The 56,319-nt window shown below is 64.5% G+C and carries 55 protein-coding genes (1 of these 55 running past the window's edge); 23 read left to right on the top strand and 32 right to left on the bottom strand.

Annotated elements, in window-relative coordinates; genetic code table 11:
- Positions 1-72 precede the first annotated feature (72 nt).
- The 4 genes from DCM79_RS28095 to mddA all read left to right on the top strand — a co-directional run bounded on the left by DCM79_RS28095 (position 73) and on the right by mddA (position 1,785).
- Positions 73-378 (top strand): DUF4242 domain-containing protein, encoded by a 306-nt coding sequence (locus tag DCM79_RS28095; RefSeq protein WP_257177324.1) that lies wholly within the window; start codon positions 73-75, stop codon positions 376-378.
- A 52-nt stretch (positions 379-430) separates the two neighbouring features.
- Positions 431-616, top strand: coding sequence for a hypothetical protein (locus tag DCM79_RS28090; RefSeq protein WP_257177323.1), 186 nt, complete (start codon positions 431-433; stop codon positions 614-616).
- A 73-nt stretch (positions 617-689) separates the two neighbouring features.
- The gene (locus tag DCM79_RS28085) at positions 690-944 is read left to right on the top strand and encodes a hypothetical protein (RefSeq protein ID WP_257177322.1); all 255 of its coding nucleotides are present in this window, start codon (positions 690-692) and stop codon (positions 942-944) included.
- A 79-nt stretch (positions 945-1,023) separates the two neighbouring features.
- Positions 1,024-1,785 carry a methanethiol S-methyltransferase gene (gene mddA / locus DCM79_RS28080; protein WP_257180869.1) on the top strand — a complete coding sequence of 254 codons (762 nt, stop codon included), beginning with the start codon at positions 1,024-1,026 and terminating at the stop codon, positions 1,783-1,785.
- Positions 1,786-1,857: 72 nt separating this feature from the next.
- Here mddA and DCM79_RS28075 read toward each other — a convergent pair whose 3' ends face one another.
- Positions 1,858-2,682, bottom strand: a complete 825-nt coding sequence (locus tag DCM79_RS28075; protein ID WP_257177321.1) for an NAD(P)-dependent oxidoreductase — start codon at positions 2,680-2,682, stop codon at positions 1,858-1,860.
- A gap of 88 nt (positions 2,683-2,770) precedes the next feature.
- Here DCM79_RS28075 and DCM79_RS28070 point away from each other — a divergent pair, with 88 nt between their 5' ends.
- Positions 2,771-3,748 carry an SMP-30/gluconolactonase/LRE family protein gene (locus DCM79_RS28070; protein ID WP_257177320.1) on the top strand — a complete coding sequence of 326 codons (978 nt, stop codon included), beginning with the start codon at positions 2,771-2,773 and terminating at the stop codon, positions 3,746-3,748.
- Between the two features lie 30 nt (positions 3,749-3,778).
- Here DCM79_RS28070 and bla read toward each other — a convergent pair whose 3' ends face one another.
- From bla to DCM79_RS28055, 3 genes are all read right to left on the bottom strand, one after another.
- Positions 3,779-4,669 (bottom strand): subclass B3 metallo-beta-lactamase, encoded by an 891-nt coding sequence (gene bla / locus DCM79_RS28065; RefSeq protein WP_257177319.1) that lies wholly within the window; start codon positions 4,667-4,669, stop codon positions 3,779-3,781.
- Between the two features lie 125 nt (positions 4,670-4,794).
- Positions 4,795-6,225 (bottom strand): aldehyde dehydrogenase family protein, encoded by a 1,431-nt coding sequence (locus DCM79_RS28060; protein WP_028135169.1) that lies wholly within the window; start codon positions 6,223-6,225, stop codon positions 4,795-4,797.
- A 300-nt stretch (positions 6,226-6,525) separates the two neighbouring features.
- On the bottom strand, positions 6,526-8,889 hold the full coding sequence (locus DCM79_RS28055; protein WP_257177318.1) for a transketolase: 2,364 nt from the start codon (positions 8,887-8,889) through the stop codon (positions 6,526-6,528).
- Between the two features lie 132 nt (positions 8,890-9,021).
- Here DCM79_RS28055 and DCM79_RS28050 point away from each other — a divergent pair, with 132 nt between their 5' ends.
- Both DCM79_RS28050 and ppk2 read left to right on the top strand, forming a co-directional pair.
- Complete coding sequence (locus DCM79_RS28050; protein ID WP_257177317.1) at positions 9,022-9,483, top strand: Lrp/AsnC family transcriptional regulator; 462 nt, start codon at positions 9,022-9,024, stop codon at positions 9,481-9,483.
- A 91-nt stretch (positions 9,484-9,574) separates the two neighbouring features.
- On the top strand, positions 9,575-10,495 hold the full coding sequence (gene ppk2 / locus DCM79_RS28045) for a polyphosphate kinase 2 (protein WP_257177316.1): 921 nt from the start codon (positions 9,575-9,577) through the stop codon (positions 10,493-10,495).
- 5 nt (positions 10,496-10,500) lie between these two features.
- Here ppk2 and DCM79_RS28040 read toward each other — a convergent pair whose 3' ends face one another.
- From DCM79_RS28040 to DCM79_RS27990, 11 genes are all read right to left on the bottom strand, one after another.
- Entirely contained in the window at positions 10,501-11,580 is a 1,080-nt protein-coding gene (locus DCM79_RS28040; RefSeq protein WP_257177315.1) for a zinc-binding dehydrogenase, read from the bottom strand.
- A 61-nt stretch (positions 11,581-11,641) separates the two neighbouring features.
- A complete protein-coding gene (locus DCM79_RS28035) occupies positions 11,642-12,583 on the bottom strand; it encodes a DMT family transporter (protein ID WP_257180868.1) in 942 nt (313 codons plus the stop codon).
- 188 nt (positions 12,584-12,771) lie between these two features.
- On the bottom strand, positions 12,772-13,611 hold the full coding sequence (locus tag DCM79_RS28030) for an aldo/keto reductase (protein WP_257177314.1): 840 nt from the start codon (positions 13,609-13,611) through the stop codon (positions 12,772-12,774).
- A gap of 45 nt (positions 13,612-13,656) precedes the next feature.
- Positions 13,657-14,559 (bottom strand): SMP-30/gluconolactonase/LRE family protein, encoded by a 903-nt coding sequence (locus tag DCM79_RS28025; RefSeq protein WP_257180867.1) that lies wholly within the window; start codon positions 14,557-14,559, stop codon positions 13,657-13,659.
- Positions 14,560-14,822: 263 nt separating this feature from the next.
- Positions 14,823-17,525 carry a nitrate reductase gene (locus DCM79_RS28020; protein ID WP_257177313.1) on the bottom strand — a complete coding sequence of 901 codons (2,703 nt, stop codon included), beginning with the start codon at positions 17,523-17,525 and terminating at the stop codon, positions 14,823-14,825.
- 27 nt (positions 17,526-17,552) lie between these two features.
- Positions 17,553-18,770, bottom strand: coding sequence for an NAD(P)/FAD-dependent oxidoreductase (locus DCM79_RS28015; RefSeq protein WP_257177312.1), 1,218 nt, complete (start codon positions 18,768-18,770; stop codon positions 17,553-17,555).
- Between the two features lie 10 nt (positions 18,771-18,780).
- Entirely contained in the window at positions 18,781-19,209 is a 429-nt protein-coding gene (locus DCM79_RS28010; RefSeq protein WP_257177311.1) for a globin family protein, read from the bottom strand.
- Between the two features lie 122 nt (positions 19,210-19,331).
- Positions 19,332-20,711 (bottom strand): MFS transporter, encoded by a 1,380-nt coding sequence (locus tag DCM79_RS28005; protein WP_257177310.1) that lies wholly within the window; start codon positions 20,709-20,711, stop codon positions 19,332-19,334.
- A 332-nt stretch (positions 20,712-21,043) separates the two neighbouring features.
- The gene (locus DCM79_RS28000) at positions 21,044-21,838 is read right to left on the bottom strand and encodes an ABC transporter ATP-binding protein (protein WP_257177309.1); all 795 of its coding nucleotides are present in this window, start codon (positions 21,836-21,838) and stop codon (positions 21,044-21,046) included.
- 12 nt (positions 21,839-21,850) lie between these two features.
- A complete protein-coding gene (ntrB, locus tag DCM79_RS27995; protein ID WP_257177308.1) occupies positions 21,851-22,747 on the bottom strand; it encodes a nitrate ABC transporter permease in 897 nt (298 codons plus the stop codon).
- A 63-nt stretch (positions 22,748-22,810) separates the two neighbouring features.
- Positions 22,811-24,130 (bottom strand): CmpA/NrtA family ABC transporter substrate-binding protein, encoded by a 1,320-nt coding sequence (locus DCM79_RS27990; protein WP_257177307.1) that lies wholly within the window; start codon positions 24,128-24,130, stop codon positions 22,811-22,813.
- 676 nt (positions 24,131-24,806) lie between these two features.
- Between DCM79_RS27990 and DCM79_RS27985 the strand changes: the two genes are divergently transcribed.
- Both DCM79_RS27985 and DCM79_RS27980 read left to right on the top strand, forming a co-directional pair.
- Positions 24,807-25,646, top strand: a complete 840-nt coding sequence (locus DCM79_RS27985) for a formate/nitrite transporter family protein (RefSeq protein WP_257177306.1) — start codon at positions 24,807-24,809, stop codon at positions 25,644-25,646.
- A 60-nt stretch (positions 25,647-25,706) separates the two neighbouring features.
- Entirely contained in the window at positions 25,707-27,443 is a 1,737-nt protein-coding gene (locus tag DCM79_RS27980) for a bifunctional protein-serine/threonine kinase/phosphatase (RefSeq protein ID WP_257177305.1), read from the top strand.
- Between the two features lie 66 nt (positions 27,444-27,509).
- Here the strand turns inward: DCM79_RS27980 and DCM79_RS27975 are convergent, their stop codons facing one another.
- Positions 27,510-28,379, bottom strand: coding sequence for an SDR family oxidoreductase (locus DCM79_RS27975; protein WP_257177304.1), 870 nt, complete (start codon positions 28,377-28,379; stop codon positions 27,510-27,512).
- A 100-nt stretch (positions 28,380-28,479) separates the two neighbouring features.
- On the opposite strand from DCM79_RS27975, the gene DCM79_RS27970 reads away from it, so the two are divergent.
- A complete protein-coding gene (locus DCM79_RS27970) occupies positions 28,480-29,370 on the top strand; it encodes a LysR family transcriptional regulator (protein WP_257177303.1) in 891 nt (296 codons plus the stop codon).
- A 21-nt stretch (positions 29,371-29,391) separates the two neighbouring features.
- On the opposite strand, the gene DCM79_RS27965 is transcribed toward DCM79_RS27970, so the two are convergent.
- Complete coding sequence (locus DCM79_RS27965; RefSeq protein WP_257177302.1) at positions 29,392-30,309, bottom strand: intradiol ring-cleavage dioxygenase; 918 nt, start codon at positions 30,307-30,309, stop codon at positions 29,392-29,394.
- 162 nt (positions 30,310-30,471) lie between these two features.
- Between DCM79_RS27965 and DCM79_RS27960 the strand changes: the two genes are divergently transcribed.
- On the top strand, positions 30,472-31,746 hold the full coding sequence (locus DCM79_RS27960; RefSeq protein WP_257177301.1) for a serine hydrolase: 1,275 nt from the start codon (positions 30,472-30,474) through the stop codon (positions 31,744-31,746).
- 35 nt (positions 31,747-31,781) lie between these two features.
- Here the strand turns inward: DCM79_RS27960 and DCM79_RS27955 are convergent, their stop codons facing one another.
- The 3 genes from DCM79_RS27955 to DCM79_RS27945 form a co-directional block, all read right to left on the bottom strand.
- Positions 31,782-33,101 carry a TRAP transporter large permease gene (locus DCM79_RS27955; RefSeq protein WP_257177300.1) on the bottom strand — a complete coding sequence of 440 codons (1,320 nt, stop codon included), beginning with the start codon at positions 33,099-33,101 and terminating at the stop codon, positions 31,782-31,784.
- Complete coding sequence (locus DCM79_RS27950) at positions 33,098-33,613, bottom strand: TRAP transporter small permease (RefSeq protein WP_257177299.1); 516 nt, start codon at positions 33,611-33,613, stop codon at positions 33,098-33,100. Before DCM79_RS27950 ends, DCM79_RS27955 begins: the two co-directional genes overlap by 4 nt.
- A gap of 84 nt (positions 33,614-33,697) precedes the next feature.
- A complete protein-coding gene (locus DCM79_RS27945) occupies positions 33,698-34,696 on the bottom strand; it encodes a TRAP transporter substrate-binding protein (RefSeq protein WP_028135149.1) in 999 nt (332 codons plus the stop codon).
- A 115-nt stretch (positions 34,697-34,811) separates the two neighbouring features.
- Between DCM79_RS27945 and DCM79_RS27940 the strand changes: the two genes are divergently transcribed.
- The 7 genes from DCM79_RS27940 to DCM79_RS27910 all read left to right on the top strand — a co-directional run bounded on the left by DCM79_RS27940 (position 34,812) and on the right by DCM79_RS27910 (position 39,921).
- On the top strand, positions 34,812-35,171 hold the full coding sequence (locus DCM79_RS27940) for a hypothetical protein (protein WP_257177298.1): 360 nt from the start codon (positions 34,812-34,814) through the stop codon (positions 35,169-35,171).
- A 38-nt stretch (positions 35,172-35,209) separates the two neighbouring features.
- Positions 35,210-36,031, top strand: coding sequence for a FadR/GntR family transcriptional regulator (locus DCM79_RS27935; protein ID WP_257177297.1), 822 nt, complete (start codon positions 35,210-35,212; stop codon positions 36,029-36,031).
- Between the two features lie 121 nt (positions 36,032-36,152).
- On the top strand, positions 36,153-36,974 hold the full coding sequence (locus DCM79_RS27930) for an ABC transporter permease (protein ID WP_257177296.1): 822 nt from the start codon (positions 36,153-36,155) through the stop codon (positions 36,972-36,974).
- A complete protein-coding gene (locus tag DCM79_RS27925; protein ID WP_257177295.1) occupies positions 36,971-37,777 on the top strand; it encodes an ABC transporter permease in 807 nt (268 codons plus the stop codon). Before DCM79_RS27930 ends, DCM79_RS27925 begins: the two co-directional genes overlap by 4 nt.
- Positions 37,774-38,532 (top strand): ABC transporter ATP-binding protein, encoded by a 759-nt coding sequence (locus tag DCM79_RS27920; protein ID WP_257177294.1) that lies wholly within the window; start codon positions 37,774-37,776, stop codon positions 38,530-38,532. Before DCM79_RS27925 ends, DCM79_RS27920 begins: the two co-directional genes overlap by 4 nt.
- Positions 38,529-38,861, top strand: coding sequence for a hypothetical protein (locus tag DCM79_RS27915; protein ID WP_257177293.1), 333 nt, complete (start codon positions 38,529-38,531; stop codon positions 38,859-38,861). The genes DCM79_RS27920 and DCM79_RS27915 overlap by 4 nt, the downstream gene beginning before the upstream one ends.
- A 4-nt stretch (positions 38,862-38,865) precedes the next feature.
- Positions 38,866-39,921 carry an ABC transporter substrate-binding protein gene (locus DCM79_RS27910; RefSeq protein WP_257177292.1) on the top strand — a complete coding sequence of 352 codons (1,056 nt, stop codon included), beginning with the start codon at positions 38,866-38,868 and terminating at the stop codon, positions 39,919-39,921.
- A 54-nt stretch (positions 39,922-39,975) separates the two neighbouring features.
- Here DCM79_RS27910 and DCM79_RS27905 read toward each other — a convergent pair whose 3' ends face one another.
- The 4 genes from DCM79_RS27905 to DCM79_RS27890 all read right to left on the bottom strand — a co-directional run bounded on the left by DCM79_RS27905 (position 39,976) and on the right by DCM79_RS27890 (position 43,397).
- Positions 39,976-41,523: a heme peroxidase family protein gene (locus DCM79_RS27905; protein ID WP_257177291.1), complete on the bottom strand. Its 1,548-nt coding sequence runs from the start codon at positions 41,521-41,523 to the stop codon at positions 39,976-39,978.
- A 256-nt stretch (positions 41,524-41,779) separates the two neighbouring features.
- Positions 41,780-42,052: a hypothetical protein gene (locus DCM79_RS27900; RefSeq protein WP_257177290.1), complete on the bottom strand. Its 273-nt coding sequence runs from the start codon at positions 42,050-42,052 to the stop codon at positions 41,780-41,782.
- Between the two features lie 142 nt (positions 42,053-42,194).
- Positions 42,195-42,926 carry a cytochrome c biogenesis CcdA family protein gene (locus DCM79_RS27895; protein ID WP_257177289.1) on the bottom strand — a complete coding sequence of 244 codons (732 nt, stop codon included), beginning with the start codon at positions 42,924-42,926 and terminating at the stop codon, positions 42,195-42,197.
- A 204-nt stretch (positions 42,927-43,130) separates the two neighbouring features.
- Entirely contained in the window at positions 43,131-43,397 is a 267-nt protein-coding gene (locus DCM79_RS27890; RefSeq protein ID WP_028135139.1) for a hypothetical protein, read from the bottom strand.
- Positions 43,398-43,883: 486 nt separating this feature from the next.
- Between DCM79_RS27890 and DCM79_RS27885 the strand changes: the two genes are divergently transcribed.
- The 4 genes from DCM79_RS27885 to DCM79_RS27870 all read left to right on the top strand — a co-directional run bounded on the left by DCM79_RS27885 (position 43,884) and on the right by DCM79_RS27870 (position 46,859).
- Positions 43,884-44,933 (top strand): LysR family transcriptional regulator, encoded by a 1,050-nt coding sequence (locus tag DCM79_RS27885; protein ID WP_063196333.1) that lies wholly within the window; start codon positions 43,884-43,886, stop codon positions 44,931-44,933.
- A gap of 29 nt (positions 44,934-44,962) precedes the next feature.
- Complete coding sequence (locus tag DCM79_RS27880; RefSeq protein ID WP_020608151.1) at positions 44,963-45,334, top strand: helix-turn-helix domain-containing protein; 372 nt, start codon at positions 44,963-44,965, stop codon at positions 45,332-45,334.
- A 322-nt stretch (positions 45,335-45,656) separates the two neighbouring features.
- Positions 45,657-46,472, top strand: a complete 816-nt coding sequence (locus DCM79_RS27875) for an enoyl-CoA hydratase (RefSeq protein ID WP_257177288.1) — start codon at positions 45,657-45,659, stop codon at positions 46,470-46,472.
- A gap of 102 nt (positions 46,473-46,574) precedes the next feature.
- Complete coding sequence (locus DCM79_RS27870; RefSeq protein ID WP_257177287.1) at positions 46,575-46,859, top strand: hypothetical protein; 285 nt, start codon at positions 46,575-46,577, stop codon at positions 46,857-46,859.
- A 31-nt stretch (positions 46,860-46,890) separates the two neighbouring features.
- Here DCM79_RS27870 and DCM79_RS27865 read toward each other — a convergent pair whose 3' ends face one another.
- The 8 genes from DCM79_RS27865 to DCM79_RS27830 form a co-directional block, all read right to left on the bottom strand.
- Complete coding sequence (locus tag DCM79_RS27865; protein ID WP_257177286.1) at positions 46,891-47,970, bottom strand: isocitrate/isopropylmalate dehydrogenase family protein; 1,080 nt, start codon at positions 47,968-47,970, stop codon at positions 46,891-46,893.
- A 126-nt stretch (positions 47,971-48,096) separates the two neighbouring features.
- The gene (locus tag DCM79_RS27860) at positions 48,097-49,164 is read right to left on the bottom strand and encodes an alcohol dehydrogenase (RefSeq protein WP_257177285.1); all 1,068 of its coding nucleotides are present in this window, start codon (positions 49,162-49,164) and stop codon (positions 48,097-48,099) included.
- A 75-nt stretch (positions 49,165-49,239) separates the two neighbouring features.
- Positions 49,240-50,211 (bottom strand): ABC transporter ATP-binding protein, encoded by a 972-nt coding sequence (locus DCM79_RS27855; RefSeq protein ID WP_257177284.1) that lies wholly within the window; start codon positions 50,209-50,211, stop codon positions 49,240-49,242.
- Positions 50,208-51,200 (bottom strand): ABC transporter ATP-binding protein, encoded by a 993-nt coding sequence (locus DCM79_RS27850; RefSeq protein ID WP_306556720.1) that lies wholly within the window; start codon positions 51,198-51,200, stop codon positions 50,208-50,210. Before DCM79_RS27850 ends, DCM79_RS27855 begins: the two co-directional genes overlap by 4 nt.
- Complete coding sequence (locus DCM79_RS27845; protein ID WP_257177282.1) at positions 51,197-52,069, bottom strand: ABC transporter permease; 873 nt, start codon at positions 52,067-52,069, stop codon at positions 51,197-51,199. The genes DCM79_RS27850 and DCM79_RS27845 overlap by 4 nt, the downstream gene beginning before the upstream one ends.
- Positions 52,056-53,006, bottom strand: coding sequence for an ABC transporter permease (locus tag DCM79_RS27840; protein ID WP_257177281.1), 951 nt, complete (start codon positions 53,004-53,006; stop codon positions 52,056-52,058). The genes DCM79_RS27845 and DCM79_RS27840 overlap by 14 nt, the downstream gene beginning before the upstream one ends.
- 7 nt (positions 53,007-53,013) lie before the next feature.
- Entirely contained in the window at positions 53,014-54,558 is a 1,545-nt protein-coding gene (locus tag DCM79_RS27835; RefSeq protein WP_257177280.1) for an ABC transporter substrate-binding protein, read from the bottom strand.
- Positions 54,559-54,688: 130 nt separating this feature from the next.
- Positions 54,689-55,885 (bottom strand): CaiB/BaiF CoA-transferase family protein, encoded by a 1,197-nt coding sequence (locus DCM79_RS27830; RefSeq protein WP_257177279.1) that lies wholly within the window; start codon positions 55,883-55,885, stop codon positions 54,689-54,691.
- A 182-nt stretch (positions 55,886-56,067) separates the two neighbouring features.
- Here DCM79_RS27830 and glgA point away from each other — a divergent pair, with 182 nt between their 5' ends.
- A protein-coding gene (gene glgA / locus DCM79_RS27825; protein WP_257177278.1) for a glycogen synthase GlgA crosses the window boundary here: on the top strand, positions 56,068-56,319 show its 5' end (the start). Its footprint extends 1,164 nt past the window's final position; 252 of the gene's 1,416 nt are visible here — the first part of the coding sequence; its start codon is at positions 56,068-56,070; its stop codon lies off the right edge, out of view.

Below are 56,319 nucleotides of genomic sequence, written 5' to 3'. Positions count from 1 at the left end.
GGCGCCTATAGCTCCTCACGGCCATCGGTCACGACCAACCGACCGGCAGCATCAACCCCGAGGAGACGTCTTATGGAACTCTATGTCATTCGCCGCCCAAGCGCCTGGGCAAATCTGAGCGAACTGGAAGCCGCGGGCGCGAAGTCCGCGCGGATCGGCAACGAGCAGATGTCCGACCGCGTTCGCTGGATTCGCAGCTATGTGGTCCATGAGGCCGACGGCCGCATCGGTACCTTCTGCATCTATGAAGCCACCGATGGGGAGTCGATCCGCGAGCATGCACGGCGCGTCGGCATGCCGGGCGAGGAATTCTACAAGGTCGCCACGACGGTGGTCGTCCGCAACGACCCCACACCGCAGACAGCAGCTGCCGAATAGCGGATCAGCGGCGGGCGCCGTCATCGTACTCGATTCCGTGAAAGGAAAGGAAATGTCCATTCAGTCTCAGGCGCCGCCCGCACTGAGCCCTTCGCAGCGATATCTCGCCGGCATCCTGCTGCGGCTGCGTCGACTGATCAATCAGTCTGTCGCCAGCATGCTGGCGAACCGCGAGAAGGCCGCAATGCAGTTCGCGAAGGGTTGCCGATTCGGGCCACGCCCCGAACTCAAGCGATAGAACGGGTCGAGACGCGCTTCACCATCAAGGGATCTGCGAGTCCCAGCAACAGTTTCAATTCAAGGAAGTAGTCATGAAATCTTTCCTCCAATCCGACGCTCCTGAAGCCAAGTCCTGCAAATTCAGGCATCTCAAACAGGGAAACTTCAAAACCAGAACCGCCGCGTTGGCGATCGTGACGTTCGGGGCCGTCACGCTGTCGATTGTTCTGGCTTCGGCCGCAACGACGTTCGACGATCCTCATGCAGAAGGCGCGAGCGGCGCAACGGTCCAGAAACGCCTCGGCAGATGCAAGGCTCCGACGCTCCCGCCCCCCTTTGCAATGTGATGAAGGCAACAGTGGCACGCCCCTAAATCAGCCATTCCATCCCCTCCGCGAAACTGGAAACTCCATCATGTCCATCACCATGCATAACGGACCCGCTCAATCGGCAAGTTCGCTCGCGGCACGAAGCTTCGTGCTCGGCTACGGCGTCCTCGCGTATCTCATCTTCTTCGGGACTTTTCTCTACGCGGTCGGCTTCATTTCGCAGCTCATCGTGCCAAAGACGATCGACAGCGGTGTGGCCGGCTCGACCGCACAGGCCCTCTTGATCAACCTCGCGCTGATGTCCCTGTTTGCCGTCCAACACAGCGGCATGGCTCGCCATGGCTTCAAGAAGTTGTTCGCCGCGTTTGCTTCACCCGCGCTCGAACGCAGCACCTACGTGCTGCTGGCAAGCCTGAGCCTGATCCTGCTGTTCTGGCAGTGGCGGCCGATCACGTCCATCGTTTGGGCATTCGAGACGCCGATTGCCGTATACGCCGCTGTCGCTGGCAGCTTCGCCGGCTGGCTCATCGTACTGTACAGCACGTTCCTGATCAGCCATTTCGAACTGTTCGGACTGACCCAAGTCGTCAGCCACTTTGCAGGTCGGCTCGCCGAGCCAATGAAGTTCAAGACGCCGGGCCTCTATCGCCTGATCCGGCATCCCATCTATCTCGGCTTCATCATCGCGTTCTGGTCGACACCCACCATGACACTCGGCCACCTGCTGTTCGCGACGGTGACGACGGTCTACATCTTCGTCGGCATCTGGTTGGAGGAGCGCGACCTGGTCACCCTGTTCGGAGATCAGTACCGGCACTACAGGGAGAAGGTCGCGATGTTGATTCCGGGCCTGTTCTGATCCGGCGCGAGCATGGGGTTTGAGCGGCCGAGCAAGGCTTCGGCCGCTCAAAACCATGTCGAGCGCGCTTCTCTACCGTTTCATCCAATCAATGATCCTGCCCGGGTCGGCGTCGAACTCCATGCTGCAGAACGTGCCGCCCTGGAAGTAATCGCCGACCGGATCCGGCTTGAGCTTGGCCTGCTCGGCCATGGCGTGCTCGCGGAAATCCTCGGCGCGTCCGGTGGGGCGATAGCCGAATTCGTAGGCGCGGTGGTTGTCCCACCAGGCGCGCTCGTTGAAAGAAGCGCCGTAGAAGATTTCGAAATGGATGTCGGGATGCTCGAGCCCGATGCGGCAGAGCTGCACGAGGTCGTCGGGCTTGAGCCAGATCGAGAGCCGGCGCTGGTCGAGCGGCATGTCGCCAAAATTGCCGATGCGCAGGCACGTCACCTTCATCCCGTGCTTGTCGGCATAGAGCGCGCCGAAGGCCTCGCCGAACACCTTGCTGACGCCGTAGCGGCTATCGGGCCGCGCAGTGACGTCGGTGCCGATCCTGTGGTGGCGCGGATAGAAGCCGACGGCGTGGTTCGACGAGGCGAACACCACGCGCTTGACGCCCTTGCGGTAAGCCGCCTCGAACAAATTGTAGCCGCCGATGATGTTGGCCTGGAGGATCTGCTCCCAGCTGCCTTCGACCGAATGGCCGCCGAAATGGAGGATACCGTCGACGCCCTCGCAGATCGCCTCGCATTGCGCGAGATCGGCAAGGTCCGCCGCCTTGAACTTCTCGTTCGCACCGAGATCCGCGGGCGGCTTGATGTCGGAGAGCAGCAGATCCGGATAGATCGGCGGCAGCAGTTTTCGCAGGCTGGTGCCGATTCCGCCTGCAGCTCCCGTCATCAAAATACGCGGCATGTCTTCCTCGCCTGTGGTGTCCGAATTGCGGTCAGGTGTCTCCAATGATAGCAGGATTGTCCAGAGGGAACGAAACGAGAGAACCGACATGAATGAGGCATCGTCCCACACCCAGGAACGGCCGGGCTGGCGGCCGGCGAGCTACTATCCCGATCCGGCCATCCACGCGCTCGATCCCCGCTTCGAAAAATACTGGCTGAAACTGTCGGCGGTGGAGCGGCTCACGACCGGCCTGCGCTGGGCCGAAGGACCGGTGTGGTTTGGTGACGGGCGCTATCTCCTCTGCAGCGACATCCCGAACCAGCACATCATCAAATGGGAGGAGGAGACCGGCGCCGTCAGCGTGTTCCGCAAACCGTCCAATTTCGCCAACGGCAACACGCGCGATCGCCAGGGCCGGCTCGTCACCTGCGAGCATGGCGGGCGCCGCGTGACCCGCACCGAATATGACGGCAGCATCACGGTGCTGATGGATCAATTCAACGGCAAGCGGCTGAACTCGCCGAACGATGTCGTCGTCAAATCGGATGGTTCGATCTGGTTCACCGATCCGACCTTCGGCCTGCTCGGCAATTACGAGGGCTACAAGGCCGAGCCCGAGATCGAGCCGAACGTCTACCGGCTCGATCCCGCGACCGGCAAGGCGACCATCGTCGCCGAGGGCGTGCTCGGGCCGAACGGGCTGTGCTTCTCGCCGGACGAGACGATCCTCTACGTGGTGGAATCGCGCGGCGTGCCGAACCGCAAGATCCTCGCCTATGACGTGTCGGCCGACGGCACGACGATCTCGAACAAGCGCGTCCATATCGACGCCGGGCCGGGCACGCCCGACGGCATGCGCTGCGACATCGACGGCAACCTCTGGTGCGGCTGGGGCATGGGCGATCCCGAGCTCGACGGCGTCGTGGTGTTCGCGCCCGACGGCGTCATGATCGGCCGCATCGCACTGCCCGAACGCTGCGCCAACGTCTGCTTCGGCGGCCTCAAGCGCAACCGCCTGTTCATGGCGGCGAGCCAGTCGATCTACGCGCTGTACGTGAACACGCAGGGAGCTGTGGGAGGATAGGCTCCACAGCGCGCCCACGACCAACCGCCCCTACCCTTTCTTCTCCTGAGCCGCTGCGGTCTGCTTGACGAGCGCCTCTTCGAAGGCCTTCTCCAGCGATGCCGCATAGACCTTGAACTCGCCGGGATCGACGAACGGATTGGGTCCGCCGCCGGCGAGCTTGGCGCGCTTCTCGGCCATCTTATACATCTCGGGATGAGGAGCCAGCAGGATGTCGACCTTCATGTCCTTGGCGCGCGCAAAGGTCTTGCGATAGTCGTCAACGATGCCGGAATAGGTCGGGCTGCCGACAAGCCTGTTCAGCGCGACCGTGCCGCTGCAGAAGATCAGCACCGAGCGTGTTGCATCGCCATCCTTCACCGAGAATGCCCAGCTGGTGCAGCCCGGCGAATGGCCGGGCGTCTCGCGCGCCGTTAGCGTAACGCTGCCGACAGCGACGGTATCGCCCTCACGCACCGTTCGGTCCACTTTCACCGGCGGAAAGTCGAGCGCCTTCTCCTCCTGCGCACCCGGATAATAGCCGCCTTCGAGCAAGGGCTTATCGGCCTCGCCCGCAACCATCTGCGCGCCGCTCGCCTGCTTCAACTCGGCAAAGCCGCCGGTGTGGTCGATATGGGCGTGGGTATTGATGAGATACTTGATGTCGCTGATCTTGAAGCCGAGCTTCTCGATGCTCGTCCTGATCTGCGACGTCGATTCCGGCATCACGGTATCGACCAGAATATGCCCCTGGGGCGATGTGATCAGGTAGGACGCCAGTCCGTTGGTGCCGACATAGTAGACGTTGTCGATGATCTTGAAGGGCTCGGTCGGTTCGTTCCATTTCGCCCTGAGCGTGTTGAGCAGATCCTTCACCGTCTGGGCTTGCGCAGCGCCTGACAGCGGCAGCAGCGCAACGAATGCGATGATTAATTTTCTCACGTTCCGTCCCTTTGCTTTTCTTGATTTGACGGGCTGTTGTCGCAGTGAAGCGGCCGGTCCCTGAGCAAAGAATGCCGGCTTCCTTTGGAAGCCGGCATCCCCCTGTACTGCCAGCGCCGTATGAACTACGCCGCGTTGAAGCCGGCGACAGCCTTCACTTCGAGGAAATCCTCGAGGCCGAACTTGCCCCACTCGCGGCCGTTGCCGGACTGCTTGTAGCCGCCGAACGGCGCGGTGCGGTCGTTGGGCACGCCCTGGAGGTTGACGTTGCCGGCGCGGATCTGGCGGCCGACGCGCTTGGCGTCCTCGACCGACGGACCATAGACGTAGCCGGCAAGGCCATAGGGCGTATCGTTCGCGATCTTGACCGCGTCGGCTTCGTCCTTGGCGCCGATGATGGTCAGCACCGGTCCGAAGATCTCTTCGCGCGCGATCGTCATGTCGGGCGTGACGTCCGCGAAGATGGTCGGACGGACATAGAACCCCTTGTTGACGCCTTCGGGCAGACCCGGGCCGCCGGCGACGAGCGTTGCGCCCTCATCGATGCCCTTCTTGATCAGGCCCTGGATCTTGTCCCACTGGCCACGGTTGACCACCGGGCCGATGGTGGTGCCTTCGGCGCGGGGATCGCCCGCCTTGGTCTTGTCGGCGACGGCCTTCGCGATCGCGGCGACTTCCTTCATCTTGGACAGCGGCACGATCATGCGCGAGGGCGCGTTGCAGGACTGGCCGGAATTGTTGAACATGTGCATCACGCCGCCGGTCACCGCCTTGGTGAGGTCGGCGCCTTCGAGGATGACGTTCGGCGACTTGCCGCCGAGCTCCTGGCTGACGCGCTTCACGGTCGGCGCTGCGCGCTTGGCGACGTCGATGCCGGCGCGGGTCGAGCCGGTGAAGGAGATCATGTCGATATCAGGATGCTCGCTCATGGCGGCGCCGACCTCGGGGCCGAGGCCGTTGACGAGGTTGAACACGCCCTTGGGCACGCCGGCTTCATGGAGGATTTCCGCGAAGATCAGCGCCGAGGTCGGGGTGAATTCCGACGGCTTCAAAATCATGGTGCAGCCGGCGGCGAGCGCGGGCGCGACCTTGCAGGCGATCTGATTGAGCGGCCAGTTCCAGGGCGTGATCATGCCGACCACGCCGATCGGCTCGCGCAGCACCATGGCGGTGCCGACCGGCTCCTCGAAATGATAGTTCTTGAGCACGTCGAGCGTGGTCATGAGATGACCGAGGCCGGCGCCGGCCTGGAGCTTCTCCGCCATCGGCAACGGCGCGCCCATCTCGTCGGAGACGGCGGCGCCGATCTCCTTGAGGCGGCCCTTGTAGACCTCGATGACCTTGCTGAGCAGCGCGACGCGCTCATCGCGGCTGGTCTGGGAGAAGGTCGCGAAGGCGCGCTTGGCGGCGGCAACCGCCTTGTCCACGTCGGCCTTGGAGCCCAGCGCAACCTCGTACATCGCCTCTTCCGTCGCGGGATTGACCACGGCGGTGGACTTCTTGACGACCGGATCGACCCAGGCGCCGTCGATGTAGAATTGCATGCGATTGACCATCGTTAACCTCTTCTTGGGGGCTTGGAGGGGGCGTTTCGGCCGGCATCCTTGCACGAAAGCGCCGGCAATTGAACCCGCCATATGCGGGCCAGCGTTGCGGCGGACACGCGGAATATGGGACGCGATTTGAAGCGAGGCAAGCGGCTCTGGGTCCCGGCTCGACGTCGCGACATTTCATGTCGCGCCGCGTCCGGGACACGAGATTGTAACGAGTCCAGACAGTCTCGTGCCCCGGACGCAGCGCAGCACTTCTTCAGTGATGCGCCGCAGAGCCGGGGCCCATGCGCATGGTTACCCCGACTACACCGCCATCTTCCGATGCAGCACCGGTGCGCCCACGGTGAGGCTTTCGGCCGCATCAATGATTGCGTTGGCGTCAATGCCGTAGTGCCGATAGAGGTCCGCAATGCTGCCGGTCTGGCCGAATTGCTCGACGCCGAGCGCCTCGACGCGATGGCCGCGGACGCCGCCGAGCCAGCCGAGCGCTGACGGGTGGCCGTCGATCACGGTCACGATGCCGCAGTCGCGCGGCAGCGGCGCCAGCAGTTTTTCGATGTGACTGAGATGCTGCACGCCGCGGCGGTCGCGGCGCAATTTCCGCGCCGCGGTCCATCCAGCGTGCAGACGGTCGGCCGAGGTGATCGCGAGTAGGCCGACATCGCGGCGGCTCTCGCCGACGAAACCGGTGGCCTCGATCGCCTCGGGCGCGACCGCGCCGGTATAGGCGATCACGACTTCGGCATTCGGGCCCGGCTTGCGCAGCCAGTACGCACCGTCGGTGATGCCCTGCTGCAGCTCCGGTGTCATGATCCGCTGCGCCTGCTCGATGCTGCGCGTCGATAGCCGCAAATAGACCGAGCCACCCTCGCCCGGCTCGCGCTGCATGTGCTGGAAACCCCACCCCATGATCACGGCGAGCTCATCGACGAAGGCCGGCTCGAACGAGGCGAGCCCATCCTGCGCCATGCCGATCAAGGGCGTCGCGATCGACTGATGTGCGCCGCCCTCGGGCGCGAGCGTGATGCCGGACGGCGTCGCCGCCACCATGAAGCGGGCATCCTGATAACAGGCGTAGTTCAGCGCATCGAGCCCGCGCTCGATGAAGGGATCGTAGAGCGTGCCGACCGGCAAGAGCCGCTCGCCGTTGATCTGGTGCGAGAGGCCGAGCGCCGAGAGCATGATGAAAAGGTTCATCTCGGCGATGCCGAGCTCCAGATGCTGGCCCTTGGGCGAGGCGTCCCAATTGTAGGTGGAGGGAATTTTCTCGCTGCGGAATAAGTCGACCTTCTCGGCGCGCGCGAACAGGCCGCGCCGGTTCACCCAGGGGCCGAGATTGGTCGAAACGGTGACGTCGGGCGAGGTCGTGACGATGCGCCTCGCCAGCTCGCTATCGCTGCGCGCGATCTCGTTGAGCACGAGGCCAAAGCCCTGCTGGGTCGACATCTGCGACGACGGCTTGAAGGCAAGCTGCTGCGGCACCTCGACGACCGGCGCATTCAGCCGGCGACCGTCCTGATTGAACGGCACCTGCGCGAGGAAAGCTTCCAGCTCAGCCGCATCCTGCGTCAGCCCTTCAAACTTGTCCCATTCATAGCCGGGCCGGATGTTCTGGCTGTCGCGATATTTTTCCATCTGCGCGACCGTCATCAGGCCGGCATGGTTGTCCTTGTGGCCCTGGAACGGCAGGCCGACGCCCTTGATGGTGTAGGCGATGAAGCAGACCGGACGGTCGTGGTCGATGGAGTCGAACGCCTCCAGCATGCTCGCCATATCGTGGCCGCCGAGATTCGACATCAGCGCAAGCAGTTCGTCGTCGCTGCGCTTGTCGATCAGCTTCGTGATCGGGCCCTGGTCGCCGATCTCGTCATGCAGATGCTTGCGGAAGGCAGCGCCGCCCTGGAAGCACAACGCCGCATAGAGCGCGTTCGGGCAATTGTCGATCCAGCGCTTCAAGGCTTCGCCGCCGGGCTCGGCAAAGGCCTCGCGCATCAGGCGGCCGTATTTCACGATCACCACGTCCCAGCCGAAATTGCGGAACATAGTCTCGAACTTTTCCCACAGCCCCTCGCGCACGACGGCATCGAGCGACTGGCGGTTATAGTCGACCACCCACCAGGTGTTGCGCAGGCCGTGCTTCCAGCCTTCGGCCAACGCCTCCCAGATATTGCCCTCGTCCATCTCGGCGTCGCCGACCAGGGCAATCATGCGACCTTCGCGGCGATCCTTCATCCAGCCATGCGCCTTGACGTAGTCCTGCACCAGCGAAGAAAACAGCGTCTGGGCGACGCCGAGGCCGACCGAGCCGGTGGAGAAATCGACGTCGTCGACGTCCTTGGTGCGCGAGGGATAGGACTGCGCGCCCTTGAAGCCGCGAAAGTTCTCCAGCTTGTCGCGGCTCTGCCGGCCGAACAGATATTGGATGGCGTGGAACACCGGGCTCGCATGCGGCTTCACCGCGACGCGATCCTCCGGGCGCAGCACGTGGAAGTACAGCGCCGACATGATGGTCGCGAGCGAGGCCGAGGAGGCCTGGTGCCCGCCGACCTTGAGGCCGTCCGCATTGGCGCGGATGTGGTTGGCATGGTGGATGGTCCAGGACGACAGCCACAGCGCCTTGCGGCTGAGGGCGGTCAATGTGTCCAGACGGGCGGAATCGACGGGCATGGCGATGCTCCGGAATCTGATCCGCCGATCATACCCTTGCGGGGGTCGCCAAATATCTCAATTTCTTGCGGCACATCTGACTAAATTGGGATAATTTCCCACAGTTCCGCCAGAAATGCAGGTTTCATCCCAATGCCAGACCTCGACACCATCGACCGCAAGATTCTCGCCCTGCTGCAGGCCGACAGCCGCATGACCATGCAGGAGCTCGCCGACAAGGTCGGCCTGTCGGTCTCGCCCTGCCATCGCCGGGTCAAGCTGCTGGAGGAGCGCGGCGTCATTTCGCGCTATGTCGCGACCGTGGACCAGAAGGCGCTCGGCCTGCACGTCAGCGTCTTCATCTCGATCAAGCTGGCGCGGCAGAAGGAGGAGGACCTCAACCGCTTCGCCCGCGCGATCTCGAAATGGGACGAGGTCCTGGAGTGCTATCTGATGACCGGCAACCGCGACTATCTGCTCCGCGTGGTGGCCGCCGACCTCGCCTCCTACGAGACGTTCCTCAAGACCAAGCTGACCCGGCTCGATGGCATCGCCTCGATCGAGTCGAGCTTTGCGCTGAGCCAGGTGAAATATTCGATCGCGCTGCCGGTGTGAGCTGCGTCAGCGGGGTCGCACGTTGTCACATGGTCGCAACAAACGCCACCGATGGTCGTTGTGGCTGGTATCCGAGCCGAGAGAGGGGCCCATGACCGCAGCCGACCGCAAATCCGAGATCTCCAAGCGCGCCCGCATCATCCAGGAAATGGCCGACGATCTCGACGAGGAACTGGAGATGGAGCTGGATGATGCCCGTCTCGACGAGCTCCTCGACGAGACCGGAACGCTGAAACCGGCGGTCGACCGCAGGCTCTATTTCCGGGAGTTGCTTCGCCTCCAGGGCGAGTTGATCAAGCTCCAGGACTGGGTGCAGAGCGAGAAGAAGAAGGTCGTGGTGCTGTTCGAGGGCCGCGATGCCGCCGGCAAGGGCGGCGTGATCAAGCGCATCACCCAGCGCCTCAATCCCCGCATCTGCCGCGTCGCGGCGCTTCCGGCGCCGAACGAGCGCGAGCGCACGCAATGGTATTTCCAGCGCTACGTCGCGCACCTGCCGGCCGGCGGCGAGATCGTGCTGTTCGATCGTAGCTGGTACAACCGCGCCGGCGTCGAGCGCGTGATGGGCTTCTGCTCGGAGGACGAATATCAGGAGTTCTTCAAGACAGTGCCGGAGTTCGAGCGCATGCTGATCCGCTCCGGCATCATCCTGGTCAAGTACTGGTTCTCGATCACCGACGACGAGCAGCAGTTCCGCTTCACCATGCGCATCAAGGATCCCCTGAAGCAGTGGAAGCTGAGCCCGATGGACGTGGAGTCACGCAGTCGCTGGGAGGCTTACACCAAGGCGAAGGAGACGATGCTGGAGCACACGCATCTGCCGGATAGCCCGTGGTGGATCGTCGATGCCGTGGACAAGAAGCGCGCCCGGCTCAACTGCATCGCACATCTATTGACTCAGATCCCGTACCAGGAGGTCGTGCGGGCTCCGGTGACGCTGCCGCCGCGCGTGCGCAATCCCGACTATCAGCGCGGCCCGGTCCCGCCGGAGATGTATGTGCCGGCGAAATATTGAGACCGCTACCGCCACGGCTGCACGATGATCTTGGTGTGCGCTTCGGGATTGGCAAGGTCGGCGAACGCCTTGGCGACGCCATCGAGGCCGACCTCGGCCGTCACCATGGCGGCGGCGTCGACCTGCCCTTCGGCGATCAGGCGCAGTGAGCTTGCGAACTCCTCCGGCGTGTAGCCGAGCACGTACTGGACGTTCAGCTCCTTCATGATGCCGAGCATCGGCTCGTTTCTGTCGCTCTCCATGCAGACGCCGACCACGACGATCCTGGCATCGCGCGGCGCGCCCTCGAACACCTGCTGGAGCAGGCCGGGCACGCCGACACATTCGAAGATGATCGCGGGCTTCAGCGCCGGCAGCATCGCCTGGAGCGGCGGCCGTGCCGCCTTCTCCGCGTCCGACATCTGCGCGTGCTCGGCCCAGGTCGCATAGGGCTGCGACGCCCTGGGATCGACGACGACATCGGCGCCGAGCCTGGCTGCGAGCGCGCGCCGCGCCGGCGAATAATCGGCGGCGACGATGGGATGCAGCCCCCTCAGCTTCAGCGCGGCGATCACCGCAAGCCCGACCGGGCCGCAGCCGATCACCAGCGGCACCTCGCCGCCACGGATATTGGCTTTCGCCACGGCGTGGACGCCGACGGCAAGCGGCTCGGTCAGCGCGGCATGTTCCGGCGCCAGACCATTGGGCACTTCGAGCAGCAGCGCTTCGCTGAGCAGCATCGCCTCGGCATAGCCGCCGATATTGTCGTTGGAATAGCCGATGCCTTCGATCCCCCCAGGCGTCAGCAGCGCCGGCAGCGAGCAGACGCGGGTGCCAGGCTTGAGCTTGCGTGCGGTGCCGGGGCCGAAGTCCACGATCTCGCAGCAGAACTCGTGGCCGAACACGACGTCGCGGGAGAGGTCCATCGGCTTGCGGCCGGTCTTTTGCGCCATCTCCGCCAAGCGATGGGCGTGCTGGCGCGCGTGCAGGTCGGAGCCGCAGATGCCGCAGGCCAGCGTCTTGACCAGCACCTGGCCGGCGCCGGGCCTGGGCTCGGCCATCTCCCCAACGACAATCTCACCGTTCCTGAAAATCGCCGCGCGCATCCGGCTCCTCCCGTTTTCGTTGGCGCCATTGATAGCACGAAGCGGAAGGTGCGAACTTGCGTCAGGGGTTCGGGGAACGCTCTTCCAAGACCAGCAGCTGGGCTCGCCGGACCCGCTCGCGATGGGCGATGTAGAGGCCGCTCGCGACGATGAAGGCGGCGCCGACCACGGTCCAGACGTCAGGGACCTCGCCGAAGATGAAGAAGCCCAGAATGCTGACCCAGAGCAGCTGCGTGTAGGAGAACGGCGCCAGCACCGAGGCATCGCCGTAGCGATAGGCCAGCACGATGATCCACTGGCCGACGGTCGAGGCAACGCCGATCACGATGCCGAGGCCGATTGCCGTCCAGCTCGGCGTGACCCAGACGAACGGCACCATGACGCTGAGGATCGCCACGCCGGTCAGCGCGGAATAGGCCATGGTGGTGAGCACGGCTTCGCGGCCGCTCATCATCCGTGTCAGGATCAGCGCGGCGGCCCAGCAGAATGCCGAGATGATGGGGAAGAAGGCGGCGGCATGAAACGCGCTGGTGCCCGGCCGCAGGATGATCAGAACGCCCGTCAGGCCGATCGCGGTCGCGATCCAGCGCCGCATGCCGACCTTCTCGCTGAGGAAAATGATCGACAGCGCGGTGACGAACAGCGGCGAGACGAAGCCGGTGGCGGAGGCTTCGGCGATGGGCAGAAATGCAAGACCGGTGATGAAGAACAGCGAGGAGCCGAGCAGTGCGGCGCCGCGCATCAATTGCAGGCCGAGCCGCTCCGTGCGCATCGCATGCAGCGGCGAGCCCGGCAGCATCACCGGCGTGAACAGCAGCGCGAACGTGACGAAGCGAATCCAGGTGATCTCGATCGAGGGCAGGCTGGTCGACAGATATTTCGCGGTGACGTCGGAGCAGCCCAGGAAGATCGTGGAGAGCAACACCAGCGCGATGCCCTTGAAGGGATGATCGACGCGCGCAGGCGCGCGGCGGGCCTTCTGCTTCTTCTCCGGCACGGGCATGGGAATAGTGTCGAGCCTTGCGGCTGCGGCGGGCGGCGGTGTCACGGCAGGAACCCGGGCAAATGCGAATCGAGGAACGGTTGTAAAAAACGCCAAATGCGCCGTGTTCACAACTTCCGAAAACAGGATGCCGATATGCGCGGGCCGCCGCGCGCGTCAATGCTCCGTTAATAATGAGCGTTTGTGCACTACAGCATGGGCAGGCTGCGCGGCTTCGCCCCGCGCGGAAACGCCGCATCGAGCGCTGCAATCTCCTCCTTCGTCAGCACGAGGTCGCCGGCCGCCGCATTCTCGCCGGCATGTTCCGCCGATGACGCCTTCGGAATCGCGAACACCGTAGTCGCACGGGTGAGGAAGCTCAGCGCGACCTGACGCGGCGTCGCGCGACGCGCCTCTGCGATGCGCGCCAGCACGGCGCCGCCCTTGCTGCGCGCATCCGGGAAATCATCGTGGCCGAAGGGGGAATAGGCGACCACCGCGACGCCGTGCGTCTCGCACCAGGGGATCACCGCATGCTCGATGGCGCGTTCCTTCAGATGATAGAGCACCTGATTGCAGGCGATCCGGCCTTTGCCGGAGACTTCGAGAATCTCGTCGAGATCGTCGGCGTCGAAATTGGAAACGCCCCAGGACTTGATCTTGCCTGCTTGCACCAGCTCCTCGAACGCGGCCACCGTATCCTGCAACGGATAGGAACCGCGCCAATGCAGGAGGTAGCAGTCGAGACGATCGGTCTTGAGCCGCTTCAGCGAGCGCTCGCAGGCAGTGATGGTTCCGCGGCGCGAGGCGTTGCTCGGCAGCACCTTGGAGACCAGGAACACCTCGTCGCGACGTCCCGCGATGGCATCGGCAATGACGAGCTCCGCATCGCCATACATCTCGGCGGTGTCGATATGCGTCATGCCTAGATCGAGCCCGCGCTGAAGCGCAGCGATCGCGCGTTTGCGGTCGCCGTGGTCGAGATACCAGGTGCCCTGCCCGATGACGGAAACGTCGGCGCCGGTTCGGCCGAAAGGTTTTGCGTTCATGCTCGCTCCGCTGTGGTTCTTCAGCTCAGCCAACCGCTACCGAGCTCACGGGTTCAATCCGCTGATGTCGGCGACCAGAATGCTGCCGGTCGACGACTCCGTGATATAGAGTCTGTCTTTCCCGGCGCCACCGATCGCGACGTTGGTGCAATTCGGCCCCGCGCACGACTTGATCCGCGCGATCAGTTCGCCGTTGGGGGCGAACACGAAAACGTGGCCGAGCGAGGCGTGGCCAACGAACAAGCGGCCCTTCGCATCCATCGTCATGCCGTCGGGACCGCTGGTGCCGAACAGCGAGCAGAAGCGGCCGACCTTGGACACGCTGCCGTCCTTCATGAACGGCAGCCGCCACACCGCGTTGTCGCGCGTCATTGCCACGAACAGCACGGTTTCGGTCGGATCGAGCACCAGGCCGTTGGGGCTGATGCCGGTGTCGATCAGGCAATCGAGCCGGCCGTTCGATGCCAGCCGATAGACCCGGCCGCTCGGGTCATGCAGGCCGGTCTGGCCCTGATCGGTGAAAAAGATATCGCCGTTGGAGGCCAGATGCAGATCGTTGCAGCCGCGAAACGATTCCGAATTGCGCGCGGTCAGGACGGGCGTCACGCGGCCGGCTCTGGCATCGAGCTCCATGATGCCGTGCATGTAATCGGCAACCAGAATGCGGCCGTCGGCGGCGATCTTCAGCCCGTTCGGCCATCCCTCGTACTCGATCACCAGCGACCATTCCCCGTCGGGCGCGACGCGAAAGATGCGACCGAAGGGAATATCGACGATGTAGAGGTTGCCGTCCGTGTCGAAGGATGGCCCTTCGATGAAACTGTCGGTCGGCACATGTGGCCGGTTGGCATCGGCCCAATCGCTCCGTACCCCCTTGCGGCGGAACTTGTCAGGCATGGCGGAGAACAGCGTGGTTTCGATCAGCCGCGGCGGCGTTTCCAGGTACATCATTTGTTGTTGTGATTGTTGAGGGAGAGCGCGCGGCAGCATAGGGCACTATCGAAGGCGCGTCGATTGGGCCGGCATGCCTACTTTCCACGCCACACCCGTGTCCCGGACGCGCTGCAGCGTGAAACGCTGCTGCGCAGAGCCGGGACCCAGAAAAGCCAGGCGCTCGCTGCAACATGGGCCCCGGCTCTGCAGCGCACCGTCGAAGAGACGCTGCGCTGGGTCCGGGGCACGAGACGGCTCTTGGTCCTGAGAAGAGAGATCTAACCCGCCGCGCCGGCGAGCTTGACTTCTTTCACCGGCACATCCGTCGCCGCAATCAGACGCTTCAACTCGGGGATGCAGGAGCCGCAATTGGTGCCGGCCTTGAGCTCGGCACCGATCTCGGCCGCCGTGCGCGCGCCGGCGGCAATCGTGTCGCAGATGGTGCCGCGGCCGACGCCGAAGCAGGCGCAGACGATCGGCCCGGTCGAGGCCGCCCCCTCCGTCGACTTGCCCGAGAGCAGCATACGGCGCTGCTCGTCGCTGACGTGATCGGCAGCAAAGGCAGTCTTGACCACCTCCCAATCGCCGGCGTCATGCCCGGGGCCGACGAACAGGCAGGCCTCGATGCGGTCTCCGGCAAAGGAGGCGGCCCGATAGATGCCGCCGCCAAAATCGCGATATTCGGCGACGTCCTCGCCGGCGACCCCGTCGAGCCAAGCCGGCCAGCGCGACAGATCCGCGTTGTCGGCGAACAGATAACCGAAGCCACCGGCGACCGTGACGCGGGTCCACAACACGTTTGATGGAAGGTCGAGCTGCTGCCGCGACAGCGCAAAGCCGCGGAAGACGAATTCATACGGCGCGATCGCGGCCGGCGTCGCCTTCGATTCCGGCTGTCCGGAGAACGGATCGGTGAACGACTGCACCAGCGCCCCGACGCGGCCGTGCGAAGCATTCATCGCGCTCCAGTGGATCGGCACGAACAAGGCGCCGCGCTGCTGTCGTTCGCTGAGGACCACCCTCAGGATGCACTGTCCGTAGTCGGTGGTGATGCGGGCAAAGCCGTCGTGAACGATGCCGTATTTCCTGGCGTCATCGGGATGGATCTCGACGAACGGCTCGGGCAGATGCGCGCCGAGCCGCTGACTGAGGCCGGTGCGCGTCATGGTGTGCCACTGATCGCGGATGCGTCCGGTGTTGAGCCTGAGGGGGCGCGAGGGACCGGTCTCGCTGCGCAGTAACGGCACCTCCGGGGCAACGAAGCGGCCTCTGCCGTCATTGGTGAAGAAGCCGCCGCTCGCGAAGAAACGCTCGCCGGGCGCGCCACCGTCGCGCACCGGCCATTGCACCGGCTTCAGGGCGTCGAAGCCCTCGTCGGACAGCGAGGTCAGCGCGCCAATGTCGAAATCGCGGCTGCCATCATTCTCGAATGCCGAGAGCGCGGCGTGCTCGCGGAAGATCTCGGCGGCCGATTTGTAGTTGAAACTGTCGCCGAAGCCGAGACGCTTTGCGGTCTCGCTCAGGATCCACCAATCGGGGCGCGCCTCGCCCGGCGCCGGCAGGAACGAGCGCTGGCGCGAGATGCGGCGTTCGGAATTGGTCACCGTGCCCGACTTCTCGCCCCAGGCCAGCGCCGGCAGCAGCACGTGCGGACCGGCCTCGACGGTGTCGTTGGACAGCACGTTCTCGGAGACCACGAACAGCTCGAGCTTCTTCAACGCCTCGCGCACGAAGTCCGCATCCGGCAGCGACACCGCGGGGTTGGTGCCCATCACCCAGAGCGCCTTGACCTCCCCGCGGTTGATGGCCTCGAACAATTGCACCGCCTTCAGCCCCTCATGGGTGGCGATGCGCGGCGCCTTCCAGAACCGCCTGACACGATCGATGTCGGGCGGCGTGAAGCCCATATGGGCGGCGAGCATGTTGGCGAGGCCGCCGACCTCGCGGCCGCCCATCGCATTGGGCTGGCCGGTGAGCGAGAACGGGGAGGCGCCCGGCTTGCCGATCCGCCCCGTCGCCAGATGGCAGTTCAGGATCGCGTTGACCTTGTCGGTGCCCTGCGCCGACTGGTTGACTCCTTGCGAATAGAGCGTGACCACGCGCGGCGTCTCGCGAAACATCCTGAAGAAGGTGGCGACGTCCTGCTCGGACAGGCCCGTGGCGAGCGCCGTCGCGCGGACGCTGCCGGCGATGCTCCGCGCACGCGCCAGCGCGTCCTCGAAGCCCGACGTGTGGTTCGCGACGTAATCGGCGTCCAACGCGCCGTTGTCGACGAGATCGACGAACAGCCCGGAGAAGAGTGCCGTGTCGGTGCCCGGCTTGAGGCCGAGAAACAAGTCGACGTCATCGGCGGTATCGGTGCGGCGCGGATCGATCACGATCATCCGTGCGCCCCGCTCGTGCCGGTTCTTCAGCATGCGCTGGAACAGCACCGGATGGCACCAGGCCGCATTCGAGCCGACGAAGACGAGCAGATCGGCCTGGTCGAGATCCTCGTAGCAGCCGGGCACGGTGTCGGCGCCGAAGGCGCGGCGATGACCGGCGACGGAGGACGACATGCAGAGCCGCGAATTCGTGTCGACGTTGGCCGTGCCGACAAAGCCCTTCATCAGCTTGTTGGCGACGTAATAGTCCTCGGTGAGGAGCTGGCCGGAGAGATAGAACGCGACCGCGTCGGCGCCGTCGCGGGCTGCGATGTGCTGCATGCGATGGGCGACGTGATCGAGCGCATCGCTCCAGGCGACGCGTTCCAGCACGCCCTTGCAGCGGATCATCGGATAGAGCAGCCGGTTTTCCAGTCCGACGGTCTCGCCAAGCGCCGAGCCCTTGGAGCAGAGCCTGCCGAAATTGGCGGGATGATCAAGATCGCCCGCGATCGCCGCGCCACCCTTGCCGTCGGGCGTCGCAAGTACGCCGCAACCGACGCCGCAATAGGGACAGGTCGTCTTGGTGGCGCGGAGCGAGGGATCGATTGCCGTCATGTCGAACTGCCTTGTCAAGCCGGCCGGTCACGCCGCCCTGGGAGGACGCGCGGGCGCGCGGCCGAACATCATGTCGGTGCGGATCGCCGCCACCTTGTCGCCATTGCGGATCAGCTCGAGATACCAGAGCGCATCGGCGTTATCGCCGATCAGCACCGCACCGGTGAGCCGGCCGTCCGCGATCACCAGCTTCTTGTAGGTGCCGCGCCTGCGGTCGGTCAGCACCAGGCTCTCGCTGCCCTCCCCGCCCATGAAGTCGCCGGCGGAGAACACGCTGACGCCGGACACCTTCAGATTGGTCGAGACCACGCTGCCCTGATAGGCGGCAGGCCGGCCGGCCAGGTGCCGCGCCAGCACCCGCGCCTGCTCGTAGGCGGGCTCGACCAGGCCGTAGCAAGTGCCGCGATGCTCGGCACACTCGCCGAGCGCGAAAATGTCGGACGAGGACGTCTGCATGACGTCGTTGACGACCACGCCGCGATTGACGGCTATGCCCGCCTCTTTCGCCAGCGCGACGTTCGGCCTGATACCGGCAGCGAAGATCACGGCGTCGGCCTCGATACGGCTGCCATCGGCAAGCTCGACGGCCTCGACATGTCCATCGCCATGGATGCGGACGGTCGAGGCGTTGAGCAGGACGCGGATGCCCTTGCGCTCGACCAGCGTCTTGAGCAGATCGGCAGCCGGCCCGTCGAGCTGGCGCTCCATCAAACGGTCCATCAGATGCAGCAGCGTCACCGGCGCCCCCGCCTTGGCGAGGCCGTAGGCTGCTTCAAGTCCGAGCAGGCCGCCGCCGACGACGACGACGCGCTTCCTGGCCGCGGCCAGCGTCAGCAAGAGGTCGACGTCGCGGGTGTCGCGAAAGGTGTGCACGCCGGCGAGGTCGGCGCCCGGCAAATTGAGCCGCAGCGGCGTCGATCCCGTGGCGAGCACGAGCTTGGAATATTCCATGCTCTCCTCGCCCTCGATCTTGAGCTCGCGGCGGCCGACATCGATTTCGGTGACGCGATAGCCGTAGCGCACGGTGACGCCGCGATGGCGCCACCAGTCCGCCGGCCGCAGCTCGATCTCGTGCGAACCGGTCTCGCCGGCCAGCACGGATGAGAGCAGCACGCGATTGTAAGCGAGCCGCGGCTCCTCGCCGATCACGGCGACCGCGTAGCGGCCGAGCGCGGTCTTGGCGAGCTCGTCGACCAGACGCGCGGCCGCCATACCGTTACCGACGATGACCAGCGGTTCACTCACGAGACATCTCCTATTCGGCGGCCTGCGGCTGTGCGCCGTAGGCCTCGGACATCATGTAGCCGGACAGCACGCCGTAGGCGTCGGTCCAGGCCTTTGCCAGCTCGGGCGTCCAGGCTTCGCCAAGGCCCTTCTCCAGGGTCCACAGCAGCGTCGCGCCGACCACCGGATAGTGCTCGGGCGCCGCGCCGTAGGCGACGTGGCGCTTGGCGAGCGCGGAGGCCGCGGGAAGAATCGAGTCCAGATTCGACAGGCCGCCGACGACGGCGGCGAGCATGCCCATCAGCTTCTTGCGCTGCTCGGTCATGTCCTCGGGAAACATCGCGCGCACGGACGGCGCCACCTCGAACAGACGATCGTAGAACAGCACCGCGGCCTGCTCCGAGATCGGAGCGACCTTGGAGAAGCTCTGCTGAATGAGAGTGATCTGTTCTGGCGTCATGATATTCTCCTGTCTGCTTCGGTCTGCCTTCGTCCGCGCCATTGCGGAAGAAGTTCATGGATCAAACGTCATCAGAGGGACTTCTCCCCGCGTACGGGGAGAAGCGAGATTCGTACCAAGTGCTACACGCGAGCCTCAGCGAGGCTTGGCGCGCCTTCGCTTTGCGGGCTGCGACGCAGGTAGAACCACCAGGTCAGAGCGAGGCAGGAGGCGTAGAAGGCCAGATAGATCGCGAGCGCGAGCTGCGGCCCGCCGGTCAAGGCGATCGACTTGCCGAAGCCGCTGGGGATCAGGTAGCCGCCGACCGCACCGACCGCGCCGATGAAGCCGACCGCCGCGCCGCTTTCGATGCTCGCCGTCTTCATGGCGGCCGCGCGCTCCGCGTCGCCCTTGCCGCGCACCTTGAACAGGTTCTGCTCGCGGAAGATCGAAGGGATCATGCGGTAGGTCGAGCCGTTGCCGATGCCCGTCGTCACGAACAGGATCAGGAACATCGACAGGAAGCCGATGAAATCCTTCTGTCCGACGAAGTAGAGCACGCCGACGGTGGCCGCCGCCATCAGGATGAAGTTCCAGAAGGTGATGATGGAGCCCCCGACCTTGTCGGCGAGCCAACCGCCGAAGGGACGCGACAGCGAGCCGACCAGGGGCCCCAGAAACGCGATCGAGATCGAGATGGCCGGGAATTGCGTCTTGATCAGCAGCGGAAATGCCGCGGAATAGCCGATGAAGGAGCCGAACGTGCCGATATAGAGGTACGCCATGATCCAGGTGTGCTTGCGTTTTACGATCGCGAGCTGGTTCTTCACCGACGATTTCGCGGTGGTGAGGTTGTTCATGAAGAACACCGCGCCGAGCACTGCGATGGCGATCGGCAGCACCCACATCAGGCCGGCATTCTGGAGGAATATGCCGTCGACGGGCGTCGCCTGATACAGGTTGAAGACGGCCAGCGTCATCAGGATCGGTGTCAGGAGCTGCACGCTGGAGACGCCGATATTGCCGCCGGCCGCATTCAGGCCGAGCGCCCACCCCTTCATCCGGTCGGGGAAGAAGAAGGAGATGTTGGTCATGCTGGAGGCGAAATTGCCGCCACCCAGACCCGCGGTCGAGGCCACCAGCAGCATCAGCCAGAACGGCGTGTCGGGCTGGCTGACGAAGTAGGCAAGCGACAAGGTCGGAATGAACAGGATCGCCGCACTGAAGATGGTCCAGTTGCGGCCGCCGAACGTCGTCACTGCGAATGTATAGGGAAAGCGCATGAAGGCGCCGATCAGGCCCGGCACCGCGACGAGCTGGAACAGCTGGTCGGTGGTGTAGTGGAAGCCGGCCTGCGGCAGCTTGGTGGTGACGATGCTCCAGATCAGCCAGACCGAGAAGCCGATATGCTCGGCCACGATCGACCAGATCAGGTTGCGTCGCGCGATGGTCTTGCCGGTCGCATTCCAGAACGCCTCGTCTTCGGGGCGCCAATCTGAAATCCAGGTTGGATTCTTCGTCATTGAGTATCCCTTCCAGTCTCACCGCTGCGTCGTTGCAGGCTCAGCCTCCGGCCACGGAGGCGCGCTCCGAGGCTTCACCCCGGTGGCGAGTTCACGATGCTGATTGATGATGTTGAGGGACGTCGTCGTTGGCGTCGCGCAAATACATTTCAATTTCCGTGCCAGTTGCGCGCACGCGGGAAAGACAGGGATTTCAGAACGTTATTCGCGATGCCCGAATTTTTCGCAGGGCTTGTTCGCACGGTAAATTTGCGATTCGCTCAATCCCTGTGCGGCGCACAAGGATTGAGCTTGATGTCGATTAATTGGGCGCGCCGCTCGCGGTAACTGGTTTACGCGGCCTCGACGAAGCGATGACGCTCGTAGAGGAATTCGAGCACGCGCTGGCGGCACTTCAAATAGGTCGCGTTGGTGGCCAGCTCGAGCCGCTTGCGAGGTCGCGCTAGCGGCACGTCCAGCACCTCACCGATGCGCGCGCTCGGCCCGTTCGTCATCATCACGATGCGGTCGGACAGAAGCACGGCCTCGTCGACGTCGTGCGTGATCATCAGGATGGTGTTGCCGAGCTTCTGATGCAGCGCCATCACGGAGTCCTGCAGATGCGCGCGGGTCAGCGCATCGAGCGCGCCGAACGGCTCATCCAGCAGCAGCACTTTCGGCTCCATCGCCAGTGCCCGGGCGATGCCGACGCGCTGCTTCATGCCGCCGGAGATCTCGGACGGGCGCTTGTCGCGGGCGTGGGCCATCTGCACCAGGTTGAGATTGTGCATCACCCATGCGTCGCGCTCGGCGCGGGACTTGGTCCTGGCGAAGACCTTGTCGACGCCGAGCCTGACGTTCTCGTAGACGGTGAGCCACGGCAACAGGCTGTGGTTCTGGAACACCACGGCGCGGTCGGGCCCGGGCGAGTTGACCTCGCGATTCTCCAGCAGCACGCCACCCGTGGTGGCGCCGGTCAGCCCTGCGATGATGTTGAGCAGGGTCGACTTGCCGCAGCCGGAATGGCCGATGATCGAGACGTATTCGCCCTTCTCGATCGTGAGGTTGATGTCCTTCAAGACCTCCGTGGTGGCGGCGCCGCGGGTAAAGACCTTGTCGATGTGGTCGAGCTTCAGATAGGCGGTCATGTGCCCCTCCTCTCAGTTCTGCGCGGTGCCGCGGGTGACGACCTTGCCGAGACCCGCGATCAGGCGGTCCAGCACGAAGCCGATGATGCCGACATAGAACAGTGCCAGGATGATCTCGCTGATGTGCGAGGAGTTCCAGGCGTCCCAGATGAAGAAGCCGATGCCGACGCCGCCGATCAGCATCTCCGCCGCCACGATCGCAAGCCACGACAGGCCGATGCCGATGCGCAGGCCGGTGAAGATGTAAGGCGCCGCCGCCGGGATCATGATCTTGGAGAAGAATTCGAGCGGATTGAGCTGCACCACCGCCGCGACGTTGCGATAGTCCTGCGGGATGTTGCGGATGCCGACCGCCGTGTTGATGATGATCGGCCAGATCGAGGTGATGAAGATGACGAAAATCGCCGAGGGCTGACCGTCGCGGAACGCGGCGAGCGACAGCGGCAGCCAGGCCAGCGGCGGAATCGTGCGCAGCACCTGAAACAGCGGATCCAGCCCGCGCATCGCCCAGACCGACTGGCCGACCAGCACGCCGAGCGCGATGCCGGCGATGGCCGAGAGCGAATAGCCGAAGGCGACGCGCTGGAGGCTGGCGGACAGATGCCAGAACAGGCCCTTGTCGATGCCGCCATGGTCGAAGAACGGATCGAGGATCAGCTCCTTTGTGTCCTTGAACACTCTCGACGGCGGCGGCAGCGCCGAGCCGGCGCGGCGGCAGATCAGCTCCCAGACCAGCGTCAGCAGCGCAATCACGACCAGCGGCGGGATCACGCGCACGGCGGTCTCCCGTGCCATCCGCGCGTAGGCTTCAGTGCGCGGCGGCCGCTTCGGCGTCATCGCGACGACCGGTGCAGCGGCTGCCGCAGGCGTCGCGGTCTCAAGCTCGATCTTCGTAGCAGGCATGTTCATCGCTATCTCTCTCCGGCTTGGCAGGGACGATGCGGCCGCCCCGCGGGCGGCCGCAGGGCTCCATCAGACTTCGACGCGCTTGATCGCGAGCGACTTCAGATAGGCAGCCGGATTTTCCGGATCGAACACCTTGCCGTCGAAGAAGGTCTCCTTGCCGCGCGAGGTCGAAGCCGGAATGTCGGAGGTCGCGACGCCGAGCGCCTTGGCCGCATCGCGCCACATGTCCTCGCGATTGACCTTGGCGATCAGCGCCTTGGTGTCGAAGCCAGCCTCGTACTTGCCCCAGCGGATGTCCTCGGTGAGGAACCAGAGATCGTGGCTCTGGAAGGGATAGGAGGCATGATCACGCCAGTACTTCATGATGTGCGGTGAGTTCTCGACCACCTTGCCGGGGATGCCGTAGTCGAACTTGCCCGCACTGCGGTCGAGCACGTCCTCGACCGGGCAGTTCATCCACTGCCGCTTGCCCATGATGGCGGCAAGCTCCGCCTTGTTCTCGGCCTTGTCAGCCCATTGCTGGGCTTCCATCACCGCCATCAGCAGCGCCTTGGCGGCCTTGGGGTACTTGTCGACGAAGGCGGCGCGCATGCCGAAGGATTTTTCCGGATGCTTGTTCCAGAGCTCGCCGGTGTTGACCGCGGTGTAGCCGATCTTCTGATGGATCAGCTGCAGGTTCCACGGCTCGCCGACGCAGAAGCAATCCATGGTGCCGACCTTCATGTTGGCCACCATTTGCGGCGGCGGCACCACGATGGTCTCGATGTCCTTGTCGGGATCGATGCCGCCGGCTGCGAGCCAGTAGCGGATCCAGAGATCGTGCGTGCCGCCGGGGAAGGTCATCGCGGCTTTCACCGCCTTGCCGGAGGCCTTCTTCTTCTCCAGCGCCGCCTTGAAGGGCGAGGCGTCGACGCCGAGCTTGAGGTCGGCATATTCATTGGCGACCGAGATGCACTGGCTGTCGAGATTGAGCCGCGCAAGAATGTACATCGGCGTCGGCTGGTTGTTCTGCGTCACCTTGCCGGCCGAGATCAGGTACGGCATCGGCGTGAGGATATGCGCGCCGTCGATGCCGTTGCCTTCGGAGCCCAGCACGAGATTGTCGCGCGTGGTGCCCCATGAGGCCTGCTTCTGCACGTCGGTGTCGGGCATGCCGTACTTGGCGAACAGGCCCTTGTCCTTGGCGACGAAGAGCGGTCCGGCATCGGAGAGTGCGATGAAGCCGAGCTTGGCGCCCTTGACCTCGGGGCCTGCGTCCTGCGCGAAGGCACCGGCGGGGAAGTTCAGCTTTGCTGCGGCGAGAAGTGCGGCGGTTGAGCCGGTGGCTTTCAACAATTGACGGCGGCTGAGGCCCGTATTCGCGGGCCGGCGGGTGCGCTTGGTCATAGGCAGTGTCGTCCTTTGCATCGTTGCAGAATTGAGTGGCGTCTGTGCACACGAGCAGCCCGTCCGTCCGGCGGCGCCATCTTTGGCGCATGCGAACGCGCGACGGGGGAGACCCCCGCCTTGGTGGCGTCGGCAAATCGGATGAGAAGTCTCGCGGGACGGCTTCAATGGCGTCGGCTGGAACCATTCAAGCTTCGTGCCAAGGCCGACATTACGAAAAGTATCGAAAAATCAGTATGTTGTTCATCCTGCGCCAGCCTGCCGCAGGCCGGTTCCGCTTGTGAAATTTGCGGACTGCTTGATTCTTGTGCGACGCACAAACCTTGTGCAGAAGTTTATGCAAGAGGCCAAGGGTAGCGCCAAGGCTCACGGCCGCAACGACACATCGTCCTGATATTGCTACGTCTTTCCAGCGCGCCCAGACGGCACACAACTTGCATCTCCCTAGGCGTCAACGAAGACTGCGGCTTGCCGCATTGTTGCAGCCTCTGGCGGCTGCATCCGGAAGCTCACCTGCTTCGCGGCCCTCGCCGGCGCAATCCTCGTGACGCGATTCCCATGGCTTCCAAACTTTCCATAGCCCGTGCGCGGCCAGCCGCCCGCACGACTCAGGACGTTCAGCCGCGCTCTCGCAGAGCGCGCGTCGATCTCACTTACGAAGCAAAGGAACCATTGAATGTCGTATCTCGCGCCTTCGGAATTCGTCACCAAGATGGTGGATGCCGGCGAGTCCAAGATCTTCATGTCCACCCGGGATACCATCATCCGCGCCTATATGGCCGGCGCCATCCTGGCATTGGCGGCATGGTTCGCCGTCACGATCACCGTCAACACCGGCCAGCCGCTGGTCGGCGCGCTGCTGTTTCCGGTCGGCTTCGTCATGCTCTACCTGCTGGGCTTCGATCTCCTCACCGGCGTGTTCGTGCTCTCGCCCCTCGCCCTGATCGACAAGCGTCCCGGTGTCACGCTCAATGGCGTGCTGCGCAATTGGGGTCTGGTCTTCGTCGGCAACTTCGCCGGCGCGTTCACCGTGGCCTTCATGATGGCCTTCGTCACGACGTTCGGGTTCACCCAAGCGCCCGACAAGGTCGGTGCGGCCATCGGCAACATCGGCGAGGGCCGGACGCTCGGCTATGCCGCGCACGGCGCGGCGGGCATGGCGACGCTGTTCCTGCGCGGCATGCTCTGCAACTGGATGGTCTCGACCGGCGTCGTCGGCGCCATGATCTCGACCTCGGTGCCCGGCAAGGTCATCGCGATGTGGATGCCGATCCTGGTGTTCTTCTACATGGTGTTCGAGCATTCCGTCGTGAACATGTTCCTGTTCCCGTCCGGGCTGCTGCTCGGCGCCAAGTTCTCGATCATGGATTATCTGATCTGGAACGAGATCCCGACCGTGCTCGGCAACCTCGTCGGCGGCCTCGCCTTCACCGGCATGACCCTCTATGCCACGCACGTCATGACCCTGCCGAAGCGTCAGGTCGACAAGGCGGCGAAGCCCCGCGTTGCCGCCTGATCGAATCCGTCTCGACAGGGGAGCCGCGCCCGAGCAGGGTGAGGTTCCCCTCCCCCGGTGATGACGATGACCCGCGGACTCCGGATTTCGGTCGGCCAGCACTCCGACAAGGGCCGCAAGCCCGTCAACCAGGATTTCCACGGCGTCCTGATTCCGGAAGAGCCGCTGCTCAGCCTGAAGGGCATCGCGGCGGTTCTCGCCGACGGCATCTCCTCCAGCGCGGTGAGCCAGATCGCCAGCGAGTCGGCGGTCAAGAGCTTCCTGATGGACTATTACTGCACGTCGGAATCCTGGACGGTGAAGACCTCCGCCCGCCGCGTGCTGGACGCGACCAATTCCTGGCTGCACGCGCAGACGCGCAAGAGCCAATACGCCTATGACCGCGACAAGGGATATGTCTGCACCCTCAGCGCCATGGTCATCAAGGCGACCACCGCGCACATCTTCCATGTCGGCGACTGCCGCGTCTACCGCCTCGCCGGCAAGACGCTCGAGCAGCTGACCGACGATCACCGCATCATCGTGTCGTCCGAGCAGACCTATCTTGGCCGCGCGCTCGGCATCAATCCGCAGCTCGAGATCGACTATCAGGCGTTCGAGGTCGAGGCCGGCGACATCTTTCTGCTGGCAACCGACGGCGCTTACGAATTCGTCGACGCGCGTTTCATCACCAGCGTGCTGAACGAGCATGCAGCCGAGCTCGACGGGGCCGCGAAGGCCATCGTTGAGGAAGCCTACCGGCGCGGCAGCGACGACAACATCACCGTCCAGATCCTGCGCATCGATGCGGTGTCGCAGCGCGAGCCGGCCGGCATCTTCAATCAGAGCTCGGAATTGCCGCTGCCTTCGCTACCGGAGCCGCGCGCGATCTTCGACGGCTACCGGATCGTCCGCGAGATCCACGGCAGCAGCCGCAGCCATATCTATCTCGCCGTCGACACCGAGACCGAGCAGCCGGTTGCGCTCAAGCTGCCGTCGATCGACCTGCGCGACAACGCCGCCTATCTCAAGCGCTTCCTGATGGAGGAGTGGATCGCGCGCCGCATCGACAGCCCGCATGTGCTCAAGCCGCTGTCGCAGTCGCGGCGGCGCGGCTATCTCTACGTCGCCACGGAGTTCGTCGAGGGGCAGACATTGAAGCAGTGGATGACCGACAATCCGCGGCCCGATCTCGAAACCGTGCGCGGCATCATCGAGCAGATCGCCGCGGGCCTGCGCGCCTTCCATCGCATGGAGATGCTGCATCAGGACCTCAGGCCCGACAACATCCTGATCGACAAGACCGGCACCGCAAAGATCATCGACTTCGGATCGGTCAGGGTCGCCGGCGTCGCCGAGGCCGCGCCCCCTGACGAGGCCGACGAAATCCTGGGCACGGTCCAGTACACGGCGCCGGAGTATTTCCTTGGGCAGGGAGGATCACCACGCTCCGACATGTTTTCGCTGGCCGTGCTCTGCTACCAGATGCTGACGGGAAAGCTGCCTTACGGCACCCAGGTCGCAAGGATCCGCCGCAAGGCGGACGTGCGAAAGCTCAAATACCGCCCGGCCGACGATGACCGCAATGTACCCGCATGGATTGATGGCGCGCTCCGGCGCGCGCTCCATCCCGATCCCTACAAGCGGCACGAGGATATCTCGGAATTCGTCTTCGAGCTTCGCACCCCCAACCCGGCCTATCTCGACACCCGCATCACGCCGCTGTTGGAGCGCAGCCCCCTGATGTTCTGGAAGCTGACCACGGCGGCGCTCGCCTGCACCGTCGTCGTGCTGCTGGCGCTGCTGCACGCGCGCTGATCAGGTTGCATCGCTCGCCACATGATCGGAGGCGAGCGATGCAGGGCCCCCCGGTTCAAGAAGCCCTCAGACGGGTGCCGTGATCTCGGCGACGAGGTCACGATAGGATCGCAAGGGACGGCCCAGCATGTCGGTCAGCCGCTCGACGTCGCCGGTTTCAGGGATCATTCCTTCCGTGAGAAAGCGCTCGCTCATCACCCGCATGTCGAAAGCCATCCAGGCAGGCATGAACTGCCGAAGGCTCTTCTCGAATCCAGCGGTGTCGTCGCCGCCATAGACGACCCGGCGGCCGAGCACCTCCGACCAGATCGCGGCGGCCTTCGCGCCAGTGAGGGTTTCAGGGCCAACAAGATTGATGCGTTCGAGCGGAAGCGGAGCACCGGACGTCTCGCGGCGGATCAGCTCGATTGCCGCGATCTCGCCGATGTCGCGCGCGTCGATCATCGCCAGTCCCTTGCTGCCTATTGGCATGGGATAGACGCTGTGCGCGGTCACCACATCCTTGATCATGATCTCGTTGTTCATGAAATAGGCGGGGCGCAGGATGGTCGCCTGGAACCCCATCTGCTCGATCATGCGTTCGACGCCGAACTTGCCGGCGAAGTGCGGCACGTTCACGTAGCGGTCGCTATGAATGACCGAAAGATAGACGAACCGCTCGATGCCGGCTTCTCGCGCAAGATTGAGCGTCGTCAGCGCCTGGGTGAATTCGTCGGGTACCACGGCGTTGAGCAGAAACAGCGTCGAAACCCCGGACAACGCGCTGCGCAGGGAATCGACGTCCAGCAGATCGCCCTGGGCGACGGCGACGCTCGCCGGGAAGTTGGCCTTCGCAGGATTTCGGACCAATGCACGCACATCGGCGCCTCGCCTGACGAGCTGGTCGACGACCTGGCGGCCGATGGTGCCGGTTGCACCGGTAACGAGGATAGTCATGGGATCACTCCGGTCTGGTGTTTGGACACCCGGAAATTAGTGATCCACATGCGAGCCGAAAGACGTTATGTTTGGACAGACCGTCTCACTGGTGGAACAGATGGATTTGCTCGCGCTTGCCGACTTCAATCTCGTCGCCCGCCACGGAGGGTTCGGAAAGGCCGCCCGCGCCGCGGGACGTCCGAAAGCGACGTTGTCCCGCCGCGTGTCCGAACTCGAGAGCAGCCTCGATTTGCGTCTGTTCGAGCGCGGCGGGCGCACGCTCAAGCTTACCCAGGAAGGACGCGCGCTGTACGAGCGGACAGGCGCACTGCTCACCGAGCTCGACGAGACGGCGGCCGCGATCGCCTCCGGCGCGGACAAGCCAAAGGGCAGATTGCGGATCAGCGCGCCCCTGCTCTTCTCGCAAACCGCGATGGGCCGTCTTGCGGCCAGCTTCGCCTCTCGGCATCCGCAGGTTCGGCTCGAGGTCACGACCGATGATCGCCACGTCGACATGATCGAGGAAGGCTTCGATCTCGTGATCCGGGTCAATCCCGATCCGGATGAAAGCCTGGTCGGCCGCATCTTCCTGCGCGACCGGATGCTGGTCGTGGCGAGCCCCGCCTTGAAACGCCCGAAGGCAAAGCTCGCCGTTCCGGCCGTCGTGCGCGGCGATGACGAGGCTGCGGTTTGGGACATCAGGCGGCCAAGCGGCCCATCGCGCATCGCGGTCGATCCCGTGCTTAGGCTGTCATCCCTGATGATGGTTCGCGATGCCGTGAGAGCCGGCATCGGCGCGGCAAGGCTGCCGCTGTCGCTCGTCAGTCACGATCTTGCCGCCGGCACGCTGGTCCGCTGGGCAGATGTCGATGGATCAGACATCGCCCTATGGACGCTTTATCCCTCGCGGCGATTGCTCAGCGCACGCGTCTCCGCCTTCCTCGATCATCTCAAGGACGCCTTTCCGAAGGGAACGCCGGACGAGCTGGCCGCTTACATCAGCTGGTAATCCTGGCTCTCGAAACCGCCCTCACGCCGGCTCCCCCGCCTTCACCCCCAGCGGCTTCGGTGCCACGCCGCCGCCGGGCTTGAGGTGGAACTCGTAAGTCATCAGGTGCCACTGCCCGCTTGCCTTGGTGCCGTCGGGCATCGTGGGCTCGGTGCGCGGCTCGACCTTGGCGATGAGGTCGTCCTTGACGCCGAACACCACGTCGGAATCCAGATATTTGTCGCCATCCATGAAGACGTGGGTGATCAGCGGCTCATAGCCCTTGGCATTGACCAGGAAGTGCACATGCGCTGGCCGCATCGGATGGCGGCCCGTCTGCACGATCATCTCGCCCACCGGGCCGTCGGTCGGAATCGGGTAGCTGCACGGCAGGATGGTGCGGAAGAAGAAACGGCCGTCATCGTCGGTGATGAAGCGCGCCCGCGCCGAGGCGCCGACCTCGTCGTAGTTCGGCTTCTGTGAATCGTAGAAGCCGTCGTCATCGGCATGCCAGACGTCGACGGGGACACCCGCGAGCGGCTTGCCCTTCAGATCCGTGACGCGGCTCTGCACGAACATCTTCTCGCCGGTCTGGTTGTGCGGCGAGATGTCGGTGCCGTGCGCGGTCACCTTGTGCTCGCCGACATAGAACGGGCCCAGTACGGTGGTCTGGGTCGCGCCCTCGCGGTCGCGATGGTTGACCGCGTCGACCAGCATGGACACGCCGAGCACGTCGGACAGGAGGATGAACTCCTGGCGCGTATCGGTGCATTTCTGGCCGGTGCGGGTCAGGAAATCGATGGCGTAGTCCCACTCCTCGAAGGTGAGACCGGTCTTGCTCACGTAATCGTGCAGCGACTTCACCAATTCCTGGAGCAGGAATTTCGCGCGGGGATTGGGGGTGCTGTCGAAGCTCTTGACGACGGCTTCGGTAAGATCGGTCTCGTTGAACTGGGTCATGATGGTTTGCCCTGTGTTTTTCTCGTTCGCCCCCGGGGGCCGCCTGGAGGCGTTCCAGGGGACAGCTTACACCAGCCGGGCCCCCTGCGTTAAGCGCGAGCGGCTTGGAATGAGGCCGTCATTTCGCTATCAACGAACCACAGAACTGCCCGGAGGAAACTGATGCTCGCGCCCACCCCCGCCTCGCCCGAATCCGTCGGCATGTCCAAGGCCGCCCTCGACCGCGTCGATGCGCATATGAAGAGCCGATACATCGATGCCGGCCGCTTTCCGGGCACGCATCTTCTGGTCTATCGCCGCGGCAAGGTCGCGCACAGCTCGGTCCAGGGCCTTGCCGATGTCGAGCGCAAGCTGCCGGTCAAGGACGACACCATTTACCGCATCTATTCCATGACCAAGCCACTCACCAGCGTCGCCTTCATGATGCTGGTCGAGCAAGGCCTCGTCGCGATCGACGAGCCCGTCGCCAAGTACATTCCGGAATGGAAGGATCTCGGCGTCTTCGTCGCCGGCACCTATCCGGCCTTCCTGACCCGGCCGCCGTCCCGGCCGATGCTGATCGTCGACCTGCTGCGCCACACCTCCGGCCTCACCTACGGTTTCCAACAGCGCTCCAATGTCGATGCCGCCTATCGCAGTGAAAAGATCGGCGAGGTCGAGAAATCAGGCACGCTTCAGACCATGATCGAGGGTCTGGCCAAGATCCCGCTGGAGTTCTCGCCGGGGGACGCCTGGAATTATTCAGTCTCGACCGACGTGCTCGGCTATCTCGTCGGCAAGATCTCCGGGGTGCCTTTCGAGCAATTCCTTAAATCACGCATCCTCGATCCGCTCGGCATGACAGATACCGATTTCCACGTGCCGGCCTCGAAGGCGCATCGTTTCGCCGCCTGCTACTCGGCCGATCCCGGTGGCGGCATGACCTTCCATGCCGGCCAGCGCCGCGAAGGTTTGACGCTGCAGGACGATCCGGCGACGAGCTCGTTCCTGTCTCCGCCCTCCTTCGTCTCCGGCGGCGGCGGGCTGTGCTCGACGGTCGCCGACTACCTCACCTTCTGCCGCGCCCTGCTCAACGGTGGCGAACTCGGCGGCGTCAGGCTGATCGGCCCCAAGACGCTGGCGCTGATGACCACCAACCACATTCCGGGCGGCCGTTTCCTGCCCGAAATGTCGCGCTCGCTGTTCTCCGAGGCCACCTATAACGGCATCGGCTTCGGCCTCGGCTTCGCCGTCACCATGCGCCCGGCCGAGACGCTGATCGCCGGCAGCCCCGGCGAATACAATTGGGGCGGCGCGGCTACCACCTCGTTCTGGATCGATCCGGCTGAAGAGCTGATTACGATCTTCATGACGCAGGTGCTGCCGTCGAGCGCGTATCCGATCCGCCGCGAGCTGCGTAGCATGGTGTACGCGGCGATCACCGAGAGCAACCTGTAGCCAGCCGAACGGAGCCGCCGGCCGCGGGGTCGCGTTCATTTCAGCATCTCCGGCACGATCAGACGCGGCAGGAACAGCGACACGCTCGGCCAGACGATGACGGCCGCCAGCACCAGCAGCATCGGGATCAGCATGATCACCGTGTCCTTCAGCGCATAGCGCAGCCGGACGCCCGCGATCGAACAGGCGATCATCAGGCACAGGCCATAAGGCGGCGTCACCAGGCCGAAGGCCAGCGACACGATGGAAATGATCGCGAACTGCACCGGATGAAGATCGACCGATTTGGCGAGCGGCTCCAGCACGGTGCCGACGATGATGATGGCCGGGATGGCGTCGAGGAAGCAGCCCACCACCAGGAAGCAGAAGGAGATGAAGAAACCGGCCGCAACTGCGCCCATGCCCCACGTCGAGACGTTGGCCAGCAGCTCCTGCGGAATCTTGTAATAGGCGAGCAGCCAGCCGAACGCACTCGCGGTACCGACGCAAAACAGCGCCACGCCGGCGAGGCGCCCGGTATCGAGCAAGGCCTTGTACAATTCGCGGATACCCGTCTCCCGGTAGAAGAACGCCGAGAGCACCACGGAATAGAGCACGGCGACACAGGCCGACTCGGTCGCGGTGAACCAGCCGAGCAGGATGCCGCCGACGATGATGAACGGCGTCATCATGGCCGGTATCGACCGCCAGATCGCACATCGCATCTCGACCCAGGTCGACTTCGGATAGGTCGGGTAGCCGCGGCGCACCGCATAGACGTGCACCGTCGCCATCTGCGCGCCCGCGATCAGCAGGCCGGGCACGATGCCGGCCAGATACATCGCCGCAATCGAGGTCGAGATCAGCCCACCCCAGACGATCATCAGGATCGACGGCGGGATGACGACTGCAAGCACTGCGGACACCGCGGTGATCGCGATGGAGAACGACAGGTCGTAGCCTTCCTTGGTCTGGGCATCGATGAAGATCTTAGATTGGCTCGCCGCATCGGCCGTCGAGGAGCCCGAAATGCCGGCAAAGAACACCGACAGCACGACGTTGATCTGCGCCAGCGATCCCGGCCAGTGCCCGACCATCGAGCGCGACAGCGCCACCAGGCGGTCAGTGATGCCGCCGATGCTCATCAGGTTGGCCGTCAGCAGGAAGAACGGCACCGCCAGCAGGATGAATGAATTGTAGGCATTGAAGGTTTCCTGCGCCAGCATCATCAGCGACAGGCGCGGCTCGATCAGCAGGATCGGCACGCAGGCAAGACCGAGCGCGAAGGCGACCGGCACGCGCACGATGAGCAGGCCGACGAAGACCCCGAACAGCACCATCGCGGCCTGTCCGGCGGAGAGTACATTGCCGCTCATTGCCTTGCCCCAACCACAACGCGCACTTCATCAAGGATCTGCTCGCCCGCGAACACGATCCATGTGACCCCGGCAGCCGGCCAGGCGACGTGGATCAGCCAAAGCGGCAAATCGGCCAGCTCCGACGTTCTGTTCCAGGCAAAGCGGGTGAACTCGAGGCCAGCCGTTACGAACACCAGTGCCAGCGCCAATATGCCGAGACGCGCCAGAATTCGCACTACGGCTTCCGACCGCCGCGACAGGTCGGGCCACACGTCGACCTCGAAATGCTGCGCTTCGCGCACGCCGACCATGGCACCGATCATGATCGTCCAGATGAACATGAAACGCGCCATTTCCTCCGTCCAGATGTAGGACGGAATGAACGGTGTGTAGCGTGAGATGATCTGCAGCGTGACCGGAATGACAAGAATGCCGACGCAGGCGGCCAGCAGGAATTCCAGCAACTTGGCATAAGCCGCCGTGATGCGGCGCCACAGCGACGGTGTGGACGGGACGGGCATTTCAGTCATTGGAACTCCCAGCGGCAAAACATCCGCCAACTCCGGGCAGGAAGCGGGGCCTGCCCGGATATGCTCTCGGCGGACGCAAGGCTGTCAGACGGCGTTGATCTTCTCGAAAATGCCTTCCGCGCCGATCTCCTTGGCGTAGGTAGCCATCACGGGATCGGCGAGCTTCTTCATGGCGTCCCGCTCCTCGAAGGGGACGCGCTTGAGCTTGCCGGCCTTTTCGAGCGTGTCGAGCTTGACGACCTCCTCGCTCGACTCGAGCTTACGCCCGTAATCGCCGGCCTCCTTGCCGGCCTTCATGATCGCGTCCTGCAGATCCTTCGGCAAGGTCTTCAGCGTCTTCACCGAGAAGCAGATCGGCCGGATCGACACCGCGTGCTGGGTCAGGTTGAGATGCGGCGCGACTTCGTAGAATTTCATCGCCTCGACGCCGGCCGCCTCGTTCTCGCCGGCCGAGATCACACCGTTCTGGATCGCGTTGTAGACCTCGTTATAGGCAATCACGGTCGGGCTCATGCCGACCGCCGCGAAGGTCTTTGACCAGATCGGCGCACCCTGCACGCGAACCTTGAGCCCCTTGAGATCGGCCAGGTTCTTGAGCGGCTTGTTGGCGAAGATGTTGCGGATGCCGCCGCCGGCGTAACCGATGAGAACGACCTCGGCCTTGGCAGCAACCTCGTCGGCGACCGGCGCCAGGATGTTGGCCTCGACCACCTTGTTCATGTGCTCGATGCCCTTGAACACGAAAGGCGCGTCGATGAACGGGGCCGCTTTGGCGAAGGTGGACATGTGCGCCGGCGAGACGATGCCGTAATCGACCGCCTTACCTTGCGACATGTACTCGAAATACTGCTTCTCGAGGCCGAGCGAAGAGTTCCTGTGCAGGGTGAAATTGACGGGCTTGCCGTAATACTTCTTCACCAGCTCCTCGAACCGGAGCAGAGCCCGGTTGAAGGCATGGTCGTCGTTGAACTGGACCGCCCCGTTCAGCGTGACCGGCGCTTGGGCCCGCAGGATCGACGGCATGCCGATCGTAGCCGCCGCAGTGGTCGCGCCGATACCAGCGAGAAATGATCGTCGCTTCATCGTCTCCCCTCCCTTTGATGCTCCGACCCTGTCGCCGGGCCGTGAGTGCAGCCGGTATGCGGCTTGCCTGCAGAGAGGGTATGAAAATCCATCGCGGCACGGAAGCCCAATTCGGATGCCCGGCCGGGCGCTGACAAGCCTGCCGCTGATACAGTTCGACGCAGGAACGGCCGACACGCCGTCTATTGCACTGCAGCTTTCATCTCTGGCCCGTGACGTTTGTGCAGTGGCGCAGCCCCGCGGGGACGCCAGCATCCTGCTGCTGGCCGATAGATCCGGCCGCCAACTGTTTTCAACGGCGACGACGGACAACGACATCTGCCACCGCTCATCTGCACGCTGGACGTCGCCCCCTTGCATATCGCAGCGCAACACAGCGATCCCTGCGACAATTCAGCTTGCCTTCGCCCAATCATCCGATGTTAAACATCGGATGATTGTGCCGCTGCCGGGCGTGGCAGCCAAAAATAAATGAAACCGGCTGGGACCGGCCGGGGCGGGAGAAACATACGAGTGGCAAGAGCGCGCCCGAGCCCCGTCGACAAGCCGATCAAGCCCGGCCGCATTCGTGCCGTGCTGACGACGCTCGGCCGCGAGATCGCCCAGGATCTCATTCCCGTGGGGACGACTCTGCCGCCCGAGCCTGAGCTCGAAACCAGGTTCGGCGTCGGACGCGGCGTGGTGCGCGAGGCCATCAAGACGCTTGCCGCGAAGGGTCTCGTCAGCGTGCGGCCGCGCCACGGCACGCACGTGCTGCCGCGCCACGAATGGAGCCTGCTCGACCGCGACGTGCTGAGCTGGCTCGTCGGCCAGGACGAGCCGGATCGCGACCTACTGCTGGCAATCCAGGAGGTACGCTCGATCATCGAGCCGGCCGCCGCGGCGCTCGCCGCCGAACGTGCCACCAGGAACGACCGCTGGCGGATCGACACGGCCCTGGCTGCGATGCAGACGGCAAGAGACCAGGCCAGCGCTCTCGCAGCCGACAAGGCTTTCCATCTTGCCATCCTGGACGCGACCCACAATCCGGTGCTTCAGGGCTTTCGCGGCGCGATCGATACCATTCTGAGCACCGTATTCACCGTCGCCGTCGGGGGCCCCGGCGGCTGGTTCAAGGACAATCTGCCGAACCACGCGGCGGCGGCGCGGGCCATCGAGAGCGGCAACCCGGAGAAGGCGCGCGCCGCGATGGAGCGGCTGCTGGGCTACACCCGATTGAAGCTGTCGAACCGCAAGACAGTCATCGCTGCAGCGACACGTAGAGCGGGCGGATCGGACGTGCGCGTGACCAGGACGTCGCCCCTCAAGCCCAAGAGAAGACGCCATGACCCGTGACAGGGAGGGCTCAGGCCACATCCTTGCTCCGCCTGGGATCTGTTGCAGGACCGGGTTACGATGTCGGGAATGATCAGCGCGAAATGCCGGCACAGGCATTGCTGAACGCGAGGGAGGCCAGATGCAGGTGACGGGCAGTCTGAAAGGTCGATCGTCGCGGCTGATCCGCAGCGTCAATTCGCTGGCGGGAATCGCGATGTTCGTCGCGCCGCTGCTGGCCCTGGTCGCGATCTGGGCCGCCGTCGTCCCGCTCTTCAACGTCAATCCGCGCGTGTTTCCCTCCGTCGGTGCGGTCGGCACCGCTGCGCTGGATTCGATCCGCGACGGCACGTTGCTCGCCCATGTCGGCGCAAGCCTCCTGCGCGTCGCCCTGGGCACGCTGATCGGCATTGCCACCGCCGTGCCGCTCGGCATCGCCATGGGGGTCAGCCCGACGGTTGCAGCCTTTCTCACGCCGCTGTTCCGCTTCTTCTCGGTGCTCGCCGGCATCGCCTGGATTCCGATCGCGACGCTGTGGTTCGGCTACGGTTTCGGCGCGATCGTGTTCGTGATCTTCAATGCCGTGTTCTTTGTCGTCGCCTACAACACCCTGCTCGGCGTCAGGACCATTCCGCACACGCTGCGCAACGCTGCCGCCTCGCTCGGCGCCGGCCGCTGGGCGCTGCTGACCGAGGTGCTGCTGCCGGGCGCGCTCCCCAACATCGTCACCGGCATCCGGACGGGCCTTGGCTTCGCCTGGCGCGGGCTGATCGCTGCCGAGATGATCGCGACCAATGTCGGGCTCGGCTACATGCTGTTCGTCGCACGCGACTTCTACCGCACCGAGGTGATCGTGTTCGGCATGATCGTGATCGGCGTTCTCTGGCTTCTGATCGATCGCCTGCTGCTGGTCCCGCTCGAACGCGCGACCATCGAGCGCTGGGGCATGGTGAGGCGCGCATGAATCTGATGCTGCAAATCTGGGCCGGCTATACCCGTCTGACCCAGCGCTGGCCGGGGCTCGCCGCGATCATACCGTTCATCCCGGTGCTGGCGCTGTGGACCGCGGTGAGCGAGGCCGGACTGTTTCCGCGTGCGTTCTTCCCGGGCCCGGCCGACGTCGTGCGCGCGTTCGTCACGCTGACCTACAAGGGCATCCTGCCCGACTATCTCCAGGACAGCCTGATCCGGCTCGCGACCGGTGCCGCTGCCGGCATGGCGCTCGGCATTCCCCTGGGCATCCTGATCGGCACCAGCCGCTGGGCGCACCGCATCTGCTGGCCGGTGCTGCTGTTCTTCCAGGCCATCGGCGACATCGCCTGGCTGCCGATCCTCCTGATCTGGTTCGGCTTCGGATTGACGACGATGACCTTCGTCATCGTCTACACCGTGTTGTTCCCGGTCGTGCTCAACACCGTGCTCGGCGTCGAATCCGTGCCGCGGGACCTCGCGCGCGCCGCCTTGAGCCTCGGGGCTTCGCGCGCGCGCGTGCTGTGGGAGGTGACGCTGCCGGGCGCGCTGCCGAACATCATCACCGGACTTCGCAACGGGCTCGGCTATGGCTGGCGCGCGCTGATCGCCGTCGAGATGATCGTCGGCACCTCCGGCATCGGCTTCATGATGTTCGACGCCCGCCGCGCCGGCTCCACCGTCGAGATCATCCTCGGCATGATCATTCTCGGATTGCTCTGGTACATCGTGGACGCCTGGATCCTCGCGCCGCTCGAGCGCGCGACCGGCCAGCGTTGGGGATTGGTGACATCATGAAGACGCTCTCGCTGCGCAATCTCGGCAAGACCTATTTCGACCCCTATGCGGGCGCACACGTCACCGCCGTCCACGACGTCTCGCTCGACGTCGAGCCCGGCGAGTTCATCTCGGTGGTCGGCCCCTCCGGCTGCGGCAAGACGACGATCCTGAACATGATCGCCGGCTTCATTCCCTACTCGAAGGGCGACATCCTGCTCGACGGCAAGCCGGTGCACGGGCCCGGTCCCGAGCGCGGTGTCGTGTTCCAGTCGTTCGCGCTGTTTCCCTGGAAGACGGTGCTCGACAATGTCGGCTTCGGCCCGAAGATGCGTGGCGTGCCGAAGGCCGAGCGCGACCGCATCGCGCGCGAATATCTCGCGCTGGCCGGGCTATCGCACGCCGCGCACCGCTATCCCAACGAGCTCTCCGGCGGCATGCAGCAGCGCGTCGGCGTGGTGCGCGCCCTCGCCAACAACCCCGACGTCCTGCTTATGGACGAGCCGTTCGCCAGCGTCGACGCGCAGACGCGCATGACGCTCCAGGAGGAGCTGACCCGCATCTGGCAGGAACGCAAGCCGACGGTGATCTTCATCACCCATGACGTGGCCGAAGCGGTGTTTCTCGCCAACCGCGTGGTCGTGCTGTCGAAGGGACGCGTGCTCGACCAGATCGCGGTCGACCTTCCTCGTCCCCGCGTCTGGGACGACCTCGTCAAGGACGACCGGTTCAAGCAGCTGTCCACGCGGGTGCTGCAGATGGTGCGCGCGGCATGAGCATCACCTCCGACGTCTTGCGCTCGACCAAGGCACGCGTCGTGCTCGGCGCCGTCGCGGCCTGGGCGCTGTTTCAGCTCTGGCTGACGATCGCAGCCCCGGGCAAGATCGCGCCGGAGCTGAAAGGCACGTCGGAAAAAGTGAATGTCCAGATCGAGCTGCCGTTCACGCCGGAGCGCTTCCATGTGCTCGCGTTCCAGCAATACGGACGCGTGTCGGGCACGGACGAGCATTCGATCGAATTGCGTGGCGTCAAAAGAACGGACCTCAACGCCGTCGCCCGGCCCTACTGGGTGACGGCGGTGGGGCCGATAAAAGAGGGAGGCTGAGACTATGAAACGACTCGTGTTGCTTGGACTAGCACTTCTCGCCGGCATGGTACCGGCGAGCGCCCAGACCTTGACGAAACTGAAGGCCGGCATGGTCACCGGCATCGACCAGATCGGCCTGCCGATCGCACTCGAGCGCGGCTTCTTCGAGAAGTACGGGCTCGACGTCACGATCGCGCGCCCCTACGCCACCGGCGTCGACGCGCTGAACGCGCTGCAGGCGGGCGAGAGCGAAATCGTGCAGGTCGGCGTGCCCATGATCGGCGCCGTGCTGCGCGGCATGGACCTCGTCGCGCTCGGCAATTACAGCGGCAACGCCACCAAGGCCGGGTCCGACGCGACCATGGCGATCATCGCGCGCGAAGGTTCGGGCATCGTCAAGGGCGACCTGTCGACGCTGAAGGGCAAGAAAATCGCGGCATCGTTCGGCACGATCAACCATCTCTACATCCTGGCGACGCTGGAGAAGGCCGGGCTGAAGCCCGATGATGTCACGCTGGTCAACACGCCGCCGCCGGACATGACCGTCGCCCTGCTCGCCAAGGGCATCGATGCGTTCTCGGGCTGGGACCCCTGGCCGATCGTTGCCGGCAAGGACGTGCCGGGCGCGGTCGAGATCATCAGGGGCGGCGACGTGATCTCCTATATCGGCTTCAATGTGGCGCTTCGCCCATGGGTGCAGGCCAATGGCGAGACCATCGAGAAATTCCTCGCGGCCGTCTCCGAGGCCGACCAATGGATGCGCAAGAACCCGAAGCTGGCGGCGCAAGTTGCCACGCGCTGGATACCGGGACTGAAGCAGGAGGTCGCCGAGACCGCGATGCAGTTCAACATCCAGCAGGCGGACCGCCGGCTGTCGGCCAACAATTACCGCGCGCTGTGGAGCGCCGAGGACCGGCTCGCCCGTCTCGGCATCCTCAAATCGACCTTCGACGTCAATGCGCATATCGAGCCGAAGCACATTCTCAAGGTCATGAAGGATCGTCCCGAGCTGTTCGCCGACCTGCCGCCGATTCCGGCGACGGCGGCGATCACGCAGGGCTACGTGTTCAAGCCGTGAGCACGTCCGGACCGGCGCGCTATGCGCGCCGGTTCGGCCAAGTCTTATCGCGCTTTAGACGGTCGAGATGCCATCGATCGGGCTGATATCGCCGACGAAACGCAGCAGGTCGGCCATCGTGAACTCCCCCGGCACTTGCGATGGAAGCGTCGGCTTCCAGCTTTTGCCCTTGAGCCACAGGTACGACTGGTGATCACCATGGACGAGGCCGACGAAGACCTCGGCGAGCAGCGTCGCGCCGACCGGTCCGAGCCTTTCGCCGCCGCCCCGCTGCTCCGCCTCCTTGAGGATGTAGTACCAAAGCGGGGTGTGCTGGTGCAGACCATGCTTCTTCGCCACGGCACCGTCAGTCCCCTTGGAGATTTCGTCCGGGGTCAGAGGATTCTTGATCTTCATGGCCTTGGCGACGTCCTGCCCGGACGGCAATCCCAGCAACACGCCGCGTTTGAGATTGCGGAACGGCAGGCTGCCGCCGTCGCCCGGCAAGGTGTGGAGCTGCGGCACGATGAAAGGATCGATCTTGCGCGACGGATTGAGCGCCACGCCCGCAGGATTGTTCGGCAGCACTTGGAAGTAGCGCCGCCAGTCGATGATCCAGTTACTTGAAAGCACCGGAAGCGGGAGCGGCGGCGTTATCGGGTTCGGCGCCAGGTCGCCGATGATTCCTCCCGAAAGACCGGTGAACCTGAACAGCAAATCGAGAGTTGCAGGAATACCGCCCGGGCCGGGCGTGAAGATCCTGTTGTGGCTATAGACTTGGCGAACCATGCTATGACCGAGACGATAGACCGCCCCTGAGAACTCGACAGGCATGTAGGGAATCTTCTTGAAGCGATAGAAGCGCCGACCCTGCTCGAGGATCTTTGCGACGATGCCCTTCTCGGTGAGCCGTTCCACGAAATCGTGCAGGACCATCCATTGGTAGTGCCAGGTCACGATGCGGCGCGCTTCCTCGAAGATCTCGCCCGCCGGCTTGCCGGACGCCGCGAGCTGATCGCAGACCTTGTTGTGAAACTTCAGCATCGCAAGATGGGTTTGCGCGACGAGCAGGTTCTCGTCGTTGCGGTGATCGCCGATCAGCGCAAACCCCTCCGGATTGCGCGGCAGGTCGTTGCGATGGTCCCCGGTGATGTCATCGACGTTGACGGTCTTGCCGATCAGGAGCTTGGGACCCGGAGTCTTGCCGCTGTCGCTCGCCGAATTGCGCGCATACAGATGGCGGCTTCCGTCCGGACCAAGACCATAGATGCTGTCGAGATCGAGGGCGGGCGTGCGAAAATTCGTCACCGCCATCGGATCGGCTTCCTTCTCGCCAAAGGAGGTCAAGTCGAGCGTGATGTCGTGGTCGACGAATTGGCCGAGATAGGTGAAGCCGGCGGGTACGTTGGCATTGTTTCCTGCGGGATCGCCGGGATTGGGGTCCTTCATTGCATCGGCGAGTTCGTGCAGCGGGCCGTCGTCGACAGCCAGCGGCTCCAGGGTCGGAAACATCCGCCCAAACATGCCCGGATCCTCGTGTCCGGAAAGCGTATCGAGAAATTGTCGCGTCGGCTGACGTCCGGCCTTGCCATGACCGGGATGAACGTTGACGTCGGTTCCCATCGCTTGCTCCTGCTTAAAATGCTGTAGGGAGAGGGGCGACGAAGTGTCGATTGGCTGAAATTCCCGTTTCAGTATAGGTCTTTGAAAATTGCCCCTCAGGGTGCAGTAAAATGAGATATTACCACAGATTGCATATGTAGGTGTGTCCTACCGGCGAGGCTTTTTGCCCCACGGACGACACGGGCTTTTGACCGCTCGGAGCTCAAGCAAGAAAGACTAAGGCGCGACGCACGATCCGCGGCGATCGCGTCGCGCTTCAGCGTTTCGCAGCGAACCGCGACCAGATCTCGGCGTCGGTGTAGAAATCGACGCCGCCATCGAGATCTCGCACCAGCCACTCGCCGAGATAGACGATCTGGGTGCCGTTACGCCGCTCGTGCCGAAGCTCGAATTTTCCCTCGGCATCCTTCTGAAGCGAGCAACTCGACTGAACCCAGCTCGGCCACTCCTGCAAGGGCTGTCCGACGAATTGCCAGGCCACCAGGGCCACGTTGCCCGACAAGGGCTCTAGGCGCACTGTCTTGGTCACGAGATCTCCCATCATGCAATTGTCCGTGCTCCAACGCCTCGGGATCGGAAAGGTTGGAGACCTGCTCTCAGGTAGCATGCCTGACGGTTCTCAACGGTTCCTTGCGGTTTTCGTCCGTGAAAACCCGGTTCCCGTGAGGCAGCTAGCCGATCGTCTGCAGCGCTGGAAAGGTCTCCAGCAGCCAGATGCTCACATTCGAGACCGCGCCAGTGAGAAAGCCGATGCCGGTGATCACCATTAGGACGCCCATGGCGCGTTCGACATTGACGAGGTGGCCCTTCATGCGCGCGAACAGTGCCGAGAACTGCTCGATCATCAGGGCGGCGATCAGGAACGGAATACCGAGGCCCGCGGAATAGACCGCGAGCAGACCCGCGCCCTTCATCACCGTGGTTTCAGCCGCGGCGATCGACAGGATCGCGGCGAGGATCGGGCCGATACAGGGCGTCCAGCCGAAGGCGAAGGCGAGGCCCATGATATAGGCGCCCCAGAGGCCGACCGGCTTCGGGATCGGCAGCCGTCCCTCGCGCATCAGCAGGCCGATGCGCGTCAGCCCGAGGAAGTGCAGGCCCATGACGATGATGACGATGCCGGCGAGGATCGAAAGCTCTGCCGACCAGGCCCGGATCAGCCCGCCGATCAGCGAGGCGCTGGCGCCGAGCGCGACGAATACCGTGGAGAATCCCAGCACGAACAGCAGCGCCGACAACAGGATGGCGCGCTTGGAGGCCTCCGCCGGCTCGTCGCTCTCGACATGCTCGATCGTGGCGCCCGTGAGGTAGACCAGATAGGGCGGGACCAGCGGCAGGACGCAAGGCGAAAGGAAGCTGACGAGGCCGGCAATCAAAGCCGCCGGGATCGAAACATTTTGCATGATGCCGTCTGAGCCATCTCAGGTACCGGTACGGCGCGCGGGAAATGCGCCCGGCCGGAGCGAACCGGCTCTGGTGTAGCCGATGCCGGAGAATGCGCAACAGAGGCGCACGAAACCAGGGCTCCGCCCGATGCCGTCTGCGATCACAGGTGCGGCATCGAGACGCGCACAAACCTCGCCAAAAAGCGAGGTTCGGCGGCGCGGCTACTTCACCACGCGGAGCAGCGGACGCCGGGGCTGGTCCTGCGTCTGCTTGGAAGGGGTCGGCGGCGCGCTCGCAGCGCTCCGCAGCATTTCATCGCACAATGCCTTGAGATCGGCACTGTCTATTCCTTTGAGCTTCATCCTGACGTCGAGGATGACGATGGAGAGCAGATCGGCCGATTCCCGGCTGTTGCACGCATTGAGAACCTTGCGGCATCCCTCGAGTGTTTCTAGCACCGACTGCAATTGTTCGTCTGAATGCGACACCGGCGTTCTTTCCGTTAATTCGGCCTGCGAGACGTGATTGTGACGATCCCCTCGGCGCCCCTGGAGTACCCAGGATAGCATGAGGCCGCTGCCCCTCTGAACCTGATTTCAGTTGGTTTCCGCCGTGGAACTGCGATTCCGGCCAACGTGGCCGCGCCGCGCTGTTCGCGCCGTTCGAAGCGATTGAGAAGGAAATGCTTGGCGTGCTGCAATTGATCCATCGACCGAGACGGCGCAGGCTTGCGCACAAAGACGGTCATCGCGGACAGCGCCTGCAATCCCGCAGCCATTTCACGGCTCGCAACGGAACCCACGCCACACCCCTCGTACAGGCGACAAATTCACCCGATTCCCAGCCCATGCCAGCACCTAAATACCACTCACCCTAGATGGTAAGGATGACAGTTCAAAACTCATCATCCCCCAACCCGCAGTGGTTGTGGTTTGCGCCAGATTCTGCCAGTTTAGCCGTCCGAAGGGACTTGTATGCACTCCTTGGCGGAAAGGGGCGTTCCTCTGGCGGAACGCCCAAAGACAAATCTCAGCGGCCTCTCGGATTGGGATGCGGCCCGCATATTTCTCGAAGTCGTCCGATGCGGAAGTTTCCGGTCGGCGGCCGAACGCCTGTCGCTGTCGATCAACGCGGTGCGCCGGCGGATCGACGATTTCGAACGCCAGACCGGCACCACGCTGTTCACCCGCGACGTCCACGGCACCCATCTGACCGATGAAGGCGCGCTGGTGGTGTCCGCCGTCGAGCGCATGGAAGCTGCCACCTTCGACGTGCTGCGGGCCAGCGATTCGATGGCCAACGCGCTGTCCGGCGAGGTCCGGGTCGCCGTCACCGAGGGGCTCGGCACGTTCTGGCTTGCGCCGCGCCTGGTCGAATTCCAGCAGGCCTATCCCAAGATCCTGGTCGACCTGCATTGCGCGATGCGCTCGGCCGATGTCTCGCGCCACGAGGCCGACGTCGCCATCCATCTGTCCCGTCCCTCGGCCCTCGACATCAAGCTGGTGCGGCTCGGCCGCATGCACCTGATGTTCTGGGCCTCCGAGAAATACATCGAAAAACACGGCGCGCCGCGTTCGGCGGCGGAATTGATCAAGCATCGCCTGGTGCTGCAATTCGCCGACCAGCTCGCCGCCAAGGAATCCTTCGAAAGCTTCTTCCCGGGCGTTTCGGAACGGGACCTTCTGGTCATGAAGACCAATGTCTCGAGCGCCAACTATTGGGCGGTCGCGAATGGCGCCGGCATCGGCGTCTTCCCCAGCTACGCCATTGCGCTTGGCGGGAAATTGATTCCACTGGAGGTCGAGCTGAACCGACCGCTGGATATCTGGCTGTCCTACCATCCCGGTAGCGGCCGTATTCCGCGCGTGCGGCACATGATCGACTGGCTGATCGAAGCGTTCAGTCCAGCTCGTTTCCCGTGGTTTAAGGAAGAGTTCGTGCACCCGCATGAATTCAAGGACTCGTACATGGGCGAACCCCTGACCCAGCTCTTCGGGGGATTTTCAACCGAAGAACAAAGGTGAGAACGAAGATGAAAGCAGCGGCAAAGAGAATGAAGCAGCGTAGTGCCGGCAAGCCGGACATCGAGCTTGGCAAGCGGATCCGCCTGCGGCGCGTCGAGATGAAGATCTCGCAGGCCGAGCTCGGCGAGAAGCTCGGCGTTAGCTTCCAGCAGGTCCAGAAGTACGAGAAGGGCGTCAATCGCGTGGGCGCAGCTCGCCTTCAGCAGATCGCCTCCGCGCTCGACGTGCCGGTGACCTTCTTCTACGACGGCGACAACAAGGCGCGCGAAGTCGAGAGCCTGCTCTTCCTCGATTCGGCCTTCAGCCTGCGCCTGCTGCGCGCCTACAGCAAGATCAAGGACCAGACGGTGCAGCGTCAGCTGGTCTCGCTGATGGAATCGATCGCAGCGAACGAAAGCTGAGATCGGCCGACGATCTGCCTCTACGGCCGATCTTCAATCCGCCGCGTCACGGGACGCGGCCGGATTGAACGGGACCCGGATCGCATGTCGTTGCGTCCGTCTTGGCCCGCGCGCTTTCCGCGCGCGGCCTTCGCTTCCGGGGCGGTCTGACCGCCCCTTTTTGTTGCCAGATTCCGTGTCGTTCGTCCTGTCTTGCCGGCGCAGCGGCACCGCCGCCATGCAATGGCGGCACAGGCGGATGCAAGCTGCCTCGCCGGTTGCCGTTGACCGCGGCGATGCCCTCGCAGCACATTGCATCTTGTCAATGACAAGCGAGCGCGCGATGCCCGATACCTCCGATGAGAAATCCTACGCCGACGGCAAGATCCTCAAGCGCGTCATTGACGGCATCGGCGTGATCACCTTCAACAATCCCGACAAGCGCAACGCGATGTCGCTGGAGATGTGGGAGGGATTTGGCGAGGCACTGACGGCCTTGCGCGACGACGAGACGGTGCGCGTTGTGATCCTGCGCGGCGCCGGCGGCAAGGCCTTCGTCTCCGGCGCCGACATCAGCCAGTTCGAGAAGACCCGCCATAATGCGGCGGCGTCCGAGCAATACGCCAAGCGCAGCGCGGCCCAGCGCGCGTTGCTCCCCGACTTTCCCAAGCCGACGATCGCCTGCATCGAGGGCTTCTGTCTCGGCGGCGGCATGCAGGTCGCGATGCTCGCCGATATCCGCCTCGCCGCACATGGCAGCCAGTTCGGCATTCCCGCGGCTCGGCTCGGCATCGCCTATGGTTATGACGGCCTGAAGCATCTGGTATCGCTGGTTGGCCCGTCCTGGGCCCGGCTGCTGATGTACACGGGCATGCGCATCGAGTCCGCGGAGGCGCTGCGTATCGGCCTCGTCGAGCGCCTGTTCCCGATCGATGAGCTGTGGGGTGAGACGATGGCGATCGCGCATGCCATCTCCGAGAACGCTCCGCTCGCGATCAAGGCCGCGAAGATCACGATCGCGCAGGTGCTGAAGGACGAAAGCCAGCGCGACATGGACGCCATCAAGGCGATCGGCCATGCCTGCATGGACAGCGCGGATTTCCGCGAGGGCCGGCAGGCCTTCATGGAGAAACGCAAACCGCGGTTCCAGGGCAGGTAGCTGAACCTCCATTCAGGAAGATTAAATTCCTCGTGCAGCTTGCTGCGGCAGCAACCAGGTGATCGCGCGATAGTTCTCCCGCCACCAATGAGGGAGGTTGCGATGACATTCAAACTCGCTGTGCTCGGTCTGGCTGCCATCGGCGGTGTGGCGCTCGCTTCGGGACCGGCCCTCGCGGCCATGCCGAACGGCATTCCGCAGGCGAACCAGATTGCAAAAGGCCCGGCCGCCGACGTCGATCAGGTGCGTTGGGTCTGTAATCCCTGGGGCCGCTGCTGGTGGCGCCCGAACTACTACCGCGCCTACGGCTATTACGGCGGCCCGCGCTTCTACGGCCCGCGTCCGTGGGGCTGGCGTCATCACCACCATCACTGGCGCCGCTGGTGAACCAAGGGGCCCGCGGGCCCCTTTTCTTTAATTACAGCGCTGCCAGCACCGCCTTGGTGATGTCGGCCGTGCCGTTGCTGCCGCCAAACTCCATCGGCTTGACGCCGCCGGCATAGACCTGATCCACCGCCCGCTCGATCGTCTCGCCCGCTTCCGCGGCGCTGTCGACGCCGTGCTTGTCGGCGAGCCAGTCCAGCATCATCGCCGCCGACAGGATCATGCCGGTGGGATTGGCCTTGCCCTGCCCCATGATATCGGGCGCGGTGCCATGACAGGGCTGGAACACCGCGTATTTGTCGCCAATGTCGGCCGATGGCGCCATGCCGAGGCCCCCGATCAGGCTCGCGGTGATGTCGGAGACGATGTCGCCGAACATGTTCTCCATCACCATCACGTCGAAATCCCAGGGGCGCTTCACCAGCATCGCCGAGCAGGCATCGACATAGAGCCGGTCGGTCTTCACGTCAGGATGCTTCTTCGCGATCTCATCGAAGATGCCACGGAAGAATGCAAACGCCTTGAACACGTTCGCCTTGTCGACGCAAGCGAGCATCCCCGGCTTGCCGCGCGCCTTGCGCCGCTCGGCCAGGCGAAACGAAAACTCGAACAGGCGCTCGGAGGTCCGGCGCGTGATCACCATGGTCTCGCGCGCGTCCTCGTGGGTGACGACGCCCTTGCCCATCGAAGCGAACAGCCCTTCCGTGGATTCGCGGATCACGACGAGATCGATGCCGCGCTGGTCGGCACCGACGATCGGGCTCGGCACGCCGGGAATGAGGCGCGCGGGCCGCACGCCGGCATAGAGATCGAAGATGAAACGCAGCTCGATCTGCGGCGCGATCTCGGTGTTGTCGGGGTAGCGCACCGACGGCAGGCCACAGGCCCCGAGCAGGATCGCATCCGCCTCCTCGCACAGCTTGATCGTCGAATCCGGCATCGACTTGCCGGTCGCCAGATAATTGTTCGCCCCTGCCGGTGCCTCGGTGAAACGGAAGCCGAGGCCCGATTTCTCGCCGACCTTGCGCAGCACCTCGAGTGCGGGCGCCATGACTTCGGGACCGATGCCGTCCCCGGCGAGCACGGCAATGTGGAAGGCGTTATTTGCGGACATAGGCTTCTACTTTCTCCGTCGTCATGCCCGGGCTTGACCCGGGCATCCACGTCTTGATGCCGTTTCCATGGGAAGGCGTGGATGGCCGGGACAAGCCCGGCCATGACGAGAAACAAACATCACTCGTTACGGCGTCAGCACCGTGCGCCCGACCACCGCGCCCTGCTGCAATTGCAGCAGCGCGTCGTTGGCCTTGGCGAGCGGGGCCGTCGTGACCGGGATCGGCGGCACCTTCTTGGTGCGAACGAGGTCAAGCAGCTCCTGCGTTTCGCGCAAGTTGCCGACATAGCTGCCCTGGATCGTGATCGCCTTGATCGGAATCAGCGGCAGCGCCCAGGTCGCGCCGCCGCCGAACAGGCCGACGATGACGAGCTTGCCGCCCTTGGTGAGGCAATCGAAACCGAGCTGCGTCGTCGCAGCGTTGCCGACGAGGTCGATCACGGCGCGGATCGGCCCGCCCGCCTTCCTGGCAAGCTGCTCCAGCGCATCCGGTGCCTTGGGATCGACAGTGGCGAGCGCGCCGGCCTTCTCCGCCGCCTCGCGCTTCCTGGCGTCGATATCGACCATGATCGCGCCCTTGCCGCCCATCGCCTTCAACAGCGACAGCGCCATCAAGCCAAGACCGCCCGCGCCGAACATCACGATCGGCGTGTCGAAATGCTGCTCGACCTTCTTCAGCGCGCTGTAGGTGGTGACACCCGAGCAGGCGTAGGGCGCGGTCGTCGCCGGATCGAGCCCTCGCAGATTGAGCAGATAGCGCGGATGCGGCACCAGCATGTGATCGGAATAGCCGCCGTCGCAATAGACGCCGAGTGAGCGCGGCGTCAGGCACATGTTCTCGTCACCGGCAAGGCAGGTGGCGCACTTGCCGCAGCCGATCCAGGGATAGACCAGCCCGACGTCGCCGATCTTCAGCTCGCCCTGGTCGGTCGGCTTCACGTCGGGGCCGAACGCCAGGATTTCGCCGACGGTCTCATGGCCCATGGTCAGCGGCAGGCTGATGCCGCGGTCCTTCAGCGACAGCGGCTTGCGGCCGTGGCCGAGATCGTAACCGCCTTCCCAGATGTGGAGATCGCTGTGGCAGACGCCGGCGGCCTTCACCTTGATCAGCACCTGCGTGCCCGACGGCTGCGGCGTCGCTTCGTCGAACTCCTGCAGCGGTGCCTTGAAATCGGCAACCTTGAAACTCTTCATCGGCGTCCTCCCGCATGCTTCTTGTCACCGCGCCACCATGCCATGGCCGGCAAGGCGAGACAAACCGGTCTTAGTTCAGGCCAGCGGATGATGGCAAGCCGCGAACTGGCCGGGTGCGACTTCACGCAACTCCGGTATCTCCGCGCTGCATCGCTGATCGGCCCGCGGGCAGCGCGTGCGGAAGCGGCACCCGGACGGCGGCGCAATCGGCGATGGCGGCTCGCCGCCCGCGATGCTCTCGGCGGGACGAACGTCCGGATCGGGCACCGGGATCGCCTGCAGCAACAGCTCCGTATAGGGATGCGCCGGCCACGCGAACAATTGCTCGGCAGGGCCGACCTCGCAAAGCCGGCCGAGATACATCACCGCGACGCGGTCGCTGACCGCTTTGACCACAGCAAGATCATGCGCGATGAACAGCAGCGTCAGGCCGAAGCGCGCCTTCATCTCCTCCAGCAGGTTGAGGATCTGCGCGCGGATCGAGACGTCGAGCGCCGAGACCGGCTCGTCGCAGACGATGAACTCGGGATTGAGCACGAGTGACCGCGCGATGCAGATGCGCTGGCACTGGCCGCCGGAGAACTCGTGCGGCAGGCGCCCTGCGACGAGGTCAGGGTCAAGCCCGACCGCCGATAGCACCTCATGGACGAGCCGCTTGCGCTCGGCCGCATCCTTGACGCCGGCGATGATCAGCGGCTCGGCCACGATGTCGCCGATCCGGCGGCGCGGGTTGAGCGAGGCGATCGGGTCCTGGAAGATCAGCTGCACTCGGCGGCGCATCCTGCGCAGCGCCTCGCCCTCCATCGCGGTGAGGTCCTCGCCGTCGAACAGCACGCGGCCGGATCTGGCGCGGCGCAATTGCAGCACCGCGCGCCCCAGCGTCGACTTGCCGCAGCCGGATTCGCCGACCAGCCCCAGCGTCTCGCCGCGCGCGACCTGAAAACTGACGCCGGAGACGGCATGCACGGTCTTGTTGCCGAGGCCATATTCGACGACGAGATTGTCGACGTTCAGAAGCGGCTCGGCGCGCATGGCAAGCTGCATCATGCGCCAACTCCTTCCGCCATCTGGATCGGGTGGAAGCACGCATAGAGATGATCAGGCATTTCGGCGCTTGCCAGCGCCGGCTTGGCCTCACGACAGCGGCCGGTGGCATAACGGCAGCGCGGCGCGAAGGAGCAGCCACGCAGCGGCCGCGTCGGATCGGGCGGACGGCCGGAGATGGCCGGCAGCGGCGTATGCGGCGCGGCATCCAGCTTGGGAATCGCTGCCAGCAACGCCTCGGTGTAGGGCATGTGCATGCGCTTGAACAACGCCGAGGTCGGCGCGCGCTCCACCACCCTGCCCGCATACATCACCGCGACCTCGTCGGCACGGCCGGCGACGACGCCGAGATCGTGGGTGATGATGATCATCGCCATGTGACGGCGGCGCTGTTCGCGCGCGAGCAGATCGAGGATCTGCGCCTGGATGGTGACGTCGAGCGCGGTCGTCGGCTCGTCCGCGATCAAGAGCTTCGGCTCGCAGGATAGCGCGATCGCGATCGCGATGCGCTGGCGCATGCCGCCGGAACATTGATGCGGATATTGCGCGAGCCGCTGCTCCGGCGCGGGAATGCCGACGGCGGCCAAGAGCTCGATGCTGCGCGCCTTCGCCGCCGGCGCATCGAGTTCGAGATGCTCCTGGATCGTCTCCATCAACTGCGTGCCGATCGTGAGCACCGGATTGAGCGAGGTCATGGGATCCTGGAACACGACCGCGAGATCGCGGCCGCGCAGGCGCCGCAGGCTTTCCGGCGCGAGCCGCACCAGATCCTGGCCGTCGAACATCACGCGGCCCGTGAGCTTTGCTTTCTTCGGCAGCAGCTGAAGCACCGCGCGCGACAGCATGGTCTTGCCGCAGCCGGATTCGCCGACGATGCCGAGCGTGCGACCCGCCTGCAGCGACAGATCGACACGATCCACCGCGCGCAAATTGCCGCGCGGCGTCGGCAGCTCGACCGTGACATCCGCGATGGTCAATAGCGGGGCGCTCACAGCGCACCCTGGCGCGGATCGGTCAGCGCCCGCAAGGTATCGCCGACCAGATTGAAGGCCAGCACGGTCACGAAGAGTCCGGCCGCCGGCAGGAAGGCCAGCCGCGGCGCGACGTCGAGGCTGTCGCGCCCCTCCCCGATCATGCTGCCCCAGCTCGCCATCGGCGGCGGCACGCCGAGGCCGAGGAAGGACAGCGCCCCCTCGACCACGATGGTGACGGCGACGCCGAGCAGGAAGAAGGCGAGCAGCGGCAGGATCACGTTCGGCAACAGCTCACGCAGCAGGATGCGCGCATGGCTGGCGCCGAGCGCCTCTGCCGCGATCACGAATTCCCGCCGCGCCAGCGTCAGCGTCGCCGCCCGCGCCACGCGCATGAAGGCGGGAATGCCGAGCACGCCGAGGATCACGGTGAGGTTGGGGACGGACTGGCCGAGATAGGCGGTCACGGCAAGTGCGAAAATCAGCGGCGGAAAGGCCAGCAGCACGTCCATGCTGCCGACCACGATGATCTCGAACCGGCCGCGGAAATAGCCGGCGAGCAGGCCGAGCGCCCCGCCGATGGTGAGACCGATCATCGGTGCGATCAGCCCGACCGTCAGCGAGGTTCGCGCGCCGAAGATCAGGCGGGCGAGCTCGTCGCGGCCGAGCCCGTCGGTCCCCAGCCAGTGCTCGGAAGAGAACGCGGCGCGGCGCTCCAGCATGTCCATGTCGACGGGATTCTGCAGCGGCAGCACCGGCGCGAGGATCGCGAGCGCGAGGATGATCGCAAGCCAGCTGCTCGCGATCCAGAACAGCAGGCCGAGCTTGCGCTTGCGGCCAACCGGCACGGGCGCCGCCTCGTCCTGCAGCGAGAGCTCAAGCGTGGCCATGGCGGATCCTGGGATCGAGCACGGCGTAGAGCATGTCGACGATGAAATTCACGATGACGAAGCCGCAGGCGACCAGCAGCACCACGCCCTGGAGGATGACGAGGTCGCGGGTATAGATCGCCCCGACCAGGAGGCGGCCGATGCCGGGCAGCGCGAAGATCGATTCCACGATCAGCGTGCCGCCGAGCAGACGGCCGATATTGATGCCGGTCACCGTCACCAGGGTCAGCGACGACGGCTTCAGCGCATGCACGAACAGGATGCGCGCCGGCTTGAGGCCTTTTGCCTTGGCGAGCGCGATATAGTCCTCCTGCAGGGTCGCGATCATGTCGGAACGCAGCACCCGCATGATTCCAGGCCATTCGGCGAGCGCGAGCGTCAGCGCCGGCAGCACGAAGAAGCGCAGATTGCCGAGCGGCGCTTCGGTGAACGGCACATAGCCGGTCGCCGGCAGCCAGTGCAGCTCGACCGCGAACAGGTAGATCAGCAGGATCGCCACCAGGAAGGACGGCATCGACAGCATCGCGAACGCGCTGCCGGTCATGAAGCGGTCGAACGCGCCGCCGGCGCGCGCGGCACAGGCGATCGCGACGGGAACGCCGATCAGGAGCCCGATGAACTCGGCCATCAGCATCAATTGCAGCGAGACCGGAATGCGCTCGGCGACCGCCTGCAACACCGTCTGCCCGGTGCGGAACGAGCGGCCGAGATCGCCCTGCAGGACCTGGCCGAGCCAGCTGAGATAGCGCCACCACAGCGGCTGGTCGAGCCCCATGTCGCGGCGCAGCGCCGCCACGTTCTCCGGCGTCGCCTGATCGCCGAGGATGACGAGAGCGAGATCGCCCGGCAGTAGCGAGGCGATCAGGAACGTCAGCAGCGAGACGGCGAGCAGCACCGGCAGCATGGCGAGCAGCCGCCGAACGACGAAGTTCAGCATCGCGCCATCATTCCAGCCAGGTCCTCGAGACGTCGATCACGCCGTTGTACATCTTCGGGAAGCCCTTCAGCTTGGCGCTCGACAGCGCGTAATAGGTGTTCTGGAAGGTCCAGAACCAGATCGCCTCCTTGTTGATCAGGCGGCTGATGGCGCAGTAATCCTCGCTGCGCTGGCCGAGGTCGGCCGTGACGCGCGCATGGTCCAGCAGCTTGTCGAGCTCGGGGTTTGAGTATCCGGCGAGCGCCAGCGGGCTGCCGCTGCGGAAATTCGCGTACATCTGCGGATCGGGATCGGCGAGATCGACGATGCGCCACGGCGTCATCTGGAACTGGCGGGTGAAGGCGCGCGAGGGAATGGTGGCCTGGTCGACCTGCTCGATCTCCATGTTGGCGCCGACGCGCTTCCAGAACTGCTGCAGCACCTGCCCGACCATGCGGCCGCGCGGCGTTGCGGTCACCAGCATCTTGAACTCGACCGGCTTGCCGTAATCCTTGATCAGCGCCTTGGCCTTCTCGACGTCGAACGGCAGCGCGCCGTCGTCCTTGCATTTCACCCAGGAGCCGTCACCGTAAGGATTGCTCGCGGGCCGGCTCAGACCGTTGGTGATCGCCTGTGACATTTTCGGGCGGTCGATCGCCATCACCAGCGCCTGACGCACGCGGACATCGTCGAACGGCGCGACCTTGGTGTTGAAGGCGTAGACCGCCGCGCCCGAGCCCTTGTAGGTGTGCACCGTGAGCTTGGAATCCTTCTGCGCCTTCATGATGTTGTCGGCGTCGTTCTCGTCGTCCCAGATGATGTCGGCCTCGCCCGATTGCAGCGAGGCGAAGCGCGACTGCGCGTCGGGCAGCGGCTTCAGGATGATGCGGTCGAGATAGGGCCGGCCCTTGTCCCAGTAGTTTGGATTCTTCTCCAGCACCATGCGGTCGCCGGCGGTCCATGACTTCAGGATGTAGGGACCGGTGCCGACGGGATTGCGATTGTAGTCGTCCCCCTTGGTCTTCCACGCCGTCGGCGAATGCACCACGTTGTTCTGGCTCTGAATCGTGATCACCGCCGGCAGATTCACGGAAGGGTCGGTGAGCTTGTAGACCAGGGTGTATTCGTCCGGCGCCAGCACTTCCTTGATGTTGGTGATGTAGAAGGCGCAGCGGCACTTGTTGGCGGGATCCTTCTGCCGGTCGAAATTCTCCTTGAAGGCCTGCGCATTGAACGGCGTGCCGTCGTGGAATTTCACGCCCTCGCGCAGCTTGAAGGTCCACGTCATGTAGTCGTCGGAATGCGTCCAGGACACCGCGAGCTTCGGCGCGGCCTGCCCCTTCTCGTCCAGCGTTGTGAGCGTGTCGAAGATGGCGGCGGCAGCGGTGAAGGTCGAGGTGTCGTAGACGCCGACCTTGAGGGGATCGAAGCCTGCAATCTCCAGTTCCTGGCCGACGGTGATGCTGCCGCCGGACTTCTGCGCCTGCGCAGGCCCAGTCAGTGGAAGGAGGGCAAATGCCGCAACAAGGAATATCGGCGCGTGCTTGCGCGCCGCAGCAGCAATCTTCGTCATGGTTCCTCCCCGGATCCCTCGTCCGATGTTTCGGATCGCTGAATGACTGGAGGCGAGAGTGGCGGCAAAAGCGCGCCACCGCAAGAGGAACGCGTGCGAGATCACACGCCGCAGTGCGGCGCAACGTTGCTCAGCGTGTCGCGGCTGTTTTGCCTGTCGGAATTGGCGCATCATCGGCGAGGCCAATCTCCTCGCGCAGCGCATCGGTATGCTCGCCGAGCCCGGCCATCGTCGTGGCGGGCGCGGTGTCGGCGCCCGACATCCGGAACGGCAGGTTGAGCACTTTGAAGGAGCCGCCCTCGTCCTGCACGGACGTGAGTGCCTGCCGGTGCGCGAGCTGCGGATCGGCCAGCGCCTCGGCCACGGTGCGATAGGCCGAAGCCGGCACGCCGGCCGCGCCGAGCGCGGCGAGACACGCATCGGTCGTGAGCTGCCGCGACCAGGCCTCGACCCCGTCCATCACCTCGGCCCAATTCTCGCGACGCGGGGCATAGGTCGAGAAGCGCGGGTCGGTGATCCATTCGCCGTGGCCGATCACGGCCATCAATCCCTGGAACGTCTTCTCGCTGGCCACCGTGATCATGACGTAGCCGTTTGCCGTCTCGGTCGGTCCGAACATCGGGCGCGGCGGCGGCTTCACGGCAAATTGCGCGCTCTGCAGCTCGGTCAGCGTCAGCGACAGCATCGATTCCAGCATGGACACGTCGATATGCTGGCCGAGCCCGGTCACGGTCCGCTGATAGAGCGCGGAGGCGATCGCGCCGAAGCCATAGGTGCCGGTGACCACGTCGGCATGATAGATGCCGCAATAATCGGGACGGTTGCGGCCGGGCTGGTAGGCCAGATGCGCCATGTCGTAGCCGGAGGCGGCATGGATTACCGGCGCATAGGCCGGCAGCTCGGCCGAAGGGCCGCTCTGGCCGTAGCCGGAGATCGAGCAATAGATCAGCCTCGGATTGACGGCGCGCAGCCTGTCGTAGTCGAGCCGCAGCCGGTGCATCACGCCGGGGCGGAAGTTCTCGACCAGGATGTCCGACGTCGCGGCCAGCCGGCGGACCGCCTCCCTGCCGTCCTCCGATTTGAGGTCGAGCACCACGCTCTTCTTGCCGACATTGAGCTGGCCGAACGTGGTGCTGCAGCCGTTGCGCAGCGGCGGCCGGGTCCGCATCGTCTCGCCGCCCTCGGTCTCGATCTTGATGACCTCGGCGCCCATGTCGGCAAGCATGCGCGCGCAGTGAGGACCGGCGATGGTGGTCGAAAAATCCAGGACGCGGAGGCCGGCGAAGGCCTTTGTCGTCGTCCCCTCATGCTTATCTGCTAGCTGCATCCCCGGAGCCCCTTGGAACCTTCAATGTTCTCTCTTGTTGATGCGGCGACCCTAGAGGGCGGCGGCTGAGTAGGAAAGTCTTTACCGAACGGACGTGCCGCGTGGGCGGGCTTTGAGATTTCGTGGGCAACTGGACCCGTTCTTGCATAGCAGCAAACGGGATCGGAAGAGGGCAGCTGTTCTTGAGGGTCTTGTTCGTTACGACTGAGATGGACGACTTCGTCCGCGTCGGCGGCCTTGGCGCCGTGTCCGCAGCTCTCCCCCGCGCGCTTCGCTCCTTTGCCGATATCCGGGTCATGCTGCCCGGTTATCGCGACATCATCGAACAACTCACGCATATTCAGATCGTTGGCCGCTGCCCGGCGTTCGCGGAAATGCCGGCATGCTCGCTCGGCCGGGCCGCGACCAAGGACGGCCTGCCGGTCTACGTGCTG

The sequence above is a fragment of the Bradyrhizobium sp. WBOS07 genome (assembly GCF_024585165.1).
GTDB lineage: Bacteria > Pseudomonadota > Alphaproteobacteria > Rhizobiales > Xanthobacteraceae > Bradyrhizobium > Bradyrhizobium japonicum_B.
This window is presented reverse-complemented; position numbering and strand designations above follow the sequence as displayed.

Bases quoted from the DNA above. Each gene is read 5' to 3' on its own strand.
- DCM79_RS28095 (WP_257177324.1), top strand. From the start codon at position 73: ATGGAACTCTATGTCATTCGCCGCCCAAGCGCCTGGGCAAATCTGAGC.
- DCM79_RS28090 (WP_257177323.1), top strand. From the start codon at position 431: ATGTCCATTCAGTCTCAGGCGCCGCCCGCACTGAGCCCTTCGCAGCGA.
- DCM79_RS28085 (WP_257177322.1), top strand. From the start codon at position 690: ATGAAATCTTTCCTCCAATCCGACGCTCCTGAAGCCAAGTCCTGCAAA.
- mddA (WP_257180869.1), top strand. From the start codon at position 1,024: ATGCATAACGGACCCGCTCAATCGGCAAGTTCGCTCGCGGCACGAAGC.
- DCM79_RS28075 (WP_257177321.1), bottom strand. From the start codon at position 2,682: ATGCCGCGTATTTTGATGACGGGAGCTGCAGGCGGAATCGGCACCAGC.
- DCM79_RS28070 (WP_257177320.1), top strand. From the start codon at position 2,771: ATGAATGAGGCATCGTCCCACACCCAGGAACGGCCGGGCTGGCGGCCG.
- DCM79_RS28060 (WP_028135169.1), bottom strand. From the start codon at position 6,225: ATGGTCAATCGCATGCAATTCTACATCGACGGCGCCTGGGTCGATCCG.
- DCM79_RS28055 (WP_257177318.1), bottom strand. From the start codon at position 8,889: ATGCCCGTCGATTCCGCCCGTCTGGACACATTGACCGCCCTCAGCCGC.
- DCM79_RS28050 (WP_257177317.1), top strand. From the start codon at position 9,022: ATGCCAGACCTCGACACCATCGACCGCAAGATTCTCGCCCTGCTGCAG.
- ppk2 (WP_257177316.1), top strand. From the start codon at position 9,575: ATGACCGCAGCCGACCGCAAATCCGAGATCTCCAAGCGCGCCCGCATC.
- DCM79_RS28040 (WP_257177315.1), bottom strand. From the start codon at position 11,580: ATGCGCGCGGCGATTTTCAGGAACGGTGAGATTGTCGTTGGGGAGATG.
- DCM79_RS28035 (WP_257180868.1), bottom strand. From the start codon at position 12,583: ATGCCCGTGCCGGAGAAGAAGCAGAAGGCCCGCCGCGCGCCTGCGCGC.
- DCM79_RS28030 (WP_257177314.1), bottom strand. From the start codon at position 13,611: ATGAACGCAAAACCTTTCGGCCGAACCGGCGCCGACGTTTCCGTCATC.
- DCM79_RS28025 (WP_257180867.1), bottom strand. From the start codon at position 14,559: ATGTACCTGGAAACGCCGCCGCGGCTGATCGAAACCACGCTGTTCTCC.
- DCM79_RS28020 (WP_257177313.1), bottom strand. From the start codon at position 17,525: ATGACGGCAATCGATCCCTCGCTCCGCGCCACCAAGACGACCTGTCCC.
- DCM79_RS28010 (WP_257177311.1), bottom strand. From the start codon at position 19,209: ATGACGCCAGAACAGATCACTCTCATTCAGCAGAGCTTCTCCAAGGTC.
- DCM79_RS28005 (WP_257177310.1), bottom strand. From the start codon at position 20,711: ATGACGAAGAATCCAACCTGGATTTCAGATTGGCGCCCCGAAGACGAG.
- DCM79_RS28000 (WP_257177309.1), bottom strand. From the start codon at position 21,838: ATGACCGCCTATCTGAAGCTCGACCACATCGACAAGGTCTTTACCCGC.
- ntrB (WP_257177308.1), bottom strand. From the start codon at position 22,747: ATGAACATGCCTGCTACGAAGATCGAGCTTGAGACCGCGACGCCTGCG.
- DCM79_RS27990 (WP_257177307.1), bottom strand. From the start codon at position 24,130: ATGACCAAGCGCACCCGCCGGCCCGCGAATACGGGCCTCAGCCGCCGT.
- DCM79_RS27985 (WP_257177306.1), top strand. From the start codon at position 24,807: ATGTCGTATCTCGCGCCTTCGGAATTCGTCACCAAGATGGTGGATGCC.
- DCM79_RS27980 (WP_257177305.1), top strand. From the start codon at position 25,707: ATGACGATGACCCGCGGACTCCGGATTTCGGTCGGCCAGCACTCCGAC.
- DCM79_RS27975 (WP_257177304.1), bottom strand. From the start codon at position 28,379: ATGACTATCCTCGTTACCGGTGCAACCGGCACCATCGGCCGCCAGGTC.
- DCM79_RS27970 (WP_257177303.1), top strand. From the start codon at position 28,480: ATGGATTTGCTCGCGCTTGCCGACTTCAATCTCGTCGCCCGCCACGGA.
- DCM79_RS27965 (WP_257177302.1), bottom strand. From the start codon at position 30,309: ATGACCCAGTTCAACGAGACCGATCTTACCGAAGCCGTCGTCAAGAGC.
- DCM79_RS27960 (WP_257177301.1), top strand. From the start codon at position 30,472: ATGCTCGCGCCCACCCCCGCCTCGCCCGAATCCGTCGGCATGTCCAAG.
- DCM79_RS27955 (WP_257177300.1), bottom strand. From the start codon at position 33,101: ATGAGCGGCAATGTACTCTCCGCCGGACAGGCCGCGATGGTGCTGTTC.
- DCM79_RS27950 (WP_257177299.1), bottom strand. From the start codon at position 33,613: ATGACTGAAATGCCCGTCCCGTCCACACCGTCGCTGTGGCGCCGCATC.
- DCM79_RS27945 (WP_028135149.1), bottom strand. From the start codon at position 34,696: ATGAAGCGACGATCATTTCTCGCTGGTATCGGCGCGACCACTGCGGCG.
- DCM79_RS27940 (WP_257177298.1), top strand. From the start codon at position 34,812: ATGCCCGGCCGGGCGCTGACAAGCCTGCCGCTGATACAGTTCGACGCA.
- DCM79_RS27930 (WP_257177296.1), top strand. From the start codon at position 36,153: ATGCAGGTGACGGGCAGTCTGAAAGGTCGATCGTCGCGGCTGATCCGC.
- DCM79_RS27925 (WP_257177295.1), top strand. From the start codon at position 36,971: ATGAATCTGATGCTGCAAATCTGGGCCGGCTATACCCGTCTGACCCAG.
- DCM79_RS27920 (WP_257177294.1), top strand. From the start codon at position 37,774: ATGAAGACGCTCTCGCTGCGCAATCTCGGCAAGACCTATTTCGACCCC.
- DCM79_RS27915 (WP_257177293.1), top strand. From the start codon at position 38,529: ATGAGCATCACCTCCGACGTCTTGCGCTCGACCAAGGCACGCGTCGTG.
- DCM79_RS27910 (WP_257177292.1), top strand. From the start codon at position 38,866: ATGAAACGACTCGTGTTGCTTGGACTAGCACTTCTCGCCGGCATGGTA.
- DCM79_RS27905 (WP_257177291.1), bottom strand. From the start codon at position 41,523: ATGGGAACCGACGTCAACGTTCATCCCGGTCATGGCAAGGCCGGACGT.
- DCM79_RS27895 (WP_257177289.1), bottom strand. From the start codon at position 42,926: ATGCAAAATGTTTCGATCCCGGCGGCTTTGATTGCCGGCCTCGTCAGC.
- DCM79_RS27885 (WP_063196333.1), top strand. From the start codon at position 43,884: ATGCACTCCTTGGCGGAAAGGGGCGTTCCTCTGGCGGAACGCCCAAAG.
- DCM79_RS27880 (WP_020608151.1), top strand. From the start codon at position 44,963: ATGAAGCAGCGTAGTGCCGGCAAGCCGGACATCGAGCTTGGCAAGCGG.
- DCM79_RS27875 (WP_257177288.1), top strand. From the start codon at position 45,657: ATGCCCGATACCTCCGATGAGAAATCCTACGCCGACGGCAAGATCCTC.
- DCM79_RS27870 (WP_257177287.1), top strand. From the start codon at position 46,575: ATGACATTCAAACTCGCTGTGCTCGGTCTGGCTGCCATCGGCGGTGTG.
- DCM79_RS27865 (WP_257177286.1), bottom strand. From the start codon at position 47,970: ATGTCCGCAAATAACGCCTTCCACATTGCCGTGCTCGCCGGGGACGGC.
- DCM79_RS27860 (WP_257177285.1), bottom strand. From the start codon at position 49,164: ATGAAGAGTTTCAAGGTTGCCGATTTCAAGGCACCGCTGCAGGAGTTC.
- DCM79_RS27855 (WP_257177284.1), bottom strand. From the start codon at position 50,211: ATGATGCAGCTTGCCATGCGCGCCGAGCCGCTTCTGAACGTCGACAAT.
- DCM79_RS27845 (WP_257177282.1), bottom strand. From the start codon at position 52,069: ATGGCCACGCTTGAGCTCTCGCTGCAGGACGAGGCGGCGCCCGTGCCG.
- DCM79_RS27840 (WP_257177281.1), bottom strand. From the start codon at position 53,006: ATGCTGAACTTCGTCGTTCGGCGGCTGCTCGCCATGCTGCCGGTGCTG.
- DCM79_RS27835 (WP_257177280.1), bottom strand. From the start codon at position 54,558: ATGACGAAGATTGCTGCTGCGGCGCGCAAGCACGCGCCGATATTCCTT.
- DCM79_RS27830 (WP_257177279.1), bottom strand. From the start codon at position 55,885: ATGCAGCTAGCAGATAAGCATGAGGGGACGACGACAAAGGCCTTCGCC.